Source organism: Burkholderia sp. AU31652 (genome assembly GCF_002223155.1).
In the GTDB taxonomy this organism is placed as follows: Bacteria; Pseudomonadota; Gammaproteobacteria; order Burkholderiales; family Burkholderiaceae; genus Burkholderia.
The window spans coordinates 2389479-2447149 of the sequence record NZ_NKFG01000005.1; the positions used below are offsets into that span (position 1 = coordinate 2389479).

The 57671-nt window shown below is 67.9% G+C and carries 52 protein-coding genes and 1 tRNA gene (2 of these 53 cut by a window edge); 32 read left to right on the forward strand and 21 right to left on the reverse strand.

Annotated features, from left to right (window positions below; translation table 11 throughout):
- From CFB40_RS28280 to CFB40_RS28330, 11 genes are all read left to right on the forward strand, one after another.
- Positions 1-612 carry the 3' portion of a hypothetical protein gene (locus CFB40_RS28280; RefSeq protein WP_089426962.1) on the forward strand. 27 nt of this gene lie to the left of the window's left edge, so only the last 612 of its 639 coding nucleotides appear in the window; its start codon lies off the left edge, out of view; the stop codon is at positions 610-612.
- Between the two features lie 34 nt (positions 613-646).
- Positions 647-1213, forward strand: a complete 567-nt coding sequence (locus tag CFB40_RS28285; protein ID WP_089426961.1) for a helix-turn-helix domain-containing protein — start codon at positions 647-649, stop codon at positions 1211-1213.
- A complete protein-coding gene (locus CFB40_RS38250; RefSeq protein ID WP_143329899.1) occupies positions 1214-1540 on the forward strand; it encodes a hypothetical protein in 327 nt (108 codons plus the stop codon).
- 96 nt (positions 1541-1636) lie between these two features.
- Positions 1637-2218: an HD domain-containing protein gene (locus CFB40_RS28295; protein WP_089433045.1), complete on the forward strand. Its 582-nt coding sequence runs from the start codon at positions 1637-1639 to the stop codon at positions 2216-2218.
- Positions 2219-2273: 55 nt separating this feature from the next.
- The gene (locus CFB40_RS28300) at positions 2274-3002 is read left to right on the forward strand and encodes a class I SAM-dependent methyltransferase (RefSeq protein WP_089433046.1); all 729 of its coding nucleotides are present in this window, start codon (positions 2274-2276) and stop codon (positions 3000-3002) included.
- 46 nt (positions 3003-3048) lie between these two features.
- Entirely contained in the window at positions 3049-3231 is a 183-nt protein-coding gene (locus CFB40_RS28305) for a hypothetical protein (protein ID WP_089426957.1), read from the forward strand.
- Positions 3232-3998: 767 nt separating this feature from the next.
- A complete protein-coding gene (locus tag CFB40_RS28310) occupies positions 3999-4847 on the forward strand; it encodes a DUF3658 domain-containing protein (protein ID WP_254600213.1) in 849 nt (282 codons plus the stop codon).
- A gap of 42 nt (positions 4848-4889) precedes the next feature.
- Positions 4890-5612, forward strand: a complete 723-nt coding sequence (locus tag CFB40_RS28315) for a DsbC family protein (protein WP_089433047.1) — start codon at positions 4890-4892, stop codon at positions 5610-5612.
- A 361-nt stretch (positions 5613-5973) separates the two neighbouring features.
- The gene (macA, locus tag CFB40_RS28320) at positions 5974-7155 is read left to right on the forward strand and encodes a macrolide transporter subunit MacA (RefSeq protein WP_089429049.1); all 1182 of its coding nucleotides are present in this window, start codon (positions 5974-5976) and stop codon (positions 7153-7155) included.
- 2 nt (positions 7156-7157) lie between these two features.
- Entirely contained in the window at positions 7158-9197 is a 2040-nt protein-coding gene (locus CFB40_RS28325; RefSeq protein ID WP_089426954.1) for a MacB family efflux pump subunit, read from the forward strand.
- Positions 9198-9210: 13 nt separating this feature from the next.
- A complete protein-coding gene (locus tag CFB40_RS28330; RefSeq protein ID WP_089433048.1) occupies positions 9211-10584 on the forward strand; it encodes an efflux transporter outer membrane subunit in 1374 nt (457 codons plus the stop codon).
- A 42-nt stretch (positions 10585-10626) separates the two neighbouring features.
- Here CFB40_RS28330 and CFB40_RS28335 read toward each other — a convergent pair whose 3' ends face one another.
- Complete coding sequence (locus CFB40_RS28335; protein ID WP_089433049.1) at positions 10627-12165, reverse strand: MFS transporter; 1539 nt, start codon at positions 12163-12165, stop codon at positions 10627-10629.
- A 171-nt stretch (positions 12166-12336) separates the two neighbouring features.
- On the opposite strand from CFB40_RS28335, the gene CFB40_RS28340 reads away from it, so the two are divergent.
- Both CFB40_RS28340 and CFB40_RS28345 read left to right on the forward strand, forming a co-directional pair.
- On the forward strand, positions 12337-13242 hold the full coding sequence (locus CFB40_RS28340) for a LysR family transcriptional regulator (protein ID WP_089426951.1): 906 nt from the start codon (positions 12337-12339) through the stop codon (positions 13240-13242).
- Between the two features lie 428 nt (positions 13243-13670).
- Positions 13671-15032, forward strand: a complete 1362-nt coding sequence (locus tag CFB40_RS28345; protein ID WP_089433050.1) for an MFS transporter — start codon at positions 13671-13673, stop codon at positions 15030-15032.
- Positions 15033-15260: 228 nt separating this feature from the next.
- Here the strand turns inward: CFB40_RS28345 and CFB40_RS28350 are convergent, their stop codons facing one another.
- The 6 genes from CFB40_RS28350 to CFB40_RS28375 all read right to left on the reverse strand — a co-directional run bounded on the left by CFB40_RS28350 (position 15261) and on the right by CFB40_RS28375 (position 22730).
- Entirely contained in the window at positions 15261-16400 is a 1140-nt protein-coding gene (locus CFB40_RS28350) for an enoyl-CoA hydratase/isomerase family protein (RefSeq protein ID WP_089433051.1), read from the reverse strand.
- Complete coding sequence (locus CFB40_RS28355) at positions 16397-17188, reverse strand: enoyl-CoA hydratase (RefSeq protein WP_089433052.1); 792 nt, start codon at positions 17186-17188, stop codon at positions 16397-16399. The genes CFB40_RS28350 and CFB40_RS28355 overlap by 4 nt, the downstream gene beginning before the upstream one ends.
- A complete protein-coding gene (gene mmsB, locus CFB40_RS28360; protein ID WP_089433053.1) occupies positions 17185-18087 on the reverse strand; it encodes a 3-hydroxyisobutyrate dehydrogenase in 903 nt (300 codons plus the stop codon). The genes CFB40_RS28355 and mmsB overlap by 4 nt, the downstream gene beginning before the upstream one ends.
- Before the next feature lie 18 nt (positions 18088-18105).
- Entirely contained in the window at positions 18106-19620 is a 1515-nt protein-coding gene (locus CFB40_RS28365) for a CoA-acylating methylmalonate-semialdehyde dehydrogenase (protein WP_089433054.1), read from the reverse strand.
- Positions 19621-19730: 110 nt separating this feature from the next.
- Entirely contained in the window at positions 19731-21437 is a 1707-nt protein-coding gene (locus CFB40_RS28370; protein WP_089433055.1) for an AMP-binding protein, read from the reverse strand.
- Positions 21438-21596: 159 nt separating this feature from the next.
- Entirely contained in the window at positions 21597-22730 is a 1134-nt protein-coding gene (locus tag CFB40_RS28375) for an acyl-CoA dehydrogenase family protein (RefSeq protein WP_089433341.1), read from the reverse strand.
- Between the two features lie 137 nt (positions 22731-22867).
- Here CFB40_RS28375 and CFB40_RS28380 point away from each other — a divergent pair, with 137 nt between their 5' ends.
- From CFB40_RS28380 to CFB40_RS28390, 3 genes are all read left to right on the forward strand, one after another.
- Positions 22868-23902: an AraC family transcriptional regulator gene (locus tag CFB40_RS28380; protein ID WP_089433056.1), complete on the forward strand. Its 1035-nt coding sequence runs from the start codon at positions 22868-22870 to the stop codon at positions 23900-23902.
- A gap of 121 nt (positions 23903-24023) precedes the next feature.
- Positions 24024-25607 (forward strand): NfeD family protein, encoded by a 1584-nt coding sequence (locus CFB40_RS28385; protein ID WP_089433057.1) that lies wholly within the window; start codon positions 24024-24026, stop codon positions 25605-25607.
- Positions 25604-26377, forward strand: coding sequence for a slipin family protein (locus CFB40_RS28390; RefSeq protein ID WP_089426942.1), 774 nt, complete (start codon positions 25604-25606; stop codon positions 26375-26377). The genes CFB40_RS28385 and CFB40_RS28390 overlap by 4 nt, the downstream gene beginning before the upstream one ends.
- Positions 26378-26464: 87 nt before the next feature.
- Here CFB40_RS28390 and CFB40_RS28395 read toward each other — a convergent pair whose 3' ends face one another.
- Entirely contained in the window at positions 26465-27742 is a 1278-nt protein-coding gene (locus CFB40_RS28395; protein WP_089426941.1) for a haloacid dehalogenase-like hydrolase, read from the reverse strand.
- Positions 27743-28250: 508 nt separating this feature from the next.
- Between CFB40_RS28395 and CFB40_RS28400 the strand changes: the two genes are divergently transcribed.
- The 6 genes from CFB40_RS28400 (at position 28251) to CFB40_RS28420 (ending at position 33644) form a co-directional block, all read left to right on the forward strand.
- Positions 28251-29150, forward strand: a complete 900-nt coding sequence (locus CFB40_RS28400; protein ID WP_089433058.1) for a M24 family metallopeptidase — start codon at positions 28251-28253, stop codon at positions 29148-29150.
- 45 nt (positions 29151-29195) lie between these two features.
- Positions 29196-30983 carry an SDR family oxidoreductase gene (locus CFB40_RS28405; RefSeq protein WP_089433059.1) on the forward strand — a complete coding sequence of 596 codons (1788 nt, stop codon included), beginning with the start codon at positions 29196-29198 and terminating at the stop codon, positions 30981-30983.
- Between the two features lie 31 nt (positions 30984-31014).
- Positions 31015-31920 carry a metal-dependent hydrolase gene (locus tag CFB40_RS28410; RefSeq protein WP_089426938.1) on the forward strand — a complete coding sequence of 302 codons (906 nt, stop codon included), beginning with the start codon at positions 31015-31017 and terminating at the stop codon, positions 31918-31920.
- A gap of 78 nt (positions 31921-31998) precedes the next feature.
- The gene (locus CFB40_RS28415; protein WP_089426937.1) at positions 31999-32286 is read left to right on the forward strand and encodes a hypothetical protein; all 288 of its coding nucleotides are present in this window, start codon (positions 31999-32001) and stop codon (positions 32284-32286) included.
- Between the two features lie 454 nt (positions 32287-32740).
- A complete protein-coding gene (locus tag CFB40_RS38825) occupies positions 32741-32899 on the forward strand; it encodes a hypothetical protein (protein ID WP_175240184.1) in 159 nt (52 codons plus the stop codon).
- A 115-nt stretch (positions 32900-33014) separates the two neighbouring features.
- Entirely contained in the window at positions 33015-33644 is a 630-nt protein-coding gene (locus CFB40_RS28420; protein WP_143329900.1) for a DsbC family protein, read from the forward strand.
- A gap of 130 nt (positions 33645-33774) precedes the next feature.
- Here the strand turns inward: CFB40_RS28420 and CFB40_RS28425 are convergent, their stop codons facing one another.
- Complete coding sequence (locus tag CFB40_RS28425; RefSeq protein WP_011354312.1) at positions 33775-34053, reverse strand: hypothetical protein; 279 nt, start codon at positions 34051-34053, stop codon at positions 33775-33777.
- Between the two features lie 238 nt (positions 34054-34291).
- Positions 34292-34702 (reverse strand): hypothetical protein, encoded by a 411-nt coding sequence (locus CFB40_RS39255; protein WP_254600214.1) that lies wholly within the window; start codon positions 34700-34702, stop codon positions 34292-34294.
- 140 nt (positions 34703-34842) lie between these two features.
- Here CFB40_RS39255 and CFB40_RS28440 point away from each other — a divergent pair, with 140 nt between their 5' ends.
- Complete coding sequence (locus CFB40_RS28440; RefSeq protein WP_089426935.1) at positions 34843-36144, forward strand: NCS2 family permease; 1302 nt, start codon at positions 34843-34845, stop codon at positions 36142-36144.
- A gap of 249 nt (positions 36145-36393) precedes the next feature.
- Here CFB40_RS28440 and CFB40_RS28445 read toward each other — a convergent pair whose 3' ends face one another.
- Together CFB40_RS28445 and CFB40_RS39260 are read right to left on the reverse strand one after the other, a co-directional pair.
- Positions 36394-36681 (reverse strand): DUF1488 domain-containing protein, encoded by a 288-nt coding sequence (locus CFB40_RS28445; RefSeq protein ID WP_011354308.1) that lies wholly within the window; start codon positions 36679-36681, stop codon positions 36394-36396.
- A gap of 240 nt (positions 36682-36921) precedes the next feature.
- Positions 36922-37197: a DUF2964 domain-containing protein gene (locus CFB40_RS39260; protein WP_264163869.1), complete on the reverse strand. Its 276-nt coding sequence runs from the start codon at positions 37195-37197 to the stop codon at positions 36922-36924.
- A 287-nt stretch (positions 37198-37484) separates the two neighbouring features.
- On the opposite strand from CFB40_RS39260, the gene CFB40_RS28455 reads away from it, so the two are divergent.
- The 8 genes from CFB40_RS28455 to CFB40_RS28490 all read left to right on the forward strand — a co-directional run bounded on the left by CFB40_RS28455 (position 37485) and on the right by CFB40_RS28490 (position 42943).
- Complete coding sequence (locus CFB40_RS28455) at positions 37485-39389, forward strand: sigma-54-dependent Fis family transcriptional regulator (protein ID WP_089433061.1); 1905 nt, start codon at positions 37485-37487, stop codon at positions 39387-39389.
- Between the two features lie 99 nt (positions 39390-39488).
- A complete protein-coding gene (locus tag CFB40_RS28460; RefSeq protein ID WP_089433062.1) occupies positions 39489-39791 on the forward strand; it encodes a 2Fe-2S iron-sulfur cluster-binding protein in 303 nt (100 codons plus the stop codon).
- A gap of 58 nt (positions 39792-39849) precedes the next feature.
- Entirely contained in the window at positions 39850-40344 is a 495-nt protein-coding gene (locus CFB40_RS28465; RefSeq protein ID WP_089426932.1) for an SRPBCC family protein, read from the forward strand.
- A 92-nt stretch (positions 40345-40436) separates the two neighbouring features.
- A complete protein-coding gene (locus CFB40_RS28470) occupies positions 40437-40814 on the forward strand; it encodes a DUF2946 domain-containing protein (protein WP_089433063.1) in 378 nt (125 codons plus the stop codon).
- A gap of 302 nt (positions 40815-41116) precedes the next feature.
- Entirely contained in the window at positions 41117-41482 is a 366-nt protein-coding gene (copC, locus tag CFB40_RS28475; protein ID WP_089433064.1) for a copper homeostasis periplasmic binding protein CopC, read from the forward strand.
- An 80-nt stretch (positions 41483-41562) separates the two neighbouring features.
- Positions 41563-42009, forward strand: a complete 447-nt coding sequence (locus CFB40_RS28480) for a copper chaperone PCu(A)C (protein ID WP_089433065.1) — start codon at positions 41563-41565, stop codon at positions 42007-42009.
- Between the two features lie 31 nt (positions 42010-42040).
- Positions 42041-42214 carry a hypothetical protein gene (locus CFB40_RS38830; RefSeq protein WP_179255313.1) on the forward strand — a complete coding sequence of 58 codons (174 nt, stop codon included), beginning with the start codon at positions 42041-42043 and terminating at the stop codon, positions 42212-42214.
- A 99-nt stretch (positions 42215-42313) separates the two neighbouring features.
- Complete coding sequence (locus CFB40_RS28490; RefSeq protein ID WP_089433067.1) at positions 42314-42943, forward strand: LysE family translocator; 630 nt, start codon at positions 42314-42316, stop codon at positions 42941-42943.
- A gap of 15 nt (positions 42944-42958) precedes the next feature.
- Here the strand turns inward: CFB40_RS28490 and CFB40_RS28495 are convergent, their stop codons facing one another.
- Positions 42959-44284, reverse strand: a complete 1326-nt coding sequence (locus tag CFB40_RS28495; RefSeq protein ID WP_089433068.1) for a leucine-rich repeat-containing protein kinase family protein — start codon at positions 44282-44284, stop codon at positions 42959-42961.
- 141 nt (positions 44285-44425) lie between these two features.
- Here CFB40_RS28495 and CFB40_RS28500 point away from each other — a divergent pair.
- Positions 44426-44510, forward strand: a tRNA-Leu gene (locus tag CFB40_RS28500).
- A 192-nt stretch (positions 44511-44702) separates the two neighbouring features.
- Here the strand turns inward: CFB40_RS28500 and CFB40_RS28505 are convergent.
- The 8 genes from CFB40_RS28505 to CFB40_RS28540 all read right to left on the reverse strand — a co-directional run.
- The gene (locus CFB40_RS28505) at positions 44703-45950 is read right to left on the reverse strand and encodes a RhtX/FptX family siderophore transporter (RefSeq protein WP_089433342.1); all 1248 of its coding nucleotides are present in this window, start codon (positions 45948-45950) and stop codon (positions 44703-44705) included.
- 22 nt (positions 45951-45972) lie between these two features.
- Positions 45973-47484, reverse strand: coding sequence for a PepSY-associated TM helix domain-containing protein (locus CFB40_RS28510; protein ID WP_089433069.1), 1512 nt, complete (start codon positions 47482-47484; stop codon positions 45973-45975).
- A gap of 1 nt (position 47485) precedes the next feature.
- The gene (locus tag CFB40_RS28515; protein ID WP_089426925.1) at positions 47486-47749 is read right to left on the reverse strand and encodes a hypothetical protein; all 264 of its coding nucleotides are present in this window, start codon (positions 47747-47749) and stop codon (positions 47486-47488) included.
- A complete protein-coding gene (locus CFB40_RS28520) occupies positions 47749-49986 on the reverse strand; it encodes a TonB-dependent siderophore receptor (RefSeq protein ID WP_089433070.1) in 2238 nt (745 codons plus the stop codon). The genes CFB40_RS28515 and CFB40_RS28520 overlap by 1 nt, the downstream gene beginning before the upstream one ends.
- A gap of 113 nt (positions 49987-50099) precedes the next feature.
- Positions 50100-51866 carry an ABC transporter ATP-binding protein gene (locus CFB40_RS28525; protein WP_373452691.1) on the reverse strand — a complete coding sequence of 589 codons (1767 nt, stop codon included), beginning with the start codon at positions 51864-51866 and terminating at the stop codon, positions 50100-50102.
- The gene (locus CFB40_RS28530) at positions 51863-53584 is read right to left on the reverse strand and encodes an ABC transporter ATP-binding protein (RefSeq protein WP_089433071.1); all 1722 of its coding nucleotides are present in this window, start codon (positions 53582-53584) and stop codon (positions 51863-51865) included. Before CFB40_RS28530 ends, CFB40_RS28525 begins: the two co-directional genes overlap by 4 nt.
- Positions 53581-54633 (reverse strand): Gfo/Idh/MocA family oxidoreductase, encoded by a 1053-nt coding sequence (locus tag CFB40_RS28535; RefSeq protein WP_089433072.1) that lies wholly within the window; start codon positions 54631-54633, stop codon positions 53581-53583. Before CFB40_RS28535 ends, CFB40_RS28530 begins: the two co-directional genes overlap by 4 nt.
- A protein-coding gene (locus tag CFB40_RS28540) for a non-ribosomal peptide synthetase (protein WP_089433073.1) crosses the window boundary here: on the reverse strand, positions 54630-57671 show its 3' portion. The gene runs 2433 nt beyond the window's last position; only the last 3042 of its 5475 coding nucleotides appear in the window; its start codon lies beyond the right edge, outside the window — the gene reads right to left on this strand; the stop codon is at positions 54630-54632. The genes CFB40_RS28535 and CFB40_RS28540 overlap by 4 nt, the downstream gene beginning before the upstream one ends.

Here is a 57671-nt window from a genome sequence, read left to right on the forward strand (position 1 = left end):
CTGCTGGCCGCCGGCGTGGCCGCCAGCAGCCTCTCGCTGTCGGGCTGCTTCACGCCGAAGCTGTACAAGGAAGACGGATACAGCGAGCACGTGTCCGGATTCATGATGACCGAGGACGGCAAGAAGCTCGTCGTCCTGGGCACGGACTACCATTACATCTTCGATCTGCCGGCGCAGTTGCGGCCGGTCTTGATGTCCAGTTACCGTAAATCGCTGCGCACGACGTTCGCCGCCTTTCATGCGAGCGGCGGCAGCATCACGGGCCAATACCGTATCTTGCTGCCGAAGGACGCGTCGGACGACGATCGGCAGGCGGCCGTTGCCGACGGCTTCACCGCCGCGCAGGCCGGCCTCGTGCTCGAAGGCGACATCAGCGGCAAGCGCTATTCGACGGAAGGGTTCGTCGAAAAGTACAAGACGAGCACGCAGCCGTTCAACCGGCCGTACTCGGTCTATATCAGGCAATCGCCGTCCGCGCTCGGCATGGGGCTGCGGATTCTCGCCACGCCGGTCACGGTTGCCGCCGACGGCGTGCTCGTGCTGGGCGGCATCGTGCTCTTGCCGTTCGCGGCAATTGCGATCAACGCGAACGGCGGCATCCGGATCATGTAAAGGCGTGCGGTACGAGCGCAACAGGAGCACCACCATGACCGCCTCACCGCTTCACGCCCCGCCGCTCGGCCCGCAACTCAAGCGCTGGCGCGCGCTGCATCGCGTCAAGCAAAACCACGCGGCCGAGCTGTTCGGCGTCGCGCAATCGACGATCTCGCGCTGGGAAGCCGGCCGCCAGCAGATGTCGCCCGACGAGCGCGCGACCGCCGAGCGGTTGCTCGCCGCGCGCCTCGATTCGGCCGGCGATCACGCGCTCGCACGGCTCGTCGCGGGCAGCGCGGGCCGCATGCATCTCGTATGCGACCTCACGCACCGCCTGCTCGCGTCTTCCCCGGCGCGCGCGGCCGAATTCTCGCAACCGCTGTCGATGTTGCTCGGCACGTCGCTGTGGCGCTACGCGACGCCGGAGATCGTCCGCATGGAAACCGCGCTCGACACGCTCGGCTGGCATGACCACGCGGGGCCGCCGAGCGTCGAATTCGACACCGGCGCGAATGCGTCGCGCGTCGTGCCGATCCGCGGCAGCATGTGCCGGTGGACGCGGATGACACTGTCGGACGGCTCCGCCGTGCGGCTCGTGGAGACGCTCCAGGATGCGTGATTGCCGGGTCGCGATGAAGCACCGCATGCCGGCAACGGTGCGGCAACCTTCAACGTGTCCGGCATGCCACGCAAAAAATACCAACGTGAATGGCAGCACGCCCAGGGGACATGCCACATGTCGACGCTTGTCATGCGAGAACTCGTGATCGTCGCGTTCATTCTCTATACGGGCGCGGCCGTGCTCGTTGCGCTTCGCTCGGGTGTGGCCAACGCCGGCGGCAGGCGGGTGGCGCGCCGCAGCAGCCCCTGGCTGTTCAGCCTGATCGTCGGTGTTCAAACGGGCTTCTTCGCGCTGTTCTGCTGGGCCGGACTTTTCGTGAAGTAGCGGCCCGGCAAAGCGCCACCGCCGCGCATATTTCATGCGTGGACGAAGCACGCCCACCCGCATTACGCTAGGCGGCTCATCGCAAGGACGCCGACCATGACCCCCGATACGATCCACGCGCGGCTCGCTTTCCTGCGCGAAGCCGAACGCCTGAAGGATGTGCTGCGCAGCGGCCACACGTCGTCCGGGCGCGCGGAAAGCACGGCCGAACATAGCTGGCGGCTGTGCCTGATGGCGCTCGTGTTCGCCGACGCGCTGCCCGGCATCGACACGCTGAAGCTGCTGAAGCTGTGCGTCGTCCACGATCTCGGCGAGGCGCTGCACGGCGACATTCCCGCGATCGAGCAAGCCGCGCACCCCGAGAAAAGCGCGCAAGAGCGCGACGACCTGCTGACGCTGACCGCCCCGCTCGATCCCGCGCGGCGCGACGAGATCGTCGCGCTGTGGGATGAATACGAGGCGGCGACGACGCCGGAAGCACGCGCGGCGAAGGCGCTCGACAAGCTCGAGACGATCCTGCAGCACAACCAGGGCAGCAACCCGCCCGATTTCGACTACGCGTTCAATCTCGGGTACGGCCGCCGCTACACCGACGCCGCGCCGCTGTTCAGCACGATCCGCGACATCGTCGACGCGGACACGCAACGCCGGATCGACGCGGGCGGGCAGCGCGCGTAAGCTCGCGGGATCGGGCGTGCGGCACCGCGCACCCTGCCCGCACGAGGCGCTACGCATGACGCAAAACATCTACGACGACCCGGCCTTCTTCGAAGGCTACAGCCGCCTGAACCGCTCGATCCACGGCCTCGACGGCGCACCCGAATGGCCCGCGCTGCGCGCGCTGCTGCCCGACCTGCACGGCCGCAGCGTGCTCGACCTCGGCTGCGGCTACGGCTGGTTCAGCCGCTGGGCGGCCGATCAGGGCGCGGCAAGCGTGCTCGGCATCGATGTCTCCGAGCGCATGCTCGAACGCGCGGCCTCGACCGCCGCGCACCCGGCGATCACGTACCGCCGCGCCGATCTCGAAACGCTCGCGTTGCCCAACGCAGCATTCGATCTCGCGTACAGCTCGCTCGCCTTCCACTACGTCGCGCACCTCGACACACTGCTGCGCACGATTCATCGCGCGCTCGTGCCCGGCGGGCGGCTCGTGTTCTCGATCGAGCACCCCATTTATACGGCGCCGCGCCGGCCCGGCTTCGTCATCGATGCGCAGGGCAACCGCGCCTGGCCGCTCGACGGCTACCAGCATGAAGGTGAACGCGTGACCGACTGGCTCGCGCCGGGCGTCGTCAAGCAGCACCGTACGCTCGGCACGCTCGTGAACCTGCTGATCGGCAGCGGCTTCACGCTCACGCACCTGGACGAATGGGGACCGACGCAGGCGCAGGTCGATGCGCTGCCCGCACTCGACGAGGAACGCGACCGGCCGATGATGGCGCTCGTCGCGGTGACCTCGTAAACCTGCGGATCGGCATCGGCTTCGCGCACACGCGTCCGGGCAAAGCATGACGCGGCACGACCACGATGCCACCTTCTTCGACGGCGACAGACGCCTGAACCGCACTGCCCTCCATCTCGACAACCTGCCAGAATTGCGCGCGTCGCACACGCCGCCACCCAACCAGCGCGGTCGCCACGTGCTCGACCTCGAACGCGACCGCGCCCGGTTCAGTCGCGGAGCACCCTAACACGGCGCGTCGAGCGCCACGCATCCCGCCCCCGGCTATCAACGCATGGCCGACTGACTCGCGCAAGGTGCCTCCAAGCCGCACCGTACGTTCGACACGTTGACAATCCGGCCAATCACCAGTGGCTGCGCATTCGTCAACACGAATTCCACAGCAATCCCAAATCAACGCGCGACCTCGGCCCCAACTACCGAGGCACGCAACCGACAATCTCAATTTAGACAAATCTCGCCAGCCAATTTAACAATCAACAACAATCAACAAATCTCAAAAAAAATAAATCATTGAAAATCACGTGAAAAATAAAATAACCTTATCAACACAGGATTCCTAAAAAATGCAATCCCCTCAAATACAAAGAATCATCGCACACCACAGTTTCACATCAATCTTCAACCCTCAACCAAGGAGAAATAGATGTCTGAAAATAGCAAAATCATCATGAGAAAGGCGATCCGATCGACCGTAGCTGCTTGTTGCATGGCCGCTTCTTTACTTCACACCGGCATGGCCACTGCAGATGGTCTCGCAAATCAAATCCTCAGGGGGCCAAACAGCACCGACACCCGAGGATACACAAGCTGCTCCGTTTCTTACACAATGTGCATACAGCGATACGGGAGCAGACCCGGCAGCAACGCCGGTGTCACGCGATGCGCGGACTGCCTGAGAAAGTGCAACGTCTCGAACGGCTGGTGGCCCATGGTAAGCGGCTGCACCGTCTGAAATGACGATCCGGCTCGTCGCGAGCCCCACGATGCAAACCGGTGTTCCTTCGCAGATCAACAGCACCTACAACCACTCGCGGCGATTTCCTCATCCAGGAAGCCACGCACTATCATCTCAATATTCGTGAACACCAGGGCACCGAAATGAATCACGAGACCGATCGTCAGCCGGCAATCCACATAACGTTCTCCGAGTATTCTCTAGACACCGTTTCCTCAGCAATTTCAAGCGGAGAACTTTCTGGATCATGCATTCTCGTCGCCGGAAACTGGCATCTGGGTCCGCTCAAGGAGCGCAATGACCCCGCACTTGCGGAATGGTTCAGCGAGCATTTTGGCTACGTGCCGGACAATGTGACGATCGGCGATACCTCGACCGCCGTCAAAAATCAGGAAAGGGCTTGCGCATGGGTGAACCCGACTTCGTCCGAGGAATATGCGAACTTCCTGCACTGGGCAAGCATCTGCAAACTGCGGAATATATCGTTGATCCGATTCTCGGCCCAGGACATCCACCCTATCGGGATGGCGAGACTTGCCGTCACAGCGCCCCAAGCAGATCCGAATGAAATCGAGCTTTATGCCCGGGAATGGGCAAACCTGGTCGAAGAGAACGCCGACTTCAGACTGCTCAACCCGTCCGGGAAATTACGTTCGTTTTCGGCGTCCCACTTCGACAAATACATTACCGGCGCAACAAGCAATAACTGGACCTCCTCTCCGGAAGTGGTGCTGCACATCATGGAAACACTGGGCAGCGAGCATCAAGATTTCCCCGGCGACATTTTTCTCTACCATCGGATCGAAAAGTTCGTCACGTCCGGCATCGTGGAAAAACAGACAGATTCCGACGTCACACAAACCAAGATTCGGTCGACCTCCCGCTAATCCGCTGTTACATGAACGTTCGAGCCACAACGACCTGTCGCCATGTCGAAAATTTCGAAATCATTCACGGCATCACTCCTGCCATTCGCTCTCGCCGCCATTTGCGACAACGCACATGCTTCCCAGGAGGATCATCTGAAGCGGATTCTCCAGCAAAAAGTTCCGGAGCTTGAAATAGGCAGCGTCTCCCGATCACCGATCGGCGGGCTCTATGAAATCGTCGCAAATTCACGAATTTTCTACAGCAACTCTACCGGAACCTATATTCTCGTTGGCGACATAATCAACGCGTCCAGCCAGGAGAATCTGACGGAAACGCGGCTCAACAAGATGAACAGCGCAGCCCTCCGTGACCTGCCACTTCGACATGCAATCAAAATTCAAAACGGCAGCGGGAAACGCGTCATTTCGACATTCTTCGATCCGAATTGTTCGTTTTGCAAAAAAATGAGCCGCGAGCTGAACAAGATTCCGGACGCAACCTTGTATATTTTTCTGTACCCCGTGCTCTCCCAAGATTCCGTCGCCAAATCGGAGATGATCCTTTGTGCAGAGGACCCATCCCTTGCCTGGAGGACATGGGTGAAAAAAGGAACGATCGCGCGCGCGCGAACTTCATGCTCACCGGACGCTACCAAGGAACTCCTCTCGCTAGGAAAGAAACTTGGCATCAAGGGAACACCGACCACATTCCTGCCATCCGGGAAAAGAGTCGAAGGGTTCGTTTCCGGAAAAGAGCTGGCCGAAATCATGGACCTCCAATAGCGGTACCTGCCCCTTTACGCGCCGGAACAGCAAAAGCTGGTTTCCCGTTGCTCGCAGTCGATGTGCAAACCGGAAGACCACCGTCGCCGCCGAAGGTCGCTCATTCGCGACCTTCGGCGATTGCAACAACGGCGACATCGAGGTTCGGTTTCAGCGACGTCATCGCCACAATTGAGCACAATTTCCACACGATTTCGCGAGATTTTCTCGATTACCATGAACGGCTGATCCGAATCGACGCTTCCGCGCCCGGCACACACGACCTGTGTCGCGGTCGAACCGCGCCGCCGGCCGAGCTGAACGGTTCCTCCGGATCGGCAGCACGCACCGCCGACGCCCGACTTAACCTATCGGCATGCTCATGAATCAAACGTCCCGCCGCCGACGACGCATCGTGCTGGCCACCATCATTGCTGTGGCAGTCGCCGCAGGTGTCGCGTTATCGTTATTCGCGCCCGAGAAGCATCCGCAATACCTGTCCGCGCCCGTCTCGCGCGGCGATCTCGAGAACGCGGTGCTGGCAACCGGCGCGCTTCAGGCATTCAAGCAGGTCGACGTCGGTGCGCAGGTGTCCGGGCAGTTGAAGTCGCTGAAAGTCAAGCTCGGCGACAAGGTCACGAAGGGCCAGTGGCTCGCCGAGATCGATCCCGTGATCTCGGAAAACGCGCTGCGCCAGGCCCGCGCCAGCGAAGAAAGCCTGCGCGCGCAGCAGCAATCGACCGCCGCGCAGCTCACGCAGGCGGAACTCGCGTTCAAGCGCCAGCAGGCGATGCTGCCCGACGATGCAACCTCGCGCGAATCGTTCGAGGCCGCACGCGCGACGCTCGACGTGCAGCGCGCGACCCTCGCTTCGCTCGCCGCGCAGATCCGTTCGGCACGCATCCAGATCGAAACCGCGCAGGCCAACCTCGGTTACACGCGCATCGTCGCGCCGATGAGCGGCGAAGTCGTCGCGATCGTCACGCAGGAAGGCCAAACCGTCATCGCCCAGCAGCAGGCACCGGTGATCCTTAAGCTCGCGGATCTCGACACGATGACCGTGAAAGCGCAGATATCCGAGGCTGACGTGATTCGCTTGCATCAAGGCCAGTCCGCTTATTTCACAATCCTTGGTGAACCCGACAAGCGCCACTACGGTGCACTGCGCGCAATTGAGCCCGCCCCGCAGAACTTCGCGGATTCGCAAGCTAACCTCGGCGGCGGCACGAAGCCGAATTCGGCCGTGTTCTACAACGCGCTGTTCGAAGTGCCGAACCCCGAGCATCGGCTGCGCATCTCGATGACCGCGCAAGTCAACATCGTGCTCGGCAATGCACGCAACGCGCTCAGCATTCCGGCCGCCGCGCTCGGCGAAAAACGCAAGGACGGCACCTACGCGGTGCGCGTGCTGCGCGCCGACGGCAGCACGGAAACGCGCAACGTGCGCATCGGCATCAACAACAACGTGCGCGTCGAAGTCCTGGCCGGCCTGAAGGACGGCGAACGCGTCGTGATCGGCGAAGCGGCCGGTGACGACCACGCACCGCTGGCGGACGTGGTGTGACGATGAGCCAGCCCCTGCTGAAACTCGCTGCCGTCACGCGACGCTTTCCGGCCGGCGACAAGGATGTCGTTGTCCTGAGCAACGTCAACCTGTCGATTCACGCGGGCGAGATCGTCGCGATCGTCGGCGCGTCGGGCTCCGGGAAGTCGACGCTGATGAACATCCTCGGCTGCCTCGATCATCCGAGCGAAGGCACCTACACGGTCGGCGGCCGCGACACGCACATGCTCGACAGCGACGAACTCGCGCAACTGCGTCGCGAGCACTTCGGCTTCGTGTTCCAGCGCTACCACCTGCTGCCGCACGTCGACGCGGTCGCGAACCTCGAAATGCCCGCGATCTATGCCGGCACGCCGCGCGCGGAACGGCACGCCCGCGCACGCGAACTGCTCGCACGTCTCGGGCTCGCGGATCGTGCGCACCACCGGCCCGGGCAGCTGTCCGGCGGCCAGCAACAGCGCGTGAGCATCGCTCGTGCGCTGATGAACGGCGGCCAGGTGATCCTCGCCGACGAACCGACCGGTGCGCTCGACACGAAAAGCGGCCAGGACGTGATCCGCATCCTGCACGAGCTGAACGCGCTCGGCCATACGATCGTCATCGTCACGCACGACAAGGCCGTCGCGCGCCATGCGAAGCGCATCATCGAGATCAGCGACGGCGAGATCGTCGCCGACCGGCCGAACCGCCACTATGCGGAAGCGCTCGCGGAAGCGGGCGTCGACGACGCAGAAGCCAGCGCGCTACCCGCCCGCGATCACCGCGACACGCCACCGCCGCCCGCACCGGTCGACACCGATGCGCATCCCGAGCCCGGCACCCGCACGCGACGCTTCGCGGCCGGCTCCGGCCGCTTCGCCGAAGCGTGCCGGATGGCATGGATCGCGCTCGTGTCGCACCGGCTGCGCACGCTGCTGACGATGCTCGGCATCATCATCGGCATCACGTCGGTCGTGTCGATCGTCGCGATCGGCGAAGGCGCGAAGCGCTACATGCTCGACGAAATCGGCAGCATCGGCACGAACACGATCAACATCTATCCGGGCACCGACTGGGGCGACAGCCGCGCCGACGCGATCCAGACGCTCGTGCCGGCCGACGTCGCCGCGCTCGCCGAGCAGCCGTACGTCGACAGCGCGACGCCCGAAACGTCGCGCACGCTGCTGCTGCGCTACCGCAACGTCGACGTGAACGCGCTCGTGAGCGGCGTCGGCGACCGCTTCTTCCAGGCGCGCGGGATGCGCTTCGCGCTGGGTGTCGCGTTCGACGAGGACGCGGTGCGCCGCCAGGTGCAGGTGGCCGTGATCGACCAGAACACGCGCCGCAAGCTGTTCGGCGCGACGCGCAACCCGATCGGCGAAGTGATCCTGGTCGACAACGTGCCGTGCGTCGTGATCGGCGTGACGGCCGACAAGAAAAGCGCGTTCGGCAGCGTGAAGAGCCTGAACGTGTGGGTGCCGTACACCACCGCGAGCGGGCGCCTGTTCGGGCAGCGCTATCTCGACAGCATCACCGTGCGCGTGCGCGACGGCCAGCCGAGCGCCGCCGCCGAGAAAAGCCTCGAAAAGCTGATGACGCAGCGCCACGGCCGCAAGGACTTCTTCACGTACAACATGGACAGCGTGGTGAAGACCGTCGAGAAGACCGGGCAGTCGCTCACCTTGCTGCTGTCGCTGATCGCGGTGATCTCGCTCGTCGTCGGCGGGATCGGCGTGATGAACATCATGCTGGTGTCGGTCACCGAGCGCACGCGCGAAATCGGCATCCGGATGGCGGTCGGCGCGCGCCAGTCCGACATCCTGCAGCAGTTTCTCGTCGAGGCCGTGCTCGTCTGCCTGCTCGGCGGCACGATCGGCATCGCATTGTCGTTCGGGCTCGGCGCACTGTTCTCGATGTTCGTCGCGCAGTGGAAGATGGTGTTCTCGGCCGGCGCGATCGTGACCGCGTTCGTCTGCTCGACGCTCACCGGTGTGATTTTCGGCTTCATGCCCGCGCGCAACGCATCGCGGCTCGATCCGATCGATGCGCTCGCGCGCGATTGAAGAAAGACCTGTCATGACGCATTCCTCCCCCCTTCACCGCCTGGGCGCAGTCGCGTGCGCGGCTGCGCTGCTCGCCGGCTGCGCCGGTGCGCGCCATGAACCGCTGCCCGCCGTCGCGATGCCGGCGAACTGGGAGGCGCCGGTCGCAGCCGGCGCACCGGCCACCACACGCGACTGGTGGCGCAGCTTCGGCGACCCGCAGCTCGATGCGCTGATCGACGACGCGCTGCGCGCCAACAACGACCTCGCGATCGCGGCGATCCGCGTGTACCGCGCGCAGCTGCAGGCCGGGCTCGCGGATACGAACCTGACGCCGAACGTGTCGGTCGGCGCGAACGGCGCCGTGTCGCGCACGCTCGATACGCACCGGATGAGCCGGACGAGCGGCGTGACCGGTTCGCTCAGCTATGAAATCGACCTGTGGGGCCGGCTGGCCGCGCTGCGCGACGCCGCACGCTGGGAAGCCGACGCGACGGCCGCCGATCTCGAAGCCGCGCGGCTGTCGCTGATCGGCACGACGGCGTCGCTGTACTGGCAGATCGGTTATCTGAACCGGCAGATCGCGCTCGGCGACGCGAACATCGCGTATGCGGTCCGCACGCTCGCGGTCGTGCGGTCGCGGCACACGGCCGGCGCCGTGTCGGGGCTCGATCTCGCGCAGGCCGAACAGAGCCTCGCCGCGCAACGCGCCGCGCAGACGCAACTGATCCAGCAGCGCACCGAGAATCGCCACGCGCTCGCGATCCTGTTCGACCGACCGCCGCAGCAGCGCGCGGCCGAGCCGGCCGCACTGCCCGTCGCGGCGCCGCCGGAAGTCGTGGCCGGCCTGCCCGCGAGCCTGCTCGGCCGGCGTCCCGACCTGCGCGCGGCGGAATTCCGGCTGCGCGAATCGCTCGCACAAGTCGACGCGACGCGCACGAGCTTCTATCCGACCTTCACACTGACCGGGCAGGCCGGCACGTCGAGCACGAGCCTCGAGCGCGTGCTGATGAATCCGGTCGGCACGCTCGGGCTGGGCCTGGCACTGCCGTTCATCCAGTGGAACACGATGCAGCTGCAGATCAAGGTGTCGAAGTCGCAGTACGAGGAAGCCGTCGTCGGGTTCCGCCAGAAGCTCTACACGGCGCTCGCGGAAGTCGAGAACGCGCTGTCGGCGCGTGTGCAGCTCGAACGCGAAGCCGAACAGCGCGCGCTGTCGCTGGCCCAGGCGCAGCGCGCCGAACAGCTGGCCGCCGCGCGCTTCGCGGCCGGCGCGACCGCCGTGCAGCCGTGGCTCGACCAGCAGCAGCGGCTGCGCGATGCGCAAAGCGCCGACGAACTGACGCGCCTGAACCGGCTCAACAACCAGATGACGCTGTACCGCGCGCTCGGCGGCGGGATGTCCTGACCGGCGCGCGCACCGGGCCGGCTGCGCCGATCATGCGCGGCGTCATTCACACACGGGCGCTCGGCGTCGGGCCGGCGCGAACGCCACCGCGCTCGCCGTCGCAAGCACGGCCACGCCCGCCGCGCCGTACACCATCACCCAGCCGAACCCGTGCACGAGCGCCGCATGCAACGCCGCGCCGCTCGGGTCGGCCTGCGCGAGCGCCGGGGCGATCTCGTGCAGCCCGTCGGTCCGGCCGGACGCAATCTCCTGTGCAAGGCGGCGCAGCGCCGCGTCGCCGATCGTGCCCGCGACGCCGCTCTTCAGGCTCGCGACGATCCCCGCGACCAGCACGAAGCCCATCGCCGCGATGTTCAGCGCAAGCGAAATCATCCGCGCGCTCATGTCGATACCCGACGCCATCCCGGCCCGCGAGCTCGGCACCGCGCCCGTCGTCGTGTTGGTGACGGGGGTATTCGTGAGCCCGAGCCCGATGCCGGCGATCACGCAGCCGGGCAGCATCGTGATCCAGCTGGCATGATCGGCCGCGCTGCCGATCCGCATCAGCGCGAACCCCGCGGCGATCGTGAACAGGCCGCCCGGGATCACGACGCCCGGCCCGTAGCGCAGCGCGAGCCGTTCGCCGAACGGCGGCGCGACCAGCGTCGGCAACGTGTACGCGAGCAACGCGAGGCCGGCCGTCACGCTGTCGTAGCCGAGCGCAACCTGGAACCAGATCGGCAGGTAGATCATGAACGGCCAGAAGCTGAAGTTCATCCCCATCGAACCGAAGATCGCGCCGGTGAACGCGCGAATCCGGAACACCGAGAAATCGAACATCGGCCGCGCACTGGCGCGTTCCGCGATGAAGAAGCCGGCCAGCGCCAGCACGGTCGCGCCGAGCACGCCGAAGCCGGCGGCACTGGTGATCCCGAGTGCCGCGCTTTGCGTGATGTAGAACGCCAGGCCGAGCACCGCGAGCGACAGCGTGACGATGCCTGCGACGTCGAGCCTGCCCGCGTGCGGATCGCGCGACTCCTGCACCGCGCCGCCGATCATCACGAGCGCGACGGCCGCGAGCGGCGCATGGACGAGGAACACCCACGGCCAGCTTGCCAGCGCGACGATCGCGCCACCGACGATCGGCCCGAACCCGAGCCCGATGCCGAACACGATCCCCCAGATCCCGAACGCGCGGCTGCGCTCGCGGCCCTCGCGGAACTGGTGCGACAGCACGGCAATCTGACAGATCAGCATCGCGCCGCCGCTGGCGCCCTGCAGCAGCCGGCCCGCGACGAGCACCGGCACGTTCGGCGCGAGCCCGCACAGCAGCGACGTCGCGCCGAACAGCACGGTGCCGATCACGTACACGCGCTTGCGGCCGAACCGGTCGGCGAGCGTGCCGGCCGCCATCAGCACGGTCGTGCACGCGATCGTGTACGCGTTCATGATCCACTGCATGCCGTTGAAATCGCCATGCAGCACGTGTTCGAGCGTCGGCAGGATCACCGGCACGCTCGAGATTTCGAGGCCGAACATCAGCGACGTGAGACAGACGGCCGCGAGCGCGACCGCATTCCTGCGGGAGTCGGATAGCGTCATGCGTATTGCGCCAGGGCCCGGCAACGGGTCGCGCGCCTCCAGGTGAGAAGGATTCGCCGCGTGCGGCCGGCGACGCACGCTGGACGGGAATCGGTACTATAGTGAGAATCTTCATCCCCATTGACGCATGCATTTCTCCAGACTGGGGAATCACAGGACTCAATCCCGCCCATGACCGACAGACTCGACGGCGTGACGACCTTCGTCCAGGTAGTGGAATCGGGCAGCTTCGCGCTCGCCGCGGAGCGCCTCGACATGACGCGTTCGGCCGTCGGCAAGGCGATCGCGCGGCTCGAGAAGCGGCTCGGCGCGCGGCTGTTGCAGCGCACGACGCGCAGCCAGAGCCTGACCGACGACGGCCAGGCGTACTACGACCGCTGCGTGCGTGCGCTCGCGGAACTGGAAGCGGCGGAAGCCGACCTCGACTGCGGCCGCAACGAGCCGCGCGGCAAGCTGCGCCTGAGCGTGCCGCTCGCGTTCGGGCATCACTGCGTGATGCCCGTCGTGCTCGACCTCGCGCACACCTATCCGCATTTGCGGATCGATGTATCGATCACCGACCGTTTCGTCGATCTCGTCGAGGAAGGCATCGACCTCGCGGTGCGGATCGGCACGCTCGCGGACAGCACGAGCCTCGCGGTACGGCGGCTCGGCACGCAATACGGCAGCCTCGGCGCGGCGCCGTCGTATCTCGCCCGCTACGGGACGCCGAAGACGCTCGACGATCTGAAGCACCACCGGACGATCGCGTATTCCCGCTCGGGTGTGGTTCAGCCGTGGGACTTGCGCGCGCCGGACGGCTCGACGGTACGGATCGACATGCCGCACCAGCTCAGTTTCGACGACGTGCAGGCGATCGCGGCAGCCGGCGCATCGGGGTTCGGCATCGCGTGGCTACCGAGCTGGCTGCTCGATCACTACGTGAAGCGCGGCGAGATGACGGTCGTGCTCGACCGCTGCTTCGTCTGCGAAGGCGACATCCACGCGATCTGGCCGAAGACGCGCTACCTGCCGCGCAAGACGCGCTGCGTGATCGATGCGTTCGTCAACGCGATCACGCCGACGTTCGACGACTGAGTGACGACCGGGTGACGGCACGTGGCGCCGCGCGCACCGGCGCGGCGTGTATCCACGTCACGCGTGGATGACCGTCCGCCTCTGGATGCCGGGCCTCGACGCCAACGCCAACTCAAACTGCCCCACACTCGCGGACCGCCACGCACCGCCGCTGTCGTTCACAAAGCAGCCGAAAGTGGATAGTCACCCTCCCTTTGCCGCACATTCCGGATAGACGCGGAATTTCGGCCTCCCAAGAATTCGCACACAGCTCTGCCGATCGACTCGCGTGGCACGGCATTGCCGCCATGGCGGCACGCCCCGATCGCGCCGCTTGCCCTCTGCCGTCCGGATCGATCGAATTCCGAATCGTTTCGGCGCTTTCCGAGCTGAAAACCACGCGTCCGGCAAGCCGTGGTCGAGTCAATCCAACAAGTCACGAGGAGATCATGCGAAAGATAGATCTGCAACAGGTCGTCGCCGACGCGAAATTGGGCCGGCTGCATTACGTCGTTTTGTTCTGGTGCGCGCTGGTCATCGTCTTCGACGGCTACGATCTCGCCATCGTGGGCATTGCCCTGCCTGCCATCATGGGAGAGATGGCCGTGAATCCGGCAAAGGCGGGATTCATGGTCAGCTCGGCGCTATTCGGCATGACATTCGGCAACATTCTGCTCGGGTCCGTTTCCGACCGGATCGGTCGTCGCAGAACCACGGCGCTTTGCGTCGTGCTGTTCAGCGTCTTTACGGTCGCGGCGGGAATCGCGCGGAACCCGGTCGAATTCGGTCTCGCGAGGTTCGTCGCGGGAATCGGCATCGGCGGCGTGATGCCGAACGTCATTGCACAGATGACCGAATATGCGCCCCGTCGCCTGCGCGGCACGCTGGTGGCCCTGATGTTCAGCGGTTACTCGCTGGGCGGCATGTTGGCCGCCTTGCTGGGCAAGACCATGATCGACAGCTACGGGTGGCGATCCGTGTTCATCGCGGCAGGCTTGCCGTTGCTCTTCGTGCCGCTGTTGCTGCGCGGCATGCCGGAGTCGATGTCGTTCCTGTCCGGCAAGGGAATGGAGCGGGCCTTGGCCGACATCGCACGCCGGATCGATCCGGAATTGAAGATCGGCAGCGGTGACCGCCTGCTATGGCATCGACACGATGAAACGGGGCGGGCGCCGCTGAAGCTGCTGCTCGGCGACGGGCGTGGCCCCAGCACCATCATGTTCTGGATTGCCTGCTTCATCTGCCTCTTCATGGTCTACGCATTGAGCTCGTGGCTCGTCAAGCTGATGGCGAGCGCGGGCTACGGCATGGGCTCCGCGATGACGGTCATACTCGCGCTCAATCTCGGCGCCGTAGTGGGCGCAGTAGGCGGCGGCTGGATTGCCGACCGATTGCATATCAAGCGCGTGCTGATGACCATGTTCTCGCTCGCATCGGTTGCGATCATCCTGTTGAGTCATCCGTTGCCGACGCCAGTCACGCTGTTGCTTGCCGCGCTCGCGGGGGCCTGCACGATCGGCACGCAGATCCTTCTCTGTGCGTACGCGGGCCAGTTCTATCCGGGCGAGATCCGGTCGACGGGCGTCGGCTGGGTGCTGGGCGTGGGGCGAAGCGGCGCCATTCTCGCGCCGATTTTCATCGGGCTCCTGGTCGACATGCAGTTGCCGATCGACTGGAATTTCCTGGCGATCGGCCTGCCGGCCGTGCTGGCGGCGATGGCGGTACGCTTTATCGACGACGGTCGTTCCGCCGCATTCCGGAGCGAGCCGCCACGGCCGGAAGGCGACGTCCGGTCAATCAGTCGAAGTTGATTCGACGACGGCCTGTGGTTCTGCGGCGGATTCCCGGCGCACTTCCCGTCGGGGTGGCGGGTCGGGCGCTCGCCGGGGCAATCCGCCCGCTGCCGGCGCGAGCTGAGCACATGATCGCGGCGACAACCGGGAACGACATCGACACCGATCGATACGAGGCAGTGTCCGGTCGCAACTTTACCGAGTCAGGGAGCGTGCATCGCACGCTCCTGCGTCCGACACGCGATGTCACCCCTGCCCCAGATCCTGCAGCGGATGCGCGAACAGCTTCCACGGCGACGTGAGGAAATGCCGCACGCGTTCGGCGCGCAGCTCGACGAGCGACGCGGGTGCCCAGCGCGGCTTGCGATCCTTGTCGACCAGATGCGCACGCACGCCTTCGCAGAAGTCGCCTTCCTCGATCGCGCGCGCGACGATGCCGAGCTCCATCCGGAACGATTCGGCCAGCGTCATCTGGCGGCCGCGCAGCAGCGCCTCGCGCGTCACGTACAGCATCGTCGGCGAATGGCCGGTGAGCGCATCGAGCGTCGCCTGCAGCCATTGACGGTGCTCGCGCGACAGCTCCTCGCGCGCAAGATCCTGCGTCAGCGTCGCGACGATCCGCTCGACGGTCGAGCGCTTGTCGAAATGACGCACGATCCACGGCATCTGGCTGTCGAGCGCCGCGTGCGGCACGACGTTGCACGGCGGCTCGAACACCTTGCGCAGCAACGGCAGCGCATCGCCTTCCCACTTGACGCTTTCGATGCGCGTCTCGAACGTGTCGAGCCACGCGGACGGCACGCACAGATCCGCGAGCTTCGCCATGAGCGCGTCGGCGCCCGACAGCATCGCGCCGGTCAGCCCGACGTACAGCTCGAGTTCGGCCGGCATGCGCGACAGGAAATGCGTCGCGCCGACATCGGGCACGAGGCCGATACGCGTCTCCGGCATCGCGATCTTGCTGCGCTCGGTCGCGACACGCAGCGCCGCGCCCTGCGCGAGGCCCATGCCGCCGCCCATCGTCACGCCGTCCATCAGCGCGACCACCGGCTTCGGGAACGTATGGATCGCGTAGTCGAGCCGGTATTCGTCGACGAAGAACGGCAACCAGGTTTCGCGCTGCGCGACCATCCGGTACAGCGCACGCACGTCGCCGCCCGCGCAGAAGCCCTTCTCGCCCGCACCGCGCAGCACGACCGCGACGATCTGGTCGTCGTCACGGCAGCGCTCGAGCAGCGCGGCCAGCTCGCCGATCATCGGGTACGACAGCGCATTGAGCGCGGCCGGCCGGTTCAGCGTGATCAGCGCCACGCGGTTCACCACGCGAAACAGCACCTCCGGTGCGTGCTCCGCGAACGCGTCGTGATTCGTCACCGGCGTGCTCATCGTTGCGGCTCTCCGTCGTTGTGCCACTGCGGCGCGCGCTTGCCGAGGAACGCGGCCACGCCTTCGCGCGGATCGTTCGTGTCGAACAGGTCGACGAAACGTTCACGCTCGACCGCGAGCGCCGCGCCGCGCGGCACGCCGCGGCGCGCGAGGCCGATCAGCTCCTTGCTGTAGGCGACCGCGTGCGGGCTCTGCCGCGCGACGTTGCGCGCGAGCGCCAGCGCCGCATCGCGCGATGCGCCCGACTCCACGACGTCCTCGACGAGGCCGATCCGCAGCGCGGTGGCCGCATCGACACGCGCGCCGGTCAGGATGATCTTCTTCGCCCAGCCTTCGCCGACGAGCCAGGGCAGCGTCTGCGTGCCGAGGCCGCAGGGCAGCAGGCCGACCGACGGCTCGGGCAGCGCCATCTGCGCATGCGTCTCCGCGATCCGCAGGTCGCACGCGAGCGCGCATTCGAGCCCGCCGCCCATCGCATAGCCGTTGATCGCCGCGATCGTCACGACGCGCGCGTCGTGCAGCGCCTCGAACGCCGCGCCGAAACGCGACGCCATCGCGCGCGCAACCGCGTGGTCGCCGTCGGCGAACGTGTTGAGGTCGGCACCCGCGCTGAAGAACTTCGGGCCGTCGCCGGTAATCACCAGCGCGCGCACGCGCGGATTCGCATTCAGTTCGGCGACGGTTGCCTGCAGCTGCTGCAGCCCGTCGGCGGTAAAGGCGTTCGCGGGCGGACGCTTGAGCGTCGCGCACGCGATCGCGCCGTCGTCGACGTAGTCGAGTTCGATCATGAGGCGTCCTTCTTCGTTGCCGGTTGGTACAGGCGGATCACCGCCGAGAAATCGAGCTGGCCGTCGCCGCGGCTACTCATCGTCTGGTACAGCTGCTGCGCGAGCGCGCCGAGATAGACCGGCTGGCGCGCCTGCTTCGCGGCATCGTTCGCGAGGCCGAGATCCTTCAGCATCAGGTCGGTGCCGAAGCCGCCCGAGTAGCCGCGCGACGACGGCGCGGTCTCGATCACGCCCGGATACGGGTTGTAAGTGTCGGAACTCCAGCAGCGGCCCGTCGACGTGTTGACGATGCCAGCCAGCACCTTCGGATCGATGCCGAGCGCGACGCCGAGCGACATCGCCTCCGACACGGCGGCCATCGAGATGCCGAGCACGAGGTTGTTGCAGACCTTCGCGACCTGCCCCATCCCCGTCGCGCCGCAGTGGACGATGTTCTTGCCCATGCCCGCGAGCACCGGCTTCACGCGCTCGAAATCCGCATCGCTGCCGCCGACCATGAAGGTCAGCGTGCCGGCCGCCGCACCGCCGGTGCCGCCCGACACGGGCGCATCGACGAACGCGCCGCCGTGCTCGCGCACGAGCGCGCCGAACGCCTGCGCGCTCGCCGGGTCGATCGTGCTCGAATCGATCACGGTCGTGCCCGCGCCGAGGCCGGCGAGCACGCCGTTCTCGCCGGACAGCACCGAGCGCACGTGCGGCGCGGCCGGCAGCATCGTGATGACGAACGTCGCGCCCGATGCCGCATCGCGCGGCGACGCGGCCACCTGCGCGCCGGCATCCTGCAGCGCGCGCAAGGCGTCGGTGCTCAGGTCGAACGCATGTACTTCATGGCCTGCTTTCAGCAGGTTCAGCGCCATCGGCGCGCCCATGTGGCCGAGGCCGATAAAACCGATTTTCATGTTCGTGTCCTCCGCCGCTCAATGCAGCCGGATCGTGGTATTCACCGGGCCGGCCGTCGTGTCGTCGTCGAACCAGCGCGCGGTGACCGTCTTGGTCTGCGTGTAGAACTGCACGACCTGCTTGCCGTACGGGCCGAGATCGCCGAGCTTCGAGCCGCGCGAACCCGTGAAGCTGAAGAACGGCACGGGCACCGGGATCGGGATGTTGATGCCGACCTGGCCGATGTCGATCTCGCTCTGGAACTTGCGCGCGGCCGCGCCGCTCTGCGTGAACAGGCCCACGCCGTTGCCGAACGGGTTCGCGTTGACGAGCGCGATCGCGTCGTCGAGCGTGTCGGCTTCCATCACGACCAGCACGGGCCCGAAGATTTCATGCGTGTAGACCGACATGTTCGTCTTCACGCCCGAGAAGATCGTCGGGCCGACGAAATTGCCCTGCTCGTAGCCGGACACCTTCACGTCGCGGCCGTCGAGTTCGAGCTTCGCGCCTTCCTTCACGCCCGCGTCGATCAGCGACAGGATGCGTTCCTTCGCGGCCTTCGACACGACCGGCCCGACGTCCGTGCCGGCTTCCGCGCCCGCATTGACCTTCAGCGCCTTTGCCTTCTCGACGATGTCCGGCAGCCAGTCGCGCGCGTTGCCGACGAGCACCGCGACCGACGTCGCCATGCAGCGCTGTCCGGCCGCGCCGAAGCCCGCGCCGACGAGCGCGTTGATCGCCTGCTCGCGGTTCGCGTCGGGCAGCACGACCGCGTGGTTCTTCGCGCCCATCATCGACTGCACGCGCTTGCCGTGCGCGCTGCCGAGGTTGTACACGTGCGTGCCGACCGCCGTCGAGCCGACGAACGAGATCGCCTTCACGAGCGGATGCGTGCAGATCGCATCGACGACTTCCTTGCCGCCGTGCACGACGTTCAGTACCCCTTTCGGTACGCCGGCCTCGACCGCAAGCTCGACGAGCTCCATCGTCGACAGCGGATCCTGCTCCGACGGCTTCAGCACGAACGTGTTGCCGCACACGATCGCCATCGGGAACATCCACAGCGGAATCATCGCGGGGAAGTTGAACGGCGTGATGCCCGCGCACACGCCGAGCGGCTGGCGCAGCGTGTAGGTATCCACCCCGCCCGCGACGTTCTCCGCGAACTCGCCGAGCTGCAGCGAACCGATCGAGCACGCGTGCTCGACCACTTCGAGGCCGCGGAAGATGTCGCCTTCGGCATCGGGAATCGTCTTGCCCTGCTCGGCCGTCAGCGTCTTCGCGATGCGCTGCTGGTTCGTGCGCACGAGATCCTGGAACTTCAGCATGATGCGCATGCGCGCGGCGATCGGCGTGTTCTTCCAGGTCGCGAAGGCGGTATGCGCGGCCTGCACGGCCGCGTCGACTTCCGCGACGGTCGCGAACGGCACGCGCGCGAGCACCTGCTGCGTCGCCGGGTTGACGATGTCACGCCACTCGTTCGTGGCGGACTCGACGAAGGCGCCGTCGATCAGCAGCTTGACCGTCGGCACGTCTTTCGAATTCGCGTTCATCGATCCTTTCTCCTGGCAGAGGGCCGCGAAGCGCGATATCGCCGCGCGGCCGGTTCAATTCGGCTGCGGGCAGCGGCCGCGGAATGCGGCGCGCGCGGCCCGCGGTCACGTCACTTCAGTTCGGCGGCGAAATCCTCTTCCCAGTATTCGCCGGGCATCCGTTCACTGGCATCGTCGCCACGCTCGATCTCGCGGCGACGCAATTCGACGCGGCGGATCTTCCCCGAGATCGTCTTCGGCAGCTCCGCGAACTGCAGGCGGCGAATGCGCTTGTACGGCGCGAGCTTCTCGCGCGAGAAGCGGAAGATGTCCAGCGCGAGCTCGGGGCTCTCCTCGTAGCCCTGCCGCAGCGTGATGAAGGTCTTCGGCACCGACAGCCGCACGGGGTCCGGGCTCGGCACGACGGCCGCCTCGGCGATCGCCGGATGCTCGATCAGCACGCTTTCGAGTTCGAACGGGCTCAGCCGGTAGTCGGACGACTTGAACACGTCGTCCGCGCGGCCGATGTACACGTAGTAACCGTCGTCGCGGCGCATCGCGATGTCCGACGTGCGGTAGTGGCCGTCGCGCATCGCGTAGGCCGTCGCGTCGGGGTTGTTCGCATAGCCTTTCATCAGCCCGACCGGGCGCGCGACGTCCGCGCCGAGCGGCAGCGCGACCTCGCCTTCGGTCACCGGCGTGCCGTCCGGGTCGAGCAGCGCGATCCGGTAGCCCGGCAGCGGCCGGCCCATCGAGCCCGCGACGACCGGCTGGCCCGGCGAGTTGCCGATCAGGCAGGTCGTCTCGGTCTGGCCGTAGCCGTCGCGGATCGCGATGCCCCACGCCTTCTTCACGCGCTCGATGATCTCGGGATTCAGCGGCTCGCCCGCGCCGACGATCTCGCGCAGCTTCACGTCGAACGACGCGAGCGGCTGCTGCACGAGCATGCGCCACACGGTTGGCGGCGCGCACAGCGTCGTCACCTGGTATTTGACGAGCGCATCGAGCACCACCTTCGGCTCGAAGCGCGCGTAGTTGAAAGCGAACACGCATGCCTGCGCGTTCCAGGGCGCGAAGAAGCAGCTCCACGCGTGCTTCGCCCAGCCCGGCGAGCTGATGTTCCAGTGGATGTCGCCCGGCTGCAGGCCGACCCAGTACATCGTCGACAGATGGCCGACCGGGTAGGTGCGGTGCGTATGCTCGACGAGCTTCGGCTTCGACGTCGTGCCCGACGTGAAGTACAGCAGCATCGGATCGTTCGCGTGCGTGATGGCGTCCGGCTCGAACTCCGCGCTCGCCGCATAGCCGTCGTTCATCGCGAGCCAGCCCGCGCGCGGCGCGCCGGCGACGATCTTCTGCGCGAGGCCGAGATCCGGCTGTTCGAACTTGGCGGTTTCGTTCTCGTCGACGATCGCGTATTTCGCGCCGCCGATCTGCACGCGGTCGCGTACGTCGTCGGGCGACAGTTGCGTGGTGGCCGGCAGCACGATCGCGCCGAGCTTCATCGCGGCGAGCATCGCGTCCCACAGCTCGACACGGTTCGGCAGCATCAGCAGGATCCGGTCGCCGCGCACGACGCCGATCGAGCGCAGCCAGTTCGCGATCCGCGACGAGCGCTCGGACATCTGCGCGAACGAATACGGATCGCCCGTGCCGGTCGCCGCATCGACGATCCACAGCGCGGGCTGGTCGTTGCCGCGCGCCATCGGGTCGAAGTAGTCGAGCGCCCAGTTGAATGCGTCGAGCACCGGCCACTCGAACTCGCGGTACGCGGTCTCGTAGTCGGTGCGATGGCGCAGCAGAAAGTCGCGCGCGTCCAGGAATGCCTGTACCGTCATCGTGTCCTCCAGTCTCCATGCCTCACGGTCAACCGGGCATGCGCTGCAGCCCATGCCCGGTTGCCTCTGTTGCGGCGCACGGTCACGTCGTTGCGTGCCGCGTTCGCCGCGCTGCCCTCGTGCCCTGCGTGATGTCGTCGCCGGGGTAACCGCCGTGGCTCAAAGCTGCCGCGCGATCACCATCCGCTGCACTTCGCTGGTGCCTTCGTAAATCTGCGTGATGCGCGCGTCGCGATAATGACGCTCGACTTCGTAATCGACCAGGTAGCCGTAGCCGCCGTGGATCTGGATCGCGTCCGAACACACGCGCTCGGCCATCTCCGATGCGAACAGCTTCGCCTGAGACGCTTCCGACAGGCACGGCAGCCCGGCGGTGCGCAGCTTCGCCGCGTGATGCACGAGCAGGCGCGCGGCGTTGATCTGCACGGCCATGTCGGCGAGCTTCTGCTGGATCGCCTGGTGCTCGGCGATCGGCTTGCCGAACTGCACGCGTTCGCCCGCATAGCGGCGCGCCTTGTCGAATGCGGCGCGCGCGATGCCGAGCGCCTGCGCGGCGATGCCGATGCGCCCGCCCTCGAGGTTCGACAGCGCGATCTTCAGCCCTTCGCCGCGATTGCCGAGCAGGTTCTCTTCCGGAATCGCGCAGTTCTCGAACGTGATCGGGCACGTATCCGACGCCCGGATACCCATCTTCTTCTCGGGCTTGCCGACGATGAAGCCCGGCGTGTCGGTCGGCACCAGGAACGCGGAAATGCCGCGCTTGCCGGCTTCCGGGTCGGTCATGGCAAAAACGATCGCCACGCCGGCACGCTGGCCGTTGGTCACGAACTGCTTCGCGCCGTTCAGCACCCATTTGCCGTCGCGCAGCTCCGCTCGCGTGCGCAGGTTGTTCGCCTCGGAGCCGGCGTGCGGCTCGGTCAGGCAGAACGCGCCGATCACGCGGCCGGACGCCATGTCGGCCAGCCAGCGATCCTTCTGCGCCGGCGTGCCGAAGCCGAGGATCGGCCCGCAGCCGACCGAGTTGTGCACGCTCATCAACGTCGCGCTCGCGGCGTCGCCGGCGGCGACCTCTTCCATCGCCAGCGCGTAGGCCACGTAGTCCGTATACGAGCCGCCCAGCTCCTGCGGCACGATCATCCCGAGCAGGCCGAGTTCGCCGAGCTGCGCGACGATCGCGTCGGGCAGGTGCGCATCGTGGTCCCACTGCGCCGCGTTCGGCGCCAGCATCTCGGTGGCAAACGCGCGCGCGGCGTCGCGGATCATCCGCTGGTCTTCGGTGTAAAGCTCGTCCATGGTGCTGCTGTCTCCCGCGGCCGCCGGGCGCGACCGTCCATGCGTTTCGATGCAACAAGTGTAGGCAAGCACGCGCGACTGTTCGATGCTCGCGTCGCTCATTTACACTGAGCGTTTTTGCCACACCGGCGGCATGGATGAAGCAGGAAGACAAGGGAACCGTCGCGATCAGCCTCGTCGCTTACAGCGTCGCGCTCGCCACGCGGCGCGGCGTCGCGGCCGAGCCGCTGCTCGAGCAGGCCGGCATCGCGCCCGCGCTGCTCGGGCAGCCGCGCGCACGGGTGTCCGCGCAACAATACGGCGCGCTGTGGAACGCGATCGCGCGCACGCTCGACGACGAGTTTTTCGGGCAGGATCGCCACCCGATGCGCAGCGGCAGCTTCATCGCGATGAGCCAGGCGGCGTTGACCGCGCGCGACGGCCTGCACGCGATGGCGCGCGCGGTGAATTTCATGCACTGCGTGCTCGACGACCTGCACGCGGAGCTCGACGCGAATCCGCAACGCGTGCGGCTGCGCTTCGTGCACCGCAACAACGGTGCGACGCCCGCGATGTTCACGTACGCGACCTATTTCATCATCGTGTACGGGCTCACCTGCTGGCTGATCGGGCGGCGCATCCCGCTGCTGCATGCGAGCTTCCGCTGCGACACGCCGCCCGCCGACCACGAATACCCGTCGATGTTCTGTGACGACATGCGCTTCAACGAGCCCGATTCGTATGTCGATTTCGATCCCGAATTCGCGACACTGCCGGTCGTGCAGAACACGAAGACACTGAAGACGTTCCTGCGCAACGCGCCGGCGAGCTTCATCGTCAAGTACCGCAACCCGAACGCGCTCGCGCAGCGCGTGCGCGCGGTGCTGCGCGGGATGCCGCCGGCCGCGTGGCCCGGCGCCGGCGGGATGGCCGCGCGGCTGCACGTGGCCGAGGCCACGCTGCGCCGCAAGCTGCACCAGGAAGGCCACGCGTACCAGTCGATCAAGGACACGCTGCGGCGCGATCTCGCGTTCGAGGCGCTGGCCGACCCCGCGCGCACGATCGCCGACGTCGCGGCCGCCACCGGTTTCGCGGAACCGAGCGCGTTCTACCGCGCGTTCCGCAAATGGAGCGGGCGCAGCCCCGCCGACTACCGCGACGAAGTGCTCGCACGAGGCGGTAGCGCGAGCTGAAGCCGGCCGGCGCGGCTGTCGCTTCGCGCTTTGTGCCGAAACCGCCTAATCTTTAAGCATCGGGCCCAGGCCCTTTCCGCCAGCCGGACGGCACGCGGCCGCGCGCCGCCCGGACGCCGCGATGCACTTTCACCGTCACGGGCCGTCGCCGGCGCCTGCCACGCCCGGCGGCCACCCTCGTCACCCGCTGTCCGCGCGGGTCGCGCGCGCCGCGCTGTTCGCGGCGCTGCTCGTCGTATGCGCCGCGGTCGCCGCGCCGCCGCCCACCGAAGCCCCCGCCACCCGCCCGGTAGTCGTGATCCCGATCAACGGCGCGATCGGCCCGGCCAGCGCCGATTTCATCGTGCGCGCGCTCGATCGCGCGGCCCGCCAGCACGCGCCGCTCGCGATCCTGCAGCTCGACACGCCCGGCGGCCTCGACACGTCGATGCGGCAGATCATCAAGGCCATCCTCGGCTCGCCCGTGCCGGTCGCCGCGTTCGTCGCGCCGGGCGGCGCGCGGGCGGCGAGCGCGGGCACCTACATCGTCTATGCCAGCCACTTCGCGGCGATGGCGCCCGGCACCAATCTCGGCGCGGCATCGCCCGTGCAGTTCGGCATCGGCGGCGCCGCGCCGCCGGGCGGGAATCCTGCGGCACCGCGGATGCCGGCCGGCGCCTCGGGCGCCTCGGGCGCGTCGGGCGCGTCCGAGGCGGCCGCTTCGCAAGCTGCGCTGCCGACCGATACCCAGTCGACCGAGATCCGCAAGGCGATGCAGGACGCCTCCGCGTATATCCGCGGCCTCGCGCAACTGCGCGGGCGCAATGCCGAATGGGCCGAGCGCGCGGTGCGCGAGGCCGTGAGCCTGTCGGCGAGCGAGGCGCGCACGCAGCACGTGGTCGACCTGATCGCGCAGGATCCGGCCGATCTCGCCCGCCAGCTCGACGGCCACACCGTGACGACCACCGCCGGCACGGTGCGGCTCGCGACCGCGCATGCGCCGCTCGTCGTGGTCGAGCCCGACTGGCGCAGCCGCTTCCTGGCGATCATCGCCGACCCGAACGTCGCGCTGATCCTGCTGACGATCGGCATCTACGGCCTGTTCTTCGAGTTCGCGAACCCCGGCTTCGTGCTGCCGGGCGTCGCCGGCACGATCTGCCTGCTGGTCGGGCTGTTCGCGATGCAGCTGCTGCCGATCAGCTATGCGGGCCTCGGCCTCGTGCTGCTCGGTCTCGGCTGCCTGGTCGCCGAGGCGTTCCTGCCGACCTTCGGCGTGCTCGGGTTCGGCGGGATCGTGTCGTTCACGATCGGCGCGCTGATGCTGATCGACACCGACGTGCCCGGCTACGGGATTCCGTGGCCCGTGATCGCGAGCCTCGCGCTCGGCGGCGGGCTGCTCGTCGCGGGCGTATCGAGCGTCGCGCTGCGCGCGCGCCGCCGCCCGGTCGTGACGGGCGCCGAGGCGATGGTCGGCAGCATCGGCGAAGTGCTCGACGACGGCCTGCTGGCCGACCAGCCGCACGGCGCGGCCGGCACCGCGCCGTCCGCCGCCGGCTGGGCGCGCGTGCGCGGCGAGCGCTGGCGCGTGGCCAGCAGCGCGCCGCTTGCCGCGGGCTGCCGCGTGCGCGTCACCGGCCGCCACGGGCTGCTGCTCACCGTCGCCCCGCTCTACGACGTGCCCGGGCAGGAACCCCATCGAGAACGACACCAGGGAGAACCTTCATGATCGGTTTCACGTTCGGCTTCAGCAGCATCCTGATCGTCTTCGTCGTGGTGCTCATCGCGTCGTCGATCCGCATCTTCCGCGAGTACGAGCGCGGCGTGGTGTTCATGCTCGGCCGGTTCTGGAAGGTGAAGGGGCCGGGGCTCGTGCTGATCATCCCGATCGTCCAGCAGGTCGTGCGGATCGACCTGCGCACCGTCGTGTTCGACGTGCCCGCGCAGGACGTGATCACGCGCGACAACGTGTCGGTGAAGGTCAATGCGGTCGTGTATTTCCGCGTGGTCGATCCGGAGAAGGCCGTGATCCAGGTGGCGCGCTTCTTCGAGGCGACGAGCCAGCTCGCGCAGACGACGCTGCGCGCGGTGCTCGGCAAGCACGAACTCGACGCGCTGCTCGCCGAGCGCGAGCAGCTGAACGCCGACATCCAGAAGACGCTCGACGCGCAGACCGATGCGTGGGGGATCAAGGTGTCGACGGTCGAGATCAAGCACGTCGACCTGAACGAGACGATGATCCGCGCGATCGCGCGGCAGGCCGAGGCCGAGCGCGAGCGGCGCGCGAAGGTGATTCATGCGGAAGGCGAGCTGCAGGCGTCGGAGAAGCTGCTGCAGGCCGCGCAACGGCTCGCGCTGCAGCCGCAGGCGATGCAGTTGCGCTACCTGCAGACGCTGACGACGATCGCGGCGGACAAGAACTCGACGATCGTGTTTCCGCTGCCGGTCGATCTGCTGGGGGCGTTGCTGGAGCGGTTGGGCTCGCCGCGAGAGCGCTGAGACGCTCGTTTCCGGCCCGCGCGGCGCGGCTGCCGATTCCGCTGGACGCTGGGCCGCAACAGCCCTGCGTCCAGCGCCCGGCACGCGTCAAGCCAGCAGCTTGCGCTCGGTCTTGCCGTACTTGATCGACTTCTCGTCCGGGATCATCAGGCCCGTGTGCTCGTCGCGGCCCTGCAGCAGGAAGCGCGCGTCCGACTTGCCGATCTGTTCGGCCGCGAGTTTGCTGTCCGCGCCGATCTCGCCCTTCTTCATCCGGTTGACGATCACGCCGGCCGCGGTGTCCTTGAAGTCGCGCAGCATCCACGCGTCGCCGTCGCTGTCGCCGAACACCAGCAGCGGGCCATAGCCCTTCTTCGACGCGAGGACGTTGCGGATGCCCACCGTCTTGCCGGGCCCCCAGTTGAAATGCCAGCCGGCCGGATACGTGCTCGTGTACTTGCCGTCCCGCATGTCGAGACGCAAGCCGATCACGTTCCCGGGCGGCACGCCGTAGCCATAGTTCGGATTGCCGGCGAACACACGCACCACATCGTCGAGCGATGCCGTACTGACGTACACGTCGATGCCGTTGGCGCGCAGCGTATGCATCACCGCGCGGATTTCCTCATGAATGCGAATGCCGTGGAAATGCGTGTCGGCCACCACGCCGGCCTTGCCCGGCAGCGTCTTCGGGCTTTCGTAGCGGACCTTGCGCAACGCGTCGCCGATGCCGTAGTTGTTCGACGCTTCCGCCATCGCCTGCAGCTCGGCGGTCGTCATGTTCTTGTAGAAATAGATGATCCACTTGTAGCCGATCTCGAGCGGATGCGTGTCGCAGATCGCGTCGTACATGAAGTACAGCTTCGCGCGGAAATCCTTGAACTGATCGGTCTCGCGAATCTCGTCGAGGCTCTTGTCGCCACCGAATCCCTGGTAGTTCGCGTAGAGCCAGCGATAGTCGGATTCGATGTCGGCCGCGAGGTCTTCCATCGTCACCGGCTTGCCGTCCACCGTCGCGTAGTCCTTCATGAAGGCGCCCTTCGGCACGTCCTTCCACATCACGTCGACGAATTCGGCCGGCGTCAGCTTGTACTGCAGATGGTTGATCTGGTACATCAGCAGCGCCTCTTCGCAGTCGTTCATGATGCACGTGTTGTCCCAGTCGAACACCGCGTACGGGCGGCGCTTGTCGTCGTAGTGCGCGCTCGCGACGCCATGCTGGTCGAGCACCGCCTGCAGCCGCGCGGCGTTGAACGGCGACCAGCGGCCCGGGTCCAGCGCATCCGGCACGGCTGCGCTCTTCGCGCCGGCCGTGCCGGCCTTGAGCATCAGCGATGTCGCGGCTGTCGCCGCGGCAAGGGTATTCATGAACTGGCGGCGCTGCATGGTCTCTCTCCGTGGAAATGTCGAATCGGTTTCAGCCGCTATCCCGCGCGGCTCACCGCGCACCGGCCGCTGATCGGCGCGGCGAAGCCGGGACGGCTCCGAACCGGGGGCGAATGATGTGACGAAATTATTTCGGCAATTTGACAGCGTCACGTCGCGACACGACGGGGAGTTGATCCGGCGCGACATGTCGCGCCGTTGCGAGGCGGCCGCGCGCGCGGCCGTCCGGGCCGGCACCGGCAGACGGCTCGTGACGATCCCGGCCAGTGCACCCGCCCCGAACGGGGGTGCGCAGGGAGCGTCCGGCCCAACTTCCGTTAAATCTAGAGTCTCCACTCCACTTCGGCCCTTCATTAGGACAAATCCTCACCCCTGGGGGCTGGCGCGCGTCCCGGAACCGTCTATGATCATTACATCGATCAATGACACATTAAATGCTGACTGAATAACCCGTGACGGTGACGCCGGCGGGCGCATTCCGGATCAGCGCCCCCAACGGAGACGCATCATGGCCGACCACCCCCCGCTGCCGGAAGTCCACCTCGACGAGTTGCCGCAATTCCGCGCGGTCCAGCAGCTGGCGTACCGCTGCGTCGAAACCGTCGGCGCGATGCTCTACCCCGGCATCACCGAAAAGGAAGCGGCGCGCCTGCTGACCGAATGGCTGCAGGACAACGGCGTGCACGACTGGCTGCACAAGCCGTTCGCGTGGTTCGGCGACCGCACCGCGTTCGAGGGCTTCTCGGGCCTCAAGCACATGGGCGGCTTCAATCTCGCGTTCTTCCCGAGCAACCGGCAGCTCGAAACCGACATGCCGGTGATCCTCGACGTCGCGCCGGTGCTCGATGGCATCGTGGCCGACGTCGGCTACGCGCACTGCCTCGGCCACAACCCGATCCTCGAACAGCTGCAGGACGACCTGATGGACCACCGCGACATGATCGTGCGGCTCGTGAAGGCACGCCGGCCGATGGCCGAGGTCGCGCAGGAAGTCGACGCGCTGTGCCGCCGCCAGGGTGTCGAGCCGCGCCACAAGGCCTATCCGTTCAAGGTACTCGCGCATCGCGTCGCGAAGATCCACAAGCTGTCGAAACCGCGCTTCGTCGCGCGCTTCGGGCTGAACGCGACGCGCAACCTGCTGCTCGACCAGGGCCGCGCGGCGAAACAGCAAGGCTGGTCGCCGCTGTGGTCGATCGACCGTCGCTCCGAGCATGCGCCGGTGCCGGGCCTGTGGGCCGTCGAGCCGCATCTCGGCTTCGCCGGCGTCGGCGCGAAATTCGAAGAGCTGCTGGTCATCACCGAAGACGACGCGTACTGGCTCGATGAAGACCTGCCGCACGTGCGCCGCTGGCAGCGCCGCCAGGCCGAGCGGATGCAGGCCGTCGCGACCGTGCCGGCCGCCGCCTGACCCGCACGCGCCCATCCTCCCGACTCCCTGAACGACGGACTCACGATGCAGCCTCTTTCCGACGAAGCGCCGCTGGCCCTGTTCGAATCGGTTCACAGCGAAACGGCGGTCGCCTCCGGCGACCTGACGCTCGCGGTCAAGACCTGGGGCGACCCGGCCCGCTCGCCGGTCGTGCTCGTGCACGGCTACCCCGACGACAGCAGCGTCTGGCAGCACGTCGCGCCGCTGCTCGCGCGCAAGCACTACGTGATCGCATACGACGTGCGCGGCGCGGGCCTGTCCGGCGTGCCGAAGCGCACGGCCGACTACCACCTCGCGAAGCTGACCGACGACTTCGTCGCGGTGATCGACGCGCTCTGCCCCGGCCGCGCCGTGCACCTGGTCGCGCACGACTGGGGCTCGATCCAGGGCTGGGAGTTCGTCACCGATCCGCGCCTCGCCGGCCGCATCGCGTCGTACACGTCGTGCTCGGGGCCGTGCCTCGACCACGTCGGCTTCTGGCTGCGCGAACGCGTGCTGCGCCCGACGCCCGCGTCGCTCGGCAAGCTCGGCGGCCAGCTCGTGCGGTCGTGGTACGTGTACCTGTTCCACCTGCCGTTCATCCCCGAGCTCGGCTGGCGGCTGTGGCTCGGCCGTGCATGGCCCCGCCTGCTTCGCCAGCTCGAAAAGACGCCCGCCACGCCGCGCCCGACGCAAGCCGACGACGGCGCGCGCGGCGTGCGCCTCTATCGCGCGAACTTCATCCGCTGCCTGTTCGCGCCGCGCGAGCGTTACGCGCATGCACCGGTGCAGACGATCGTGCCGCTCGGCGACAAATACGTGAGCCCGGCGCTGTCCGAGAACCTGTCGCGCTGGGTGCCGCAGTACTACCGCCGTGAAGTCGCGGCCGGCCACTGGCTGCCGCTCGCCGATCCGACGCGCTTCGCGGCGCTCGCCGGGCAACTGATCGACGCGGTCGAATCGGGCAACGAACCGCCCGCGCTCGCGAACGCGCGCCGCCGCGCCACGAGCGGCCGCTTCAGCGGCAAGGTCGCGGTGGTGACCGGCGCGGGCAGCGGCATCGGCCGCTGCGCGGCACTCGCGTTCGCCCGCGAAGGCGCGACGATCGTCGCGTGCGACATCGACCTCGCGAGCGCCGAACGCACCGCGCTGCTGATCGGGCTCACCGGTGCGCAAGCGCACGCGAAGCGGGTCGACGTCGGGTCCGCCGATGAAATGGAAGCGCTGGCGACATGGGTCGGCAGCGAACTCGGCGGCGCGGACGTCGTGATCAACAACGCGGGCATCGGCATGGCCGGCGGCATCCTCGACACGAGCACGCGGCACTGGGAGCGCATCCTGCACGTGAACCTGTGGGGCGTGATCCACGGCTCGCGGCTGTTCGCGCAGCAGATGGCCGCGCGCGGCACCGGCGGGCACATCGTCAACACCGCCTCGGCCGCCGCGTTCGGGCCGTCGCGCGACCTGCCCGCGTATGCGACGACGAAGGCCGCCGTGCTGATGCTCAGCGAATGCATGCGCGCAGAACTCGCGGAACAAGGCATCGGCGTGACGGCCGTGTGCCCCGGCTTCGCGGAGACCGGAATCATGGCGTCGACGCAATACGCGGGCGCCAACGCACAGGACGAAGCGCGGCTGCGCAAGCGCGCGACGAAGCTGTACCAGATGCGCGGCCTGAAACCCGAAACCGTCGCGCAGGCGATGGTCGACGGCGTGCTGCGCAACCGCCCCGTCGTCGCGGTCGGCGGCGAGGCGCACGCGATGCGCTTCGTCGGCCGCTTCATGCCGTGGCTCGGCCGGATGATCGCCCGCGTCAGCATGGCATCGCATTGACGGCGCACGAGGCCGCACAGGGAGACACAAGATGACCGATACCGCCGACTATCACAAGATCAAGGCCCGGCACGTGAAGTTCGACTTCAGCGACACGCCGGTTACCTGGGTGCCGAACGACCCGGGCAGCACGCACATCATCAACACGCTGAACCTGCTGTTCCCGGAAGGCGAACTGTGGTTCTGCCGCGTGTACAACAAGGCGTTGCCGCTGATCACCGATGCGCGCCTGCGCGACGAGGCCGAAGGCTTCCTGCGGCAAGAGGCCGTGCATTCGCGTTCGCACGGCGGCGTGCTCAAGCACTACTACGACCGGCACGGGATCGACACGAAACCGTTCACGCAGAAGCTCAATCGCCTCTTCACGCGCGTGCTCGGCGAACAGCCGCTCGGGCTGAAGATCGGCCACACGCGTTTCTGGCTGCGCCAGCAGCTCGCGGTGATCGCGTCGCTCGAGCATTTCTTCGGCTATCTCGGCAACTGGGTGCTCAACGCGCACGGGCTCGACGAAGGCAAGGCCGACCCGACGATGGTCGACCTGCTGCGCTGGCACGGCGCCGAGGAAGTCGAGCACCGCACGGTCGCGTTCGACATCTACCGGCACCTGGGCGGCACCTATCCGGAGCGCTGCGTGCACATGGCGTTCGTGATCCTGCTGCTGCTCTACTACATCACGACGGGCGCGAAATTCATGTACCGGCGCGACCCGGCCGCCGGCCGCTACCCGGGTTTCGTGCTCGCGTGGTGGCAAGGCTCGCGGCGCGGGCACCTGCCGTCGTTCTGGAAGGTGATCGGCGCGGCGCTGCGCTATTTCAAGCCGGGCTATACGCCGCACCACGAAGGCTCGACCGAACAGGCGCTCGCCTATCTCGCCCGCTCGCCGGCCGCGCAGGCGGCCGCGCACGGCGGCAACTGGGGCACGACGAAGGGTGCCTGAACGGGTTTCCCATGGGCTCGGCGGGCGTCGCCCGCCGAAATGCGTACAATCGCGGCTTCATTTCCCGGAGGTGCCGCGATGGCCATGAAGAAAACCGATCTCGAAAAGAACAAGGCGCTCAAGCTGACGCACGCGCTGAAGCAATCCAGCTCCGCGCGTTTCGGCAAGGGCGCCGAAGAAGCCACCAAGCTCGACCGCCGCGCGCAGCGCAAGCTCGACCAGGAACAGGGCCTCGTACCGTTCGCCTGCAAGCTCAACGCCGACCTCGTCGAACAGCTCAAGGCCCGCGCGGCCACGCACCCGGAAGGGATGACGGGCCTGCTGTCCGAGCTGCTCGTGAACGGGCTCGCGCAACGCGACGCGTGACCCGCGCCCGCGTCGAACACTGCCGTTGACGCCGCCGCGCGGCGACGCACGCGCTCGCGTGCCTGTGTTCGCGCTCATTGCCATCGCGATCCATCGCCGGGCACAGGCACGAAACGGTGCGTCATCGATGGCGCTGGCGCGTCAGCGCGCCAATGGGTACCGCCGCCCCTCACACCAGGCCTCGCCGGAAACGGCCGAGGCTTTTTTTTCGAGTTTGCGCGCCGTCCGTCCGGTCCAGTGAATCGAACGGAGAACACGACGGGCCGCGCAAGCACGTTGTCCGTCAGCCGCCCGCGACGCTCGCGCCAGCGGGAACACGGGACCGAAAGCACCCGCGTATTGAGATTCTCTTCAGGAAGTTGGTCGCATCGATGCGGCGCGGACACACTACGTATCCCGAACGCCTTGTGTCACCCGAGAAGGCGTTCCCCCCATCGAAACCGGAGATTATCTGATGAACGCATCCCGAGTGATACTTGCTCTCGCCGCAGCATTCGCCGTCAGCGGCAACGCCGTGGCCTGCGACGATCCTGATCACGACGCGCCCGCTGCCCAGCAACAGACCAGCGACCACGCGAACGATCAGGCAAGCGCGGAAGCCGCCGGCCACTGAGCGCCGTGCGCGTTGCCCGAGCACGCCGGCGTGATGCCCGGTCGGCCGGGCATCACCGACGCGTTCACGGCATGCACTGAACCGGACTCGCACTCGTTGGTCACGTACGTACGTGGTGTGCGGATCTTCCCAATTATTCGCATCCCGAATCAACATGACAAAACGAATGCTGCTCCGGTTGACCGTGCTTTCGAGCCTGCTCGCGGGCCTCCCTTCCATCCTGAACGCGGCGCCGGCACCGGCAAGTCACGGTGCGCCCGCGGCGTCTTCCGGCGCGATCACGCTGCTCCCCGGCGCCCGCATTGCGGCGCGCGACACCGGCGCGGTTCTGGCGTCGATGGCGCGCGCCCACGCGATCCAGACGGTCCGCGGCAACGGCAAGCGGACGCTCTACGTCTTCTCCGATCCGGATTGTTCCTATTGCAAAAGACTGGAGCGCACGCTTGAACGGATCGACAACGTGACCATTCACACCTTCCTCTATCCGCTCGAGGGACTCCATCCGCAGGCCGCCGCGCATGCGCGCGGCGTCTGGTGCGCGAATGACCGGAATGCGGCGTGGAAAGCGTGGATGATCGACAACGTGCAACCTGCTGCAGGCACGTGTGCGGCACCGCTCGCGCAGATCCGCTCGCTCGGCCTTGCGTTGGGCCTGCGCGGCACGCCGACGCTGTTCAACGCGAACGGCCGCATGATGTCCGGTGCGGTTTCCGCACCCGCCATCGAAACGTTGCTGAACGACTGAACCTGCTCGAAGAAATGCACGCACCCGCGACGCGCTATCGCATCGCGGGTGCGCTTTCAATGACGCGGCACGCCAGTGCGTGCCGCGACCGATCGCGCGCCGTGCGCAGCGACGGGATGCAGCAGGTGCATCAGGTGCTGGCGGCGAGACGCGGGCCCGTGCTTCGGGGAGTGGACTCGAGGTCGGGACGTTGCGCTGCCTGCGAGGTCACCCACGGATCGATGCCCTGCTTCTGCACCTCTTCCAGGAATGACACACGTGTGCGCCAGTAATCCGCTTGTAATTTCGCGTCGATGACGCGCTGTTCGGCTGCGAACAGTTCCATGCGCGCCGTCACGAGCATCGACGCAGCGGTTTTTTCCGGCGTGGGGGCGTGTCGCATCGCCCAACGGCTGATCCAGTTCAACATGCTGACCTCCGTGATTACGGACGAACCCGCATCGGGCAATCGCAAGCGGCCGTGCCTGCCCGAACACGCAACGGCCTTGACCGCACTTCACCGCCCGGCCTGCACGGACTGCGACTCCCCCGCGTCGGCAATTTCCGGCCGGCGTGTGCATGCGCGGTGTATCTATCCTAGAAAGACTTGCCGGTTTATGCGATGGGGTCTTGCAATCTTTTACACAGAAACCACAGTCGCCCCCGCTTCACGAAATGACAGTTGCGGGCGGGACGGCTTCGGCGCACGATAGCCCGATATCTGCACCCGCCTGGACTGACGAATGGCCGCTGCACGCCGCTGCCGGGCATCCGCACCGGCCACGCACGTGCGTTCGCGCGCACGCGCCGCCTGCCCCGCGTTCGTGCAGCATGCGGGCGCTCCGTTTCAGTCGGATGTCATCATCCCGCATCCACGCCGCGTGATCCACCGCGCGTGCCGTCTTGCACGCCGTTGCGCACGCATCGGCCGGCGTCGTTCGCGCATCCCGCTCCCGTTTCAGCCATTTCTGCCGGCCCGTTCCGCCCGAACCGGTAAAATGCGCGCCTTCGTCGCGCGGCCGGGCTGCCAGACCGTTCGCGCGCAGGCAGCCGATCGATCTTTCGATCGTGCCCTCCAACTATATCGTCCGAGCTATCCGCGCTATTACAATCCGCCGATAGCCGGGCAATAGTGGCTGGTTACAGTAAGCCGGCCGCGCTGCCTTTACAACAATTCGGCACAACAAGCAACACGACAACCGACCGGAGAAACGCCTTCATGGAATCCATCAAGCGGTATTTCGGCTTCGCTGAAGCCGGCACCGACTTCCGCACCGAAATACTCGCGGGCGTCACCACGTTCCTGACGATGGCCTACATCATCTTCGTCAACCCCGCGATCCTCGGCGACGCCGGCATGCCGAAGGAATCCGTGTTCGTCGCGACCTGCCTCGTCGCGGCGCTGGCGTCGCTCATCATGGGGCTGTACGCGAACTACCCGATCGCATGCGCGCCCGGCATGGGCCTGAACGCGTATTTCGCGTACACGGTCGTCAAGGGAATGGGCTTCACGTGGCAGGCCGCGCTCGGCGCGGTGTTCATCTCCGGCTGCCTGTTCCTGCTCGTCACGCTGTTCCGCGTACGAGAGGCGATCGTCAACGGCATTCCGAAATCGCTGCGGATCTCGATCACCGCGGGTATCGGCCTGTTCCTCGGCATCATCTCGCTGAAGACGTCGGGCGTGATCGTCGGCAACCCGGCCACGCTCGTCACGCTGGGCGACCTGCACAAGCACGACACGATCCTCGCGATCGTCGGCTTCTTCACGATCGTCACGCTCGACCACCTGCGCGTGCGCGGCGCGATCCTGATCGGCATCATCGGCGTCACGATCCTGTCGTTCTTCTTCGGTGACAACCAGTTCCACGGCGTGTTCTCCGCGCCGCCGTCGATCGACGCGACGCTGTTCAAGCTCGACATCGGCGCCGCGCTGTCGACCGGCATCATCAACGTGATCCTCGTGTTCTTCCTCGTCGAGCTGTTCGACGCGACGGGCACGCTGATGGGCGTCGCGAACCGCGCGGGCCTGCTCGTCGAAGGCAAGATGAACCGCCTGAACAAGGCGCTGCTCGCCGACAGCACGGCGATCGTCGCGGGCTCGGTGCTCGGCACGTCGTCGACCACCGCGTATATCGAAAGCGCGTCGGGCGTGCAGGCCGGCGGCCGCACGGGCGTGACGGCCATCACCGTCGCGGTGCTGTTCCTCGCGTGCCTGTTCATCGCGCCGCTTGCCGGCGTCGTGCCGGCCTACGCGACGGCACCGGCCCTGCTGTACGTGTCGTGCCTGATGCTGCGCGAAATGGTCGAGGTGCCGTGGGACGATGCCACGGAAGCCGTGCCGGCCGCACTGACCGCACTGCTGATGCCGTTCACGTACTCGATCGCGAACGGCGTGGCATTCGGCTTCATCGCGTACGGCGGCCTCAAGCTGCTGACCGGCCAGGCCCGCTCGGTCAAGCCGATCGTGTGGCTCATCGCAGCCGTGTTCCTGTTCCGCTTCTTCTATCTCGGCAGCGAATGACGGCGGCGCTTCGGCGCGCGGCATGATGCACGATGAAAAAACGCCACCTTCGGGTGGCGTTTTCGTTTTCGCATGATTCTTCTGCGATCCTGACGAATCGACACGTCCGGCCATGCCGACGGTCGGTCAAGCCGGTGCGGCCCGCATACGAAAATGCCGCCCGGCCCCGCCGAACGGCATTGCGTGCAAGGCAACGTCTTCGCGTGCGCAGCGTTCAGCGACGTGCGCCGCCAGACGGGCGTCGTGTCGTCAGCGCCAGTTGGCCTCGTAGAAGCGGACGTAGCCGCTGCGCAGCGTCACGCATTGCGCACGCGTCTCCGACAGCAGGCGACGTGCAGCCGCCTCGATACGATCGCGGTGCTGGTCGAATGCGCCGACCATGTCCTCGAAGCGCGGCGACGCCGCGCCGAAGTGATCTTCCAGCGCCTCGGCGGTGATCTGACATTGGACGCGCTCGCCATTGACCAACGCCGTGAACGCCAGCATCAGGTCGCGCCCCGAATACTCGGGCTTCTCGTTCGTGAAATGGATCTGCATGGGAGCCGCCTCGACCGGTAGAAAACGAATGACCGCGTCCGTCGTCCGCTACCGGCCGGACGAAATGTACGCGGGCTCGCCGGCGGAGGCACTGCCCGCGGGGATAGGCGCGGACAATGCATGCCGGTTGATTTCCACTTTAGACGGTTTCGCGCAGGAGACAAATTTTCCGGCGTGCGTCGTTCCGACGCGCATTTCATCAGATCAGCGCGGCATCCGGCACCGTTTCGGAAACCGGCGTCAGTGAGGGTCGTTCGGCCAGACGTTGAGCGCGATGGCAGCCGTCGTGGCGCCCACCGCGATCGCGGCCGCCCCGTATCGCACCGCATCGGTCAGATCGAACAGCAGCCCGTGGATCGCCACGGCGATGCCGCCCAGCATGATGAATGTGGCGATGGCCGCCAGCACGACTCTCAGTTCCGTCCGAACCATGATGCGTCTCCCGAACGGATGCATGTCGCGTCGCATGCATGTTGCAATGCGGAACACGGCGCGTGCGTGCTCCATTTCCATCATTGCAGGCGGGCATTTAAAAGCAAGGGGATTTTGTTCGCGGTCGCGCTTCGTACGCGGCGCTTGTATGATGATGCGTACCCGGATGGCTGGCGTTCGCACACCGATGGTGCGCCGCACGCGAAGGCGGGAATCCGTAGAGGATTTCGGTGCGTAGGCGTGCGCCGGATCGGCCGATTTCGAGGAGCATGGGGCCTGAGTGAGTGTTGAAATGCTCACCGGGTTCGACCGCGAAGCATGGGGTCCCAGTAAGCGCTAAAGCGCTAACTGGGACCGACAGGAGACAAGTCATGCCGCAACCTTTCGTGCTGCCCGCCACCGCGGGTCGCACCGACCTGCTCGCGCAGGCGCATGCGCGTTCGACCGCGGTCGGCCTGCGCGCGCACGAACGCCCGGATTTCTCGCCGCTGTCGCGCCTCGCGCTGCGCGAACTGCTCGACACGAATCACGCACTGTTCTCGCACGCCCGCCCGGTGATGGAGAACCTTCACGCGCAGATCGCCGACACGCAAAGCCTCGTGCTGCTGACCGACGCCGACGGCGTGATCCTGCACAGCATCGGCGACGCGGACTTCATCGAGAAAGCCAACCGCGTCGCGCTGTGTACCGGCGTGTCATGGGCGGAAGGCGCACGCGGCACCAACGCGATCGGCACCGCGCTCGCATCGGGCCAGGCCGTCGCCGTGCATGGGTCCGAACACTTCCTGCGCGCCAACCACATCCTCACCTGCTCGTGCGCGCCGATCTTCGATCCGTTCGGCCGCACGCTCGGCACGCTCGACGTCAGCGGCGACCCGCGCGGCTCGAGCCCGCATACGCTCGCGCTCGTGCGGATGTCCGCGCAACTGATCGAGAACCACCTGTTCGCGAACCAGTGCGCGGAAGCGTTGCGGCTGCGCTTTCATGCACACGAGGAATGCGTCGATTCGCTGTTCGCCGGGCTCGTCGCCTTCGGCCCCGACGGCGGGCTGATCGCCGCGAACCGCAGCGCGCAATTCCAGCTCGGCGCGTCGTTCGACGCACTGCAACATCAGGCCAGCGACGCACTGTTCGGCATGCGCTTCGGCCAGCTCGCGCAGCAGGCGGCGCGCGCGCCCGGCGCGATGTTCCGCCTCACGCTGTCGACCGGCGTCCGCGTGCTGGCGCGCTGCGAATTCGCGGAAGCACACAAGACCACCGTCGCCGTCACGCCGCCCGCGCCCGCCGCACGGATGCGCACGCCGGACCCCGACACGATCACGTTCGCAACGCTCGACACGGGCGACGCACGCATGGCCGCCGTGCTCGAACGCGTCGCGAAGATCCGCGGGCGCGACCTGCCGCTGCTGATCCTCGGCCAGACCGGCACCGGCAAGGAATGGCTCGCCCGCGCCCTGCACCAGGCATCGCCGCGTGCGGACGGCCCGTTCGTCGCGGTCAACTGCGCGGCGCTGCCCGATTCGCTGATCGAGGCCGAACTGTTCGGTTACGAGGACGGCGCATTTACCGGCGCACGCAAGCGCGGCAGCCCCGGCAAGATCGTGCAGGCCGACGGCGGCACGCTGTTTCTCGACGAAATCGGCGACATGCCGCTCGCGCAGCAGGTCAGGCTGATGCGCGTGCTGCAGGAACGCGCGGTGATGCCGCTCGGCGGTGCGCGCGCGGTGCCGGTCGACGTGCGGGTGGTCTGCGCGACCCATCGCGACCTGCGCGCGATGATCGCGGAAGGCACGTTCCGCGAAGACCTGTTCTACCGGATCAACGGGCTCGCGGTCACGCTGCCGGCGCTCGCCGCACGCACCGATCTTCCCGCGCTCGTCGAGCGGATTCTCGCGCGGCTCGCGCGCAGCGAACCGATGCCGCGCCGTATCGCGGCCGACGTGCTCGACGCGTTCACGCGCCACCGCTGGCCCGGCAACCTGCGCCAGATGACCAACGTGCTGCGTACGGCCGGCATGCTCGCCGAAGACGAAGCGGAAATCACGCTCGCCCATTTGCCCGACGATTTCTGGCTCGATTGCGACGACGCACCGGCAGCGCCCGCCGCCGCGGCGCCGGCCGCATCGGCCGTCACGCACGAAGGCACGACACTGCAAAGCCATCAGGCCGCGGTGATCGACGCCGTGCTCGCGCGGCATGGCGGCAACGTGTCGGCGGCCGCGCGCGAGCTCGGTCTCGCCCGCAATACCGTGTACCGGCACCTGCGCCGGCATTGACGCAGGCGGCCGGCCGGCGCCGGCCGCCAGCACGTTCGGGTATGCTTGGCGCGTTGCCGCCGAACCGCCGCCCGCCTCTGCCTCCGCCCTGCCTCCGCCATGACCGATCCGGAACACCTGCCCCTCGTGCGCATCGAGCCGCTCGGCTCGACCTTCGATGCGCCCGATTCGCTGACGCTGCTCGAAGCCGCCGCGTTCGCGCACGTGTCGCTGCCGCGCTCGTGCCGCAACGGCACGTGCCGAAGCTGCCTTTGCCGGATCGTCAGCGGCAGCGTACGCTACACGATCGAATGGCCGGGGCTGAGCCGCGAGGAAAAGGCCGACGGCTATACGCTGCCGTGCGTGGCCGTCGCGACGTCGGACCTCGTGCTCGACGTGCCCGACGCGGTCATGCTCGACTAGACGCGGCGTGCGCTCACGCATGCCGTCCAGCAAAGGTTGATCCGGAGTGGAGAACGTCATGACCCAGCAAACCGATCGCATCGAAAAACAGGCCCAGCTCAACGCATCGCCCGACCGCGTGTGGGAAGCCGTCAGCAATTCCGGCGAATTCGGCCAGTGGTTCGGCGTCACGTTCGACGGGCCGTTCGCGGCCGGCCAGCCGCTGTTCGGCCGCATCACGCCGACACGCGTCGACGACGACGTCGCCAAGGCACAAGAGCCCTACGCGGGCACTGTGTTCGAAATCGTCGTCGATCGACTCGAGCCGAAGCAACTGTTCTCATTTCGCTGGCATCCGTTCGCGATCGACCCGAATTTCGATTACGCGTCCGAGCCGATGACGCTCGTCACGTTCACGCTCGCCGCACAGGCCGGCGGCACACTGCTCACGGTCACCGAAACGGGCTTCGACCAGTTGATCGAAGCGCGCCGCGCGAAGGCGCGCGAGATGAACGACCAGGGCTGGGCCGCACAGATGACGCTGATCACGAAATACCTGGCGAAGCACGCGTAGCGCGCCGCCACGCCGCAGGTTCGTGCCGACATGCGCATCGACGTGCGTGGCATAATCCGCTCCATCGTCGCCTGTACGTCACCGCGCATCGCATGCTGAGTCGTCGCCTCCGGAAGATCGGCAGTCTGATCGGGATGCTCGCCATCCTGATGACGGCGCTCGCGCCGACGATCTCGCAGGCACTGACGACGCAGCAGCGCGTCGAGACGCTGCTGGCCGGCTACTGCTCGGCCGCGCCGGCCACCGGCGAGCCCGCCGCCGATTCGTCGCAGAAGAGCCTGACGGCCCACCTCCAGGCATGCGGCTATTGCAGCCTGCTTGCTCACACACCCGCACTGCCCGCGCCCGAACTGACGTTCGCGGCCAACGTGCACGTCATTCAGCACCGCGAAGCGACCCGCTTCGACAGCCTGCGCCGCGCGCTGCCGCACACGGCCGCGCAACCGCGCGCCCCTCCGTTCTCGTCCTGATTCGTCGTCAATGCCCGTGATGCCATCAAGCATCGCGTGGCCCGCGCACGCCGCCGGCGTGTGCGACCTGTCACGTTTCGAAGGACGATCATGTGTCACCGTATTGCGCGCGGCGTCGTGCCGTGCGTGCGGTTGGCGGCTTCCGGTTCGTACTGTCACGCCGACATTCGCTCGCGGGCGAACGTCCGGCCGCGCACGCTCGCGCTGACGCCAGCCGCCCTCGGTGCTGCTGCGAGGGTACACGTGCATCCGTCCGTCGAATCCGTGTTGCGCCATCCGATTCGCCACTCGCACATTCGATCATGAACACCCCCTCTTTCGTTCGCGGCGCGCTCGCCGCACTCGGCTTCGTCGTCATCCAGGCCGCCCACGCTCATGCGCTTCCAAAGACGCAGGAGCCGGCCGCCGACGCCACGCTTTCGACCGCGCCGCACGCAGTCACGATCGGTTTCAGCGAAGCACTCGAGCCCGCTTTCAGCTCGATCGTCGTCACCGACAGCCATGGGCAATCGGTCGTCGACGGGAAATCGTCCGTCGATGCACGCAACCGGAAGCGCATGCAGGTCGCGCTGACCAATCTGACGGCCGGCACGTACACGGTGGCGTGGATCGCGGTGGCCAGCGACGGCCATCGCACGCAAGGCCGCTACGCGTTCGCGCTGAAATGAGATCCGCGATGCGCATCGGCGTTCCGCGCCGGCCGCGTCGCCCCCTTTTCCACTGCATCCACCCATCAGGAGAACCAACCATGAAGCGCTTGATTCCGACCGGCCTGCTGTTCGCACTGCTGGCGCTGCAAGCCCCCGCCACGTTCGCCGCGACGGCCGTGCAGGCAGAAAACTGCTGGATTCGCGCGATGCCGGCCACCGTGCCGTCGTCCGGCTACTTCACGCTGAAGAACGACGGCGACGCGCCCGTCACGCTGACCGGCCTCGACTCGCCCGCGTACGGAATGGCGATGCTGCATGAAACGCAAACGAGCGGCAGCACCGCGAAGATGGTTCACGTCGACGCCGTCGAAGTGCCCGCGCACGGTACGCTGACCTTCAAGCCCAAGAGCTATCACGTGATGCTCGAGCAACCGCGCCAGGCCGTCGCGCCCGGCGCGAAGGTGCCGTTCCGGCTGCATTTCGCGGACGGCTCGACGGTGTCCGTGACCTGCGATGCCAAGGCGCCGACCTACGCCGGCCAGTAACGTCCACCGCCCCCGATCGAAGGAGATGCACATGAAACATCGCCTGCCGCTGGCCGGCCTGATCGTCCGCTACCGGACACCGCTGAACGTCGCCGTGATGATCGTCTGCGGGATATGGGCCGGGTGGATCGCGTGGATGACGCGCCCCGCCGCGATCGATACGCCGCCGTCGATCCCGGCGTACTGCATGCGCGACGCAAGCTGACCCACCGCGCCGGCGCGGTTCCGGCGCGAGCCTGCGCCCATTATTGGCGTGGCATCATCGGTTCATCCCGACCGCCGGAACCGCCTCTCGGAGCGCCGCATGTCCATTCAGACCTGGATGCTGTTTGCCGCAGCCTATCTCGCCACGACGCTGTCGCCGGGGCCGAACGTGCTGCTCGTCATCCGCAACACGGTGCGCTACGGCACGCACGGTACGGCCGCGACGATCGCGGGCAACCTCGTCGCGCAAGGGGTGGTCGTGATACTCGTCGCGCTCGGCGTCGGCGCGGTGCTGGCCGCGATGCCGCCGCTGTTCGTCGCGATGAAGGTGGTCGGCGCCGCGTACCTGATCTTCCTGGGTGTCCGGCAACTGCGCGGCGACCGCAAGGCCGCCGCTGCGACCGGAGAAGCGGAAATCGCCGCGCCCGACCGCGGGAAACTGTTCCGCGAAGCGCTGTTCGTGTCGGGCAGCAATCCGAAGACGATGATCTTCCTGTCGGCGTTCATGCCGCAGTTCATCGTGCACGACCGCCCGCTCGCGCTGCAGTTCGTCGTGATGTACGCGACGATCGCGTGCACGGTGGTGGTCGTTCACAGCGTCTATTCGGCCGGCGTGCGCCGCTTCCATCGCGGCTTCGGCATGAGCCGCGCGGTGCGTGCGCTCAAGCGCGCCAGCGGGCTGCTGTTCGTCGGGCTGGGGATCAGGCTGCTGACTGCGCGTCAGGCTTGAGCCGACGCGCGCTCGTCAGCGTGTGTGTGCGGCCAGCTCGGTCGCGATCTCGCCGAACGACGGCCGCGCATCGACGTCTTCATTCAGGCAGGCCACCGCGAGCGCATCGAGCGCGTTTCGGCTGGCCCACGTGCGCGGCTCGCATCGTTCAAGCAACTCGCCGAGCAGATAGGCGAACGCCCGCACCTCGATCCGTTCGAATGCTGTAGCGCGCGTGCGATCGTTCACGTCATAGAGCGACGCCGCGCCGAAATCCCCGAGCAGCGCACCGCCTTCGCCATCGTGCAGGATGTTGTGCGCGTACAGGTCGCCATGCATGATGCCGCGGGCGTGCAGATGGCCCGCCACCGACGCGATGCCATGCGCGATCCGCACCGCCTCCACCGGCGTGAATTTCGCATCGGCCGCATACACGTCGCGCGTGCAGGTCGCGAAGCTCGGCGGCCCGGCGAGGTTCGTGAGCGCGGGATCGACCAGTTCCATCACGAGGCCGTGCGTGCCGTCCGGATGCCCGCTCACCTTGCCGATCACCGGGATCATGCTCGGATGGCGGCCGGCGTGCAGGCATGCGGCCATTTCGCAATCGGGCAGGCCGTCGCTCGTCACCGCGCCCTTGAACAGCTTGACCGCGACCGCCCGTGGCGGATGCCCGTCCGCGCGCCACTGCGCGCGGTAAATGACGCCCGATGCACCCTCGCCCAGCTTCTGCTCGCAGGCCAGCGATGCCCAGTCGACGTTCGCGACCTCGGGCCCGGCCGACGCCGCGGCTTCCGGCGCGGCGCCGAACGGGTTGCCTGCGGTGGCGAGCCATGCGAGGCGCGGCAGGCGCAGCAGCCAGTCGGGCAGTGCGTCCAGCCGGTTCGCGGACAGGCGAACCAGTTCGAGCGCGCGGCATGCGGCCATTTCCGCCGGCAGCGCGCGCAGCCGGTTGCCGGCGAGCATCAGCTTCTGCAGCCGCGAGCAATCGCCGATATCGGCCGGCAATGCGTCGATGGCGTTGTCGGTGAGGATCAGCCAGCGCAGCGCGCGCGGCAGCGACCCGCTCGGCACCGTTTGAATCCGGTTCGCCTTGAAGCCGATCATGTCGAGCTGCCCGCACGCGCCGAGCACGTCGGGGAACGCGGTGAAGCGGTTGCCGGACGCGAACAGGATGCGCAGGCGGTGCAGCCGCGGCAGGTCGTCCGGCAGTGCGGACAGCGCATTGCCGGTGAGGTCGAGCACTTCGAGCGTGTCGGCGAGATCGAAGATCGCGCGCGGGAATTCCGTCAACCCGCATGCGAGCTTGAGTTGCCGTGCGCCGGCGAGCTGGCCGGCCTGCAGTTGTTCGAGGGTGTGTGTCACGCGAAGAAAACAGGTGGCGGTTGCGACGATCGTCGGGTCGATCGCCCGAATTCTACCGGGATCGCCTGCGTGCATTCACCGATCTTGTCACACCCCCTTCACAAACGCGCAACGTCGCGCTAGAATTGCGCCCCTTGCAGTGCCGACGTGGTGAAATTGGTAGACACGCTATCTTGAGGGGGTAGTGGCGAAAGCTGTGCGAGTTCGAGTCTCGCCGTCGGCACCAGGATTTCTTCTCTCATCGTTGCGCGACATGCGACAAACGCATTCCGGCAACGATCGACGATCATCCCGCGCAATCGCGCACCGCTGTTTCCGATTCCCACATCAGGCTGCAATCAGGCACCATGCTGCTGCGAATTCGCGCGCTCCCGACTGCCGTCCGGACAGCCGGAAGCGTACGTGTACGTCATGTCACTCACGACGCCAGCGCATCCTCCCCCTTCACCGCATACGCCGCCTCCCGCCGCCGCAACCGCATTGCGATCAACGCGGCCAGCACCGCCAACGCCACACCGGCGAGAAACCCGCCCGTATAACCCACCTTCGCGGTCAGCGACAAAATCGTCGACGACGCGATCAGCTCGCCGAGATCGCGCGTGCTCTGCACGGCCGTCACGTCGGTGCCGGCCTGGTCGCTGCCGCCCGCGAAGCGCATGCCGGCCGTCATGATCGACACCGACGTGATCCCGGTCGCCAGCGAACCGAGCACCGTGCACAGCCACGCCCACGACGACGCCACCGGCAGCCATCCGCTCGCCTGCGCGAACCACAGCAGCGCGGCCGCGCCCGCACAGCTCACGCCGGCCGTAAACGCAGGCCACAACCCGAGCCGCCTGACGAGCCACGCGCCGCCGCCGCATCCGAGCACAACCGTCACGATGCCGCCGGCCATCCCGAGCTTCCCGATCGCGTCGAGCGACCAGCCCGCGTCGTTGAGAAACAGCTTCGACAGGCCGAAGCCCGATACGGCCGTCATCGCCGACAGCAGCGCGAGCGACAGCAGCGACCACGAACGCGGCCGCTTCGCGAAGCGCACGAGGCTCGCGTTGGGTTCGGCTTGCACCCGTGCACGATCCGCATCGCGCGGCAGCACCCACAGCACGCACGCGAGGCTCGCGAGCGGCACGGCGGCCAGCGCGAGAAACGCGGCACGCTGCCCGAACAGGCCGATCAGCGTCAACGTGCCGGCGCCGCCGCCGAAGAAGCCGATCATCACGCCCGCGATCTGGATCGCGTTGATCTTCGCGAGCGTGTCGCCGCTGAAGTGCTCGGCGGCCATTCCGTCGTTCGCGATGTCCTGCGTCGCGCTCGCCAGCGACGCGACGGCCAGCAGGCCGACCGCCCACCCGGCCGTCGCGACCGTCATGCCGATCTGCGCGAGGCTGCCGAGGCACAGCACGACGAGCGTCTGCATCGGCAGCATCCAGCTGCGCCGCCGCCCGATGCGTGGCGACCAGCGGTTGTCGACGACGGGCGCCCACAGGAATTTCACGACCCACGGCAAACCGACGAGCGGCAGGAACGCCAGTGCGTGAAGCGGCGCGCCGTCGTGGCGCAGCAGGGTCGGCATCGCGTCCATCGCAATGCCGATCGGGATTCCCTGTGACAGGTAAAGCAGCGTGATCGTGATGACCAGGCGCCGAAGTTCGAGCAGATCGCGCATCGAAGTCTCCAGTTGCATGACATTAAAAAGGTTCAGCGCCGGCCGGCACGCGCGCGGGCCGCAGCGCATCCCGGCGCGGACGGCGCGCGGCACGCAGCAGCAATGCGCCGAATGCGACGAGTGCCGCGTCGATCGGCCAGTACACGGGTTCGCCCGCGCCGAGCAGCGCGATCGCGCAGTGCGTCACGCCGGCCAGCCCGTACGCGGCACCGGCCGCGCGCATCAGCCTGCGCAGCCAGACCGCGCGATCGGCCACGCACGCCGCCAGCGCGACCGCGCCGCCCCACACGGCCCAAAACAGCATCGCGAGCACATGATCGACGTGCACGCCAGCGGGCAACGCACGCCCGGCGAACAGCAGTACGCCGCCCGCGAGCACGAGCCCGCCGCAGGTGCCGACGGCGGCGGCGGCCAGCACGTTCGCGGAGCGATCCTGCTGCGCGCGCCGCCGCTCGATCCACAAATGCAGCCCCGTCGCGCACAGCGCGCACGCGGCGAGCCCCATCAGGAAATGCACGACGCGCAGCACGCCGCCCATCGCCCCCACCCAGCCGTATTGCGCGAAGTGCAGCGGCTGCACCGCGATGAAGGTGCGCAGCCAGAAGCCTCGGCCGCGCGACGTGGCATCCGCGAGCCATTGCCCGTCCGCCGCGCGATACAGGTGACGCTCGAACACCGCCGTGCTCGGCAGGCCGGCGGTCGTACCGGCAATCTCGACGCGCGCATTCGCATCGCCCCAGCCATGCAGCACGACCGCTTCGGGCCGGAAATCCGGCATGCGCGCCGCGTCGCGCCGCAGCAGCGCATCGAGATCGGGCGCGCGTTGCCACGCGCCGCCGGCTGTTGCAGGCGGCGGCCCGCCGAGCAGTTCGGCGAACGCGCGCTGCGGCTGCCCCGGATACGCGACGCCCGCGAGCGACACCGTGCCGAGCGCGCCGAGCCCCGACAACGCGCCGGTGAACGCGAACAGCACGAGCCACGGCGAGCCCCACAGGCCGATCCCCGCGTGCAGGTCGAACAGCGCGGCGCGCAATCCTTTGCCGCGCCGGATGCGCGCGGCATCGGGCCAGCGCCGGTGATGCACGACCACGCCCGCAACGATGAGCACGAGCAGCACGATGCCCCACAGGCTCACGAAGATGCGCCCGGGAAAGCCCGCGAACAGCGTCTTGTGCAGCGTGACGAGCAACGCCGCGCGTCCGCCGTCGGCCAACCGCTTGCCCGTCGCCGGGTCGAGCGCCAGCGTGCACGCGTGGCCCGCGTCGCAGAAACGGATCGCCGGATCGTCCGGTCGCGGCAGCACGACGCGCGCCTCGCGCAACGGCACGCCGAGCGCCGCTGCGCGCGCGACGAGTTCATTCAGCGAAAGCGACGGCCGCGCGACGGCGACCGACGACGGCCGCCACCAGCCCTGCATCGAATCGGTCGCGAGGCTCCACGTGCCGCTGAACAGCACGACGAACAGCACCACGCCGAACAGCGCACCGGCGCCGCGATGCAGCGCGCGCCAGCGTGAACGCAATGACGCGTCCATGTCAGCGCCCTCCCCAGCACATCGCGCACGGCACGAGCACCGCGAGCCATGCACCCGCGCGCCACGCGGCCTGCCGCCGCCCGGGCGCGACGAGCACCCACAGCAGCGCGGCGACGCCCGCGGCAAGCGACAGCAGCACGGCCGCGTAGAGCCGGTTCAGGCCGTCGGCCGGGTAATGACGGGCCAGCGTGACCGCGAGCGCGATCGCGCCCGGCAGCACGCCGCCGATCGCCAGCACCGCCCGCGTCCCCCAGCCGCCCGCCATCAGAACTGCCCGCGCACGGTCAGCATCACGTTGCGCGGTTCTCCGTAACGGTTGTTCCAGCCCGGGTTGCTCAGGCTCAGGTAGTACTTGCGGTCGAACAGGTTGTTGACGTTGACCGCCGCGCTCCAGTGCTTGTCGTAGCGGTAGCCGAGCCGCACGCTCGCGAGCGCGTAGCCGCCCTGGCTCATCGTGACGCCGTTCGCCTGCGCCGAGTAACTGCTCTGCACCTGCACGCCGCCGCCGACGCTCCAGCGCCGCTCCTGCCACGGCAGGTCGTAGTTCGTCCACAGCCGGAACAGGTGGCGCGGGTTCAGCAGCGGCGCGAACGACGAGCCAGCGTTCGCGAGGTTGTCCGCGTAGCGCATCGTGTCGTACGTGTAGCTCGCCCATACGCTCCACCACGGCGTGATGCGGCCGTTCGCCTCGAATTCGAAGCCCTGGCTGCGCACGCTGCCGCCGTTCACGTAGTAGCAGTTCGGCCCCGCGCACGGATGCGCGAGATCGACCTGCGGGTTGTTGTCGAGATCGATGCGGAACGCCGCGAGCGACACGTTCAGCTTGCCGCCCGCCAGTTCGCCCTTCACGCCCGTCTCGTAGGTGCGCCCCTTCACCGGCGTCAGGATGCCGCCGCCCCACATCGATTTGGTTTGCGGTTGGAACACTTCCGCATAGCTCGCGTACCACGACCAGTCGTGCGCGAAATCCCAGATCAACCCGCCGTACGGCGTGAACTGGTGGCCGGTGTTGTAATGCGCGCCGAGGCTGTCCTGGTTCCACCAGCTCAGCCGGCCGCCGAGCACGAGCGTGACGGGTTCCGCGAGCTTGATGCGGCCGAGCCCGTACACGCCCTTCTGCGAGATGTCGTTCTGCTGCGACTGCTGGTACGGGCCGACGTCCGGCTCGGGCACGCTGCTCGGGTTCCAGCGGTACACGTTCACCGGCGTGCCGACCACGTTGCCCTGCAACTGCGCCGACATCTGCCCGCTGCTGCTGTTCGCGTAGGTCACGCCGAACAGCAAATCGTGCGTGAGCCCGAACGCATGCACCGGGCCCTGCACGTTCGCGTCGAGGCTGCGGCTGTAGCTGCTGAACTGGTACGCGCCGCCCGTGAGCGCACCGCCCGCGCCGGTCGCCGGGTTGATTGCGCCGAACGAGCCCGCGTACTTCAGGTCCGAGCGCACGCTCTGATATTCGCCGCTGACCTTCGCCTTCCAGCCGGCGCCGAGCTTCTGCTCGACCGACGCGAACGCGCGCGTCGTGTCCCAGTCGAAGTGGCCCCACGCGGTGTCGAGGAACGTCGAGCGCGACAGGCCGAGGCTCGATCCGTCCCGCGCCATCGGCACGCCGGACATGTCGGGTATCGAACGCGTCGTCTGATACTGCGCGCCGAACGTGAGCAGCGTGTCGCGCGTCACGTCGACTTCCGTGATCCCGTAGATCGAGCGCGTGTCCTGCTTCGCATGGTCGTAGAAGAAATGGCGATCCTCGTACGCGGCGACGAGCCGGCTGCGCACGGTGCCGGCCGCATTGAGCGGGCCGCCGATGTCGGCTTCCGCGCGATAGCGGTCCCAGCTGCCGACGCTCACGCTCGCGTTCGCGGAAAACTGGTACTGCGGCCGCTTGCGCACGAGGTTGACCGTCGCGGCCGGGTTCCCCGAGCCGTGCAGCAGGCCGTTTGCGCCGCGCAGGATTTCCACGCGTTCGTACACGGAGATGTCCTGCGGCGCGCTCGCCATGTCGCCGATCACCACCGGCACGCCGTCGAATTCGAACGAATCGACCTTGAAGCCGCGCACGAAATACGCGGTGGTAAGCAGCACGTACGGCTGCACGGTCACGCCCGCCGATTGCTGCATCACCTCGTCGAGCGAGAACAGGTTCTGCTGGTCGATCCGCTCGCGCGTCGTCACGCTGACCGACTGCGGAATCTCCCGCAACGCCAGCGGCATCTTGCCGACCGTCGCCACCGACGGATCGTCGGCCGCGCCGCGCGACGCGGTCACTGAGATCGCCTTCAGCTCGCCCGCGGCGGGCTTCACGGCGGCCGTGCCCTCCTTCCGGACTTCCGCGCCGGACGCCGGCGCAGAGGCCGGCGCCGTCTCGGCGAACGCCGCCGCCGGATGCGCGGCGATCAGCAGGCCCAGATACAGCGACGGACGCCAGCGCCGTCGCCCCAAACGGGCGACGCGTGCGCCCTTCGTCCTTGATCTCCCAGGTTCCAGCACCTCGTACCGCATTCACGCCCCCGTATTTGATAATCATTCTCATTATCAAATAGAACCGGCGGGCGATTTTTCGATCGAGGGGCTTTTCCTATCGATTCCGGGCATGCCGGATCGCATTGTTCACGTCAGTGTTCGGATTCGGCCGGCCGGGCTTCCGCGTCCGAGTCGGCTGTCGGTGACACGTCGGACGGCCGCCCCGCGCGGGCGAACGTCGCATACCACGCGTCGGTCTCGACCAGCTGCGCGTGCGTGCCGGTCGCCCGCACCCGGCCCGCGTCGAGCACGACGATCGTGTCGGCGGCCGCCGCGAGTGCCGGCTGGTGCGTGACGACGATGCGCGTGCGCTGCCCGCGCAGCGCGACGAGGCTGTCGCGCACGCGCCGCGCGCTCAGTTCGTCGAGGCTCGCGGTCGGCTCGTCGAACATCAGCACCGGCGCACGCGCCAGCAGCGCACGCGCAAGACACGCGCGCTGGCGCTGCCCGCCCGACAGCAACTGGCCGCCCGGCCCCACGTCGGATTCGAGCCCGTCCGGCAACCGCTCGGCGTCGCGCAGCAGGCCGACCGCGTCCAGTGCATCGCGCAGCTCGGCATCGGTCGCGTCCGGGCGGCCCATTCGCACGTTCCACGCGAGGCTGCCGCGAAACAGCCCGTTGTCCTGGAACACGAGGTTTCGCGTCGCGGCGAGCGTCGCCTCGCTCAGGTGCCGCACGTCGGCGCGGCCGAGCAGCACGCGCCCGGCGGCCGGATCGTCGAGCCGTGCGAGCAGGCCCAGCAGCGTGCTCTTGCCGGCCCCCGTCGGGCCGACGATCGCGACGAAGCCGCCCGCCGGGCAATGCAGGTCGACGCCGTCGAGCAGCGTCGCACCGGCGGCCGACCGGTAGCCGACGCGCACCGCGTCGACGCTCGCATCGTGCACCGGCGTGCCGCGCTCGGGGCTATCGAAAAGCGGCGCATGCAGCACCGCGAGCACCGTGTCGAGCGCGCGCCAGCCGCCGCGCAGCGCCTGGTCGAGCTGCGTGAGCTGCGCGAGCGGCTCGATGAAGCGCACGAGCAGCACGAGCACCGCCACGGCCGTCGCGGCATCGAGCCGGCCGGTGGAGACGGCCCACGCGCCGCCGACCAGCATCGCGACGAACACGCCCTGCACCGCGCCCGCGAAGCCGAGCTCGATCGGCAGCGAGCGCCGCATCAGCGCACGCGTGCGGCGATGCTGCTCGTCGAATGCGTGCTGCAGCGCCGCGCGCGCGTCGCCTTCCTGGCCCGCGAAGCGCAGCAGCCCCTGATGCGCGGCGAAGGTCTGAAGCTGCACGGCCATGTCGCGATCGCCCGCCGCGCGCGATTGCTCGAACGCGAGCGTGCGCGTGCCGCCGCGTTCGAGCAATGCGAACAGCAGCACGGCCGCGGCCGCGACGCACAGCGCGATGCGCCAGTCGATCCACGCGAGCCCCGCGATGACCGCGAGCGGCGTCACGACCGCGCCGATCAGCGGCCCGAGCAGGTGCGCGGGAATCCCCATCGCCTGCATCACCGGCCCGCGCAACAGCCCGGCCGGATGACTGTCGCGCACGGCCTGCCACGACGCGATGCGCGGCAGGTGCCGCACGAGGCGCTCGACGAGACCGGCCGCAAGCGCGCCGCCCGCGCGATAGCCGCCGCGTTGCGCGACGTACAGCACGAACGCGTGGCACAGCGTCAGCGCGCCGAGCGCGATCGTCCAGTGCAGCACGGCCGCCTGCGCGCCGGCAAACCATGCGCGGATCAACGGCACGAGCAGCAATCCGCAGGCGCCGTCGAGCAATGCGGCGGCCACCGCCCAGCCCGCCCCGCGCCACAGCGCGCGACGGGTTTCGGCGGGCAGGCACTGCAAACGTTTGAGCGACTTCATCATCATGCGGCCTCCTCACCCACGGCACCGCATTCGCGCCATAGCCTTGCATACAACCCGCGCGTGGCCAGCAGCGCCGCATGCGTGCCGCGCTCGACGATGCGGCCGCGATCCATCACGAGAATCTGGTCCGCATGCCGGATCGCGTCGAGATCGTGGCTGACGATCACGCGCGTGCGCGCGTCGCCGCGCAGCGCATTGCGCAATGCGCGCCCGGTTTGCGGATCGAGTGCCGAGGCCGGTTCGTCGAGCAGCAGCAGCGGCGCCGGCGACAACAGCGCACGCGCGATCGCCAGCCGCTGCAGTTCGCCGCCGGACAGCCGCACGTCGCGCCCGCACACGCAGTCGTAGCCGCCCGGCAGCGCGTCGATGCGTTCGTCGAGACAGGCCGCGCGCGCGGCCGCGCGAATCGCGTCGCGATCGGCATCGGGCCGGTAAAGCGCGATGTTCGCGGCCATCGACACGTCGAGCGCGGCGGCGTGCTGGAACACCATCGCCATCTGTTCGCGCCGCGTATCCGACGCGAGCAGCCGCAGATCGGCGCCGCCGAGCCGCACCGTGCCGTGGTCCGGATCCATGAAGCGGGCGAGCAGCATCAGCAGCGTGCTCTTGCCCGCGCCTGACGGTCCCACGATCGCGGTGGTCGTGCCGGCCGCGATCGACGCGTCGATGTCGCGCAGGATCGGCGTGCCGTCGATGTCGACACGCACGCCGCGCAGCTCGATCGACGCATCGCGCGGCACCTGTGCGGCGCCAACGGCAGGTTCAGGCAAGACCGGCAGTGCGAGCAACGCATCGACGCGTGCCGCGGCCGCGCGCGCCTCGCGCAACGCGTCGGCACCGTGGCCGAGCGCGCGCACCGGCGCGGCCACCGCCCAGATCAGCAGCGCGAACGCGCACAGTTCGCCCACCGGCAAGCGGCCGGCCGTGAGCCACATCGCGCCGAACACGACCCACGCGAGCAGGAACGGCGTGCCGAGCAGCACCTGCGTGCACGCACCGGGCCCGCCGACGCGGCCGACCCACGCCGAAAACGCCTGTTCGAAGCGCCCGGTCGACTCAAGCGCGGCCGCCTCGATGCCGGCGCCCGGATACTGCCGCACGAGCGCCGGGTTCTGCGCGAGCTGCGCGTAATCGCCCATCAGCTGTTCAAGCGCCGCGTTGCGTGACGCGACGGCCGGCACGAACCGCGCCGAACGCATCCAGCGAAACAGCGCGGCGCCCGCGACGAGCGGCACGAGCGCGAACGCAAGCAGCGCGGGATTCAGGTAAAGCAGGCACGCGAGCGCCGCGCACGGCACGACGATGAGTTGCGTGACATCGGCCGGTGCGTGCGCGACGAGCTGGTGCAGCGCACGCACGTCCTGGTCGACGTGACGCGCGACGCGATCGCTGCCTGCCCGCGCGAACCAGCCGAGCGGCAGGCGTTGCAGATGATCGGCGAGGCGCCTGCGCAAGCGGGCGGCGAGATCGGCGTCGACCCGGTGCGTCAGGTGCAGCGCGACCGTCTGGCCGCCCAGCCAGCACACGCCGGCCACCACGGCCGCGACGAGCCAGCCGCGCGCCGTCGCGTCGAGCTGCGCGGTCGCACGCCACGCGTCGGCGACCCGGCCGAGCGCGAGCCACGGCACGAGCGACGCGACACCCGCCAGCGCTTGCAACACGACCGCCGCGACGAGCGGCACCGCGAACGGCCGCAACATCGAAAGCAAGGGCCCCTTCATGCGGCACGCTCCAGCAGCATGCCGAGCGTGGCCGCGCGCGCGTCGCCCGGCGGCTGCTCCGGAAACCCGAGCTGCATCGTCAGTTGCTGCCAGACACGTGTCACGTCGATGCTGCGCTGGTTGCATGCGTGTAGCCCTTCACCCGACACGAGCCGATCGACCGCGCGCACGGCCGCTTGCGGCCAGCTGCGCGCATGAATCGCGCCCCACGTGTCGCGCGCGTCGTCGCAGATCTGGATGCTCGGCATGTCGCTGCCCGCCGTCTCGCCGAAGATCGGGAACAGCCCGTGTTCGTCGATCTCCGGTTCACGCAGCGCGGGGGCCCACCACAGCGGGCCGTGCGGCGACGCGAGCGTCCACGTGCCGGCGTCCGTCGTCAGCGTGATGCTGAACAGCACGCTCATCCGGCCATCGTCGGCCGCCGCCATCTCGTTGTGCACACGCAGCGACACGGGTGTTTCGGCGAGCACCATCGCGCATTCGCGCATCGACGACAGCGCCGGCCCGACCGGCTCGACCGACCACGGGCCCACGCCCTGCAGCGCGGCCGCGAGCACGTCGAGCGCCGCGAAACTGGCCTGCACCGAGCACACGACATCCGCATGCACGGGCGCGCTCGTTTCGCGCAGCCGTCGCGCGACGGCGATGAAACGCGAGACGACCGGCAGGTTCGGATAGAAGCTGTTGAGCAGACAGCGGCGGCCATGGCGCGACGCGGTGCGCAGCACGCGACTCCATTCGTCGGGCAGCAGCGGATGCTCGATCACGACGTCGATCCCGCGTTCGAGCAGCCGGCACGCGAGCCCGGCCCCGTCGGCGCCGCGCGCCGCGCCGCCGACCGCGACGCACGCGACCCGCACGTCCTCGGGCAGTGATTCAGGCGCATCGAACACGGGCGCGCCGACACGCGCGGCCAGCGCGGCGGTGCGCGCGCTGCCTTGCCCCAGGATGCCCGCGACGCGATACGTGCTGGACGCCGCGAGGCCCGCCGCATAGAACTGGCCGAAGCGTGAGCCGGCCACGACGACCGGCAGCGGATGAACCTTCATTGCGCCTCCTTCAGGCGGGTGTCGACGAACGCGGTATTCAGGCAGTCGAAATGACCACCGGGGATATCGACGGCCGTGATGCCGCCGAGCGCCTGCGCCGTCCAGTATTCGGTGAGCGCTGCGCGCTGCTGCGGAATCAGCGGGTTGCAGCGCTCCGGCACGAACAGCCGCAGCGCGCCCGCATAAGGCGCGTCGCCGGCCCAGTGGCTCGCCTGCACCGAATGCATGAAGAGCCGGTACAGCCGTTCGCGTTCGTCGAGCAGCGGATGCGCGACCGCGTCCTGCATCGACAATCCGGCCGCCGCGCGCAGCACGCGGCGGCGCAACGCGTCGAGCGGCTCGCAGCGATCGCCGAAGATTTCCAGCTGTGCCTGCAGGCTGCCGGGCGCGAGACGCGCGGGGTCGGCCTTCAATGCGTCGGCGAGCGCGTCGGCCAGCACGTACGTTTCCGGAAACCCGAGCGCGTCGAGCGGCAGCCCGAGCGTCGCCGCGAAGTTGAACAGCACGAGCCGTTCGTCTTCGATCAGGTACGGAATCCGGTAGCTCGACACGATGTCCAGCGTGCGCACGTCGACGCCGAGCTGCACCAGCGACTTCGCCATTTCGAGCGCGACCAGCCCGCCCGAGCAGTAGCCGAGCACGTCGACTTCGCGCACGCCGGTGCGCCACAACGCATCGGCATAGCGCCGGCCGAGCGTCGCGTTCAGGTGGTGCGCCGGCACCTCGAGATAGTCCTGCGCATCGCGCACCGCGAAGCCGAGCACCGGGCCAAGCCGCGCGAGCGCCGGCATGACCGGACGATACGCATGCACGGTGCCGAGCCCTTCGTGCACGATCACGCGCGGCACGCCGTCGCCCGGCGCGAGCGGAATCGGGCGTACGTCGGCACGCACGCGTGGCGCAGGTGCGTGGATGACCGCCGACGCGTGGGTCGTGCGCGGGGCAGCAGGCGATGTCGCGGCCGCCTGCTGCTCGCCCGCATCGCGCAGGCATTGCGCGAACGCAGCGGGTGTCGGTTGGGCTAGCACCCAGCGCAGCAGCCGGTCGAACGGATGCGCTTGCGCAAGGGGCTCCTCGCCACGCAGCCGCGACACGAGTTGCGCGATCAGCAGCGAATCGCCGCCCGCCGCAAAGAAGTCCTGATCCGGCGTGACGTTGCGCGTATCGAGCACCGCTTCCCACAAGCCGATCAACCGGGCTAGCAACGGATCGGCAGCGGTGTGCGTGTGGACGGGTCGCGCGGCCGCCGGCTCCGGTTCGCGGATGTCGGCGATGCCGGCCAGCGTACGGCGATCGATCTTGCCGTTCGCGGTCACCGGCAGACGGTCGAGCACGCGCAATTGCGACGGCACCATGTAGCCCGGCACGCGCTCCGCGACGAACGCCAGCACCGCGTCCGGCGCGATGCGTGCCGCGCCGCGCTTCACGTGCGCGAGCAGGATGTCGTAGCCGAGCGCATCGAGCGGCGTGCCGGGCGCCACGCAACCGAGCGCGCGATCGCCGCCGTCCGACTGCAGCCATTCGAGCCACTGCGCACGCGGCACGAACAACCGCGCCGACTCGGCACGCGCGTCGTTCGGCGTTTCCATCATCAGCCCCTGGCTGATGCTGATCTCCGGATGCTCGGTCGTCAGTTCCTGGATCACCCACCACGCATCGGCCGCCGACAGCGCCCGCAATCCGGCGATCAGCGCGACCGTGTCGCGCGCGTTGTTCAATGCGCCGGAACTGATCGTGACGTCGATCGAATGCGGCGCGATGCCCTGCGCGTCGAACGGTGCGTTCATGTCGAACCGCACGAACCGCATCCACGGATACGCGGCGAAGCGCTCGCGCGCCGCGGCAAGGAAATAGCTCGACACGTCGCTGAACAGGTAGTCGATCCGCGCGCCCGCTTCGACCAGCGGTGCAAGGACGTCGACGATCGCGCGTGTCGCCGCGGCCGTTCCCGCACCGATCTCGAGGATGCGCCACGGACGCTGCGGCTCGCGTGCGACGACCGCGCGCACGGCCTGCGCCATCCCGTTGTGCAGTGCGTGCGCATGTTCGCCTTCGCTGTACATCGCGTCGGCGATATGCGATGCGCCTTCCGGGAACATCAGGCCGGCGGGCGACACACTGCCGTCCACCTGCGCGTCGAGGCATCGCGCGCTGTCGCGGAAGTAGTCGACGAGGACGGCCGGCCACAGTTCGGGCGATGCGTGCTGCGCAAACGCATCCCAGCACGCGTGAGCGTCGGCGTGGCGGGTATCGGGCCGCAGACGCCAGCCTCCTGCTTCGGCATCCGCTTGCAGCACGCCATGCTTGTCGAGCATCGCGAGCCAGTGACGCAGCAGATGCTGTCGCGCCGCCGGCACGCGCAGCCGTTCGCACAACGTCGCGAAATCCGTCGCGGCCTCCTCGATCAGCTCGCCTGCCGGCACGATCCACGCGGCCAGCGACGCGACGCAGGCCGCTTCGAGCTGGGCGACCGACTTCACCACGTCCGCATGCGCGGGCCAGCGCGCGGCGTCGAACACAGTACGCACGTGCTTCACGATCTCGTGCAGCGCGTCGTCCTGTGCGTTCGGTGCCGATTCCACGCCGTGCAGCGAAGCGAAGCTCGCGAGCCGGCGCTCCGCGCCTTCGCCGAGCACGATCGTTGCAGCCGCGCCGACGAGCGGATGCGCGGTCAGCGCCGCGTCGATCTCGGCCAGCTCGATCCGGTAGCCGCGGATCTTCACCTGATCGTCCTGCCGCCCGAGGAATTCGAGCGAACCGTCGGCGCGCACGCGGCCAAGATCGCCGGTGCGATACAGCCTGCGCCCGTCGCGATGACGGATGAAGCGTTCGGCCGTGCGCACGGGATCGTTCGCGTAACCCGTTGCGAGCCCCACCCCGCCGATATGGATCTCGCCGCGCACGCCGGGCGGGCACGGCCGGCCGAGTGCGTCGAGCACTTCCATCGTCTGCCCGGTCAGCGCGCGGCCGTACGGAATGCTGGCAAGCTGCGTGTCCGCCGCACGGATCGGATGCTCGATCGACCAGATCGACGCCTC

Excerpts from the sequence above, each read along its gene's own strand:
- CFB40_RS28315 (WP_089433047.1), top strand. The coding sequence starts at position 4,890 with ATGTCGAAAATTTCGAAATCATTCACGGCATCACTCCTGCCATTCGCT.
- CFB40_RS28375 (WP_089433341.1), bottom strand. The coding sequence starts at position 22,730 with ATGGACGAGCTTTACACCGAAGACCAGCGGATGATCCGCGACGCCGCG.
- CFB40_RS28355 (WP_089433052.1), bottom strand. The coding sequence starts at position 17,188 with ATGATCGAACTCGACTACGTCGACGACGGCGCGATCGCGTGCGCGACG.
- CFB40_RS28295 (WP_089433045.1), top strand. The coding sequence starts at position 1,637 with ATGACCCCCGATACGATCCACGCGCGGCTCGCTTTCCTGCGCGAAGCC.
- CFB40_RS28385 (WP_089433057.1), top strand. The coding sequence starts at position 24,024 with ATGCACTTTCACCGTCACGGGCCGTCGCCGGCGCCTGCCACGCCCGGC.
- CFB40_RS28305 (WP_089426957.1), top strand. The coding sequence starts at position 3,049 with ATGACGCGGCACGACCACGATGCCACCTTCTTCGACGGCGACAGACGC.
- CFB40_RS28465 (WP_089426932.1), top strand. The coding sequence starts at position 39,850 with ATGACCCAGCAAACCGATCGCATCGAAAAACAGGCCCAGCTCAACGCA.
- CFB40_RS28405 (WP_089433059.1), top strand. The coding sequence starts at position 29,196 with ATGCAGCCTCTTTCCGACGAAGCGCCGCTGGCCCTGTTCGAATCGGTT.
- CFB40_RS28425 (WP_011354312.1), bottom strand. The coding sequence starts at position 34,053 with ATGTTGAACTGGATCAGCCGTTGGGCGATGCGACACGCCCCCACGCCG.
- copC (WP_089433064.1), top strand. The coding sequence starts at position 41,117 with ATGAACACCCCCTCTTTCGTTCGCGGCGCGCTCGCCGCACTCGGCTTC.
- CFB40_RS28525 (WP_373452691.1), bottom strand. The coding sequence starts at position 51,866 with ATGATGATGAAGTCGCTCAAACGTTTGCAGTGCCTGCCCGCCGAAACC.
- CFB40_RS38825 (WP_175240184.1), top strand. The coding sequence starts at position 32,741 with ATGAACGCATCCCGAGTGATACTTGCTCTCGCCGCAGCATTCGCCGTC.
- CFB40_RS28365 (WP_089433054.1), bottom strand. The coding sequence starts at position 19,620 with ATGAACGCGAATTCGAAAGACGTGCCGACGGTCAAGCTGCTGATCGAC.
- CFB40_RS39260 (WP_264163869.1), bottom strand. The coding sequence starts at position 37,197 with ATGATGGAAATGGAGCACGCACGCGCCGTGTTCCGCATTGCAACATGC.
- CFB40_RS28340 (WP_089426951.1), top strand. The coding sequence starts at position 12,337 with ATGACCGACAGACTCGACGGCGTGACGACCTTCGTCCAGGTAGTGGAA.
- CFB40_RS28480 (WP_089433065.1), top strand. The coding sequence starts at position 41,563 with ATGAAGCGCTTGATTCCGACCGGCCTGCTGTTCGCACTGCTGGCGCTG.
- CFB40_RS28395 (WP_089426941.1), bottom strand. The coding sequence starts at position 27,742 with ATGCAGCGCCGCCAGTTCATGAATACCCTTGCCGCGGCGACAGCCGCG.
- CFB40_RS28535 (WP_089433072.1), bottom strand. The coding sequence starts at position 54,633 with ATGAAGGTTCATCCGCTGCCGGTCGTCGTGGCCGGCTCACGCTTCGGC.
- CFB40_RS28530 (WP_089433071.1), bottom strand. The coding sequence starts at position 53,584 with ATGAAGGGGCCCTTGCTTTCGATGTTGCGGCCGTTCGCGGTGCCGCTC.
- CFB40_RS28455 (WP_089433061.1), top strand. The coding sequence starts at position 37,485 with ATGCCGCAACCTTTCGTGCTGCCCGCCACCGCGGGTCGCACCGACCTG.
- CFB40_RS28410 (WP_089426938.1), top strand. The coding sequence starts at position 31,015 with ATGACCGATACCGCCGACTATCACAAGATCAAGGCCCGGCACGTGAAG.
- CFB40_RS28330 (WP_089433048.1), top strand. The coding sequence starts at position 9,211 with ATGACGCATTCCTCCCCCCTTCACCGCCTGGGCGCAGTCGCGTGCGCG.
- CFB40_RS28515 (WP_089426925.1), bottom strand. The coding sequence starts at position 47,749 with ATGGCGGGCGGCTGGGGGACGCGGGCGGTGCTGGCGATCGGCGGCGTG.
- CFB40_RS28470 (WP_089433063.1), top strand. The coding sequence starts at position 40,437 with ATGCTGAGTCGTCGCCTCCGGAAGATCGGCAGTCTGATCGGGATGCTC.
- CFB40_RS28445 (WP_011354308.1), bottom strand. The coding sequence starts at position 36,681 with ATGCAGATCCATTTCACGAACGAGAAGCCCGAGTATTCGGGGCGCGAC.
- CFB40_RS28335 (WP_089433049.1), bottom strand. The coding sequence starts at position 12,165 with ATGACGCTATCCGACTCCCGCAGGAATGCGGTCGCGCTCGCGGCCGTC.
- CFB40_RS28390 (WP_089426942.1), top strand. The coding sequence starts at position 25,604 with ATGATCGGTTTCACGTTCGGCTTCAGCAGCATCCTGATCGTCTTCGTC.
- CFB40_RS28400 (WP_089433058.1), top strand. The coding sequence starts at position 28,251 with ATGGCCGACCACCCCCCGCTGCCGGAAGTCCACCTCGACGAGTTGCCG.
- macA (WP_089429049.1), top strand. The coding sequence starts at position 5,974 with ATGAATCAAACGTCCCGCCGCCGACGACGCATCGTGCTGGCCACCATC.
- CFB40_RS28505 (WP_089433342.1), bottom strand. The coding sequence starts at position 45,950 with ATGCGCGATCTGCTCGAACTTCGGCGCCTGGTCATCACGATCACGCTG.
- CFB40_RS38830 (WP_179255313.1), top strand. The coding sequence starts at position 42,041 with ATGAAACATCGCCTGCCGCTGGCCGGCCTGATCGTCCGCTACCGGACA.
- CFB40_RS28300 (WP_089433046.1), top strand. The coding sequence starts at position 2,274 with ATGACGCAAAACATCTACGACGACCCGGCCTTCTTCGAAGGCTACAGC.
- CFB40_RS28370 (WP_089433055.1), bottom strand. The coding sequence starts at position 21,437 with ATGACGGTACAGGCATTCCTGGACGCGCGCGACTTTCTGCTGCGCCAT.
- CFB40_RS28325 (WP_089426954.1), top strand. The coding sequence starts at position 7,158 with ATGAGCCAGCCCCTGCTGAAACTCGCTGCCGTCACGCGACGCTTTCCG.
- CFB40_RS28345 (WP_089433050.1), top strand. The coding sequence starts at position 13,671 with ATGCGAAAGATAGATCTGCAACAGGTCGTCGCCGACGCGAAATTGGGC.
- mmsB (WP_089433053.1), bottom strand. The coding sequence starts at position 18,087 with ATGAAAATCGGTTTTATCGGCCTCGGCCACATGGGCGCGCCGATGGCG.
- CFB40_RS28490 (WP_089433067.1), top strand. The coding sequence starts at position 42,314 with ATGTCCATTCAGACCTGGATGCTGTTTGCCGCAGCCTATCTCGCCACG.
- CFB40_RS28415 (WP_089426937.1), top strand. The coding sequence starts at position 31,999 with ATGGCCATGAAGAAAACCGATCTCGAAAAGAACAAGGCGCTCAAGCTG.
- CFB40_RS28440 (WP_089426935.1), top strand. The coding sequence starts at position 34,843 with ATGGAATCCATCAAGCGGTATTTCGGCTTCGCTGAAGCCGGCACCGAC.
- CFB40_RS28520 (WP_089433070.1), bottom strand. The coding sequence starts at position 49,986 with ATGCGGTACGAGGTGCTGGAACCTGGGAGATCAAGGACGAAGGGCGCA.
- CFB40_RS28285 (WP_089426961.1), top strand. The coding sequence starts at position 647 with ATGACCGCCTCACCGCTTCACGCCCCGCCGCTCGGCCCGCAACTCAAG.
- CFB40_RS28510 (WP_089433069.1), bottom strand. The coding sequence starts at position 47,484 with ATGGACGCGTCATTGCGTTCACGCTGGCGCGCGCTGCATCGCGGCGCC.
- CFB40_RS28460 (WP_089433062.1), top strand. The coding sequence starts at position 39,489 with ATGACCGATCCGGAACACCTGCCCCTCGTGCGCATCGAGCCGCTCGGC.
- CFB40_RS28350 (WP_089433051.1), bottom strand. The coding sequence starts at position 16,400 with ATGAGCACGCCGGTGACGAATCACGACGCGTTCGCGGAGCACGCACCG.
- CFB40_RS28380 (WP_089433056.1), top strand. The coding sequence starts at position 22,868 with ATGAAGCAGGAAGACAAGGGAACCGTCGCGATCAGCCTCGTCGCTTAC.